Annotated in this window: 51 protein-coding genes, 3 pseudogenes and 1 riboswitch (3 of these 55 running past the window's edge); of the genes and pseudogenes, 18 read left to right on the plus strand and 36 right to left on the minus strand. The window is 73.3% G+C overall.

What is annotated here, in order from left to right:
* A protein-coding gene (locus tag PVK37_RS22000) for a GH3 auxin-responsive promoter family protein (RefSeq protein WP_275029534.1) crosses the window boundary here: on the minus strand, positions 1-30 show its start. The gene continues 1,632 nt to the left of window position 1, outside the view; only the first 30 of its 1,662 coding nucleotides appear in the window; the start codon lies at positions 28-30; its stop codon lies beyond the left edge, outside the window.
* Positions 1-709, minus strand: partial view of a hypothetical protein gene (locus PVK37_RS22005; RefSeq protein ID WP_275029535.1) — the 5' portion only. The gene continues 17 nt to the left of window position 1, outside the view; the window shows 709 of its 726 coding nt (coding positions 1-709); its start codon is at positions 707-709; the stop codon falls past the left edge of the window. The genes PVK37_RS22000 and PVK37_RS22005 overlap by 47 nt, the downstream gene beginning before the upstream one ends.
* A 406-nt stretch (positions 710-1,115) precedes the next feature.
* The gene (locus tag PVK37_RS22010; protein WP_275029536.1) at positions 1,116-1,457 is read right to left on the minus strand and encodes a YnfA family protein; all 342 of its coding nucleotides are present in this window, start codon (positions 1,455-1,457) and stop codon (positions 1,116-1,118) included.
* A gap of 389 nt (positions 1,458-1,846) precedes the next feature.
* Positions 1,847-2,452, minus strand: a complete 606-nt coding sequence (locus PVK37_RS22015) for a response regulator transcription factor (protein ID WP_275029537.1) — start codon at positions 2,450-2,452, stop codon at positions 1,847-1,849.
* Positions 2,449-3,555, minus strand: coding sequence for a sensor histidine kinase (locus PVK37_RS22020; protein WP_275029539.1), 1,107 nt, complete (start codon positions 3,553-3,555; stop codon positions 2,449-2,451). The genes PVK37_RS22015 and PVK37_RS22020 overlap by 4 nt, the downstream gene beginning before the upstream one ends.
* A gap of 20 nt (positions 3,556-3,575) precedes the next feature.
* Positions 3,576-4,304 (minus strand): ABC transporter permease, encoded by a 729-nt coding sequence (locus PVK37_RS22025; protein WP_275029540.1) that lies wholly within the window; start codon positions 4,302-4,304, stop codon positions 3,576-3,578.
* Positions 4,304-5,044 carry an ABC transporter ATP-binding protein gene (locus PVK37_RS22030; RefSeq protein ID WP_275029541.1) on the minus strand — a complete coding sequence of 247 codons (741 nt, stop codon included), beginning with the start codon at positions 5,042-5,044 and terminating at the stop codon, positions 4,304-4,306. The genes PVK37_RS22025 and PVK37_RS22030 overlap by 1 nt, the downstream gene beginning before the upstream one ends.
* A gap of 496 nt (positions 5,045-5,540) precedes the next feature.
* Positions 5,541-6,557, minus strand: a complete 1,017-nt coding sequence (locus PVK37_RS22035; RefSeq protein WP_275029542.1) for a hypothetical protein — start codon at positions 6,555-6,557, stop codon at positions 5,541-5,543.
* Between the two features lie 467 nt (positions 6,558-7,024).
* Between PVK37_RS22035 and rox the strand changes: the two genes are divergently transcribed.
* The gene (gene rox / locus PVK37_RS22040; protein WP_275035206.1) at positions 7,025-8,452 is read left to right on the plus strand and encodes a rifampin monooxygenase; all 1,428 of its coding nucleotides are present in this window, start codon (positions 7,025-7,027) and stop codon (positions 8,450-8,452) included.
* Positions 8,453-8,713: 261 nt separating this feature from the next.
* Here the strand turns inward: rox and PVK37_RS22045 are convergent.
* Positions 8,714-8,992 (minus strand): annotated as a pseudogene (locus PVK37_RS22045) (HNH endonuclease); the annotation flags it as partial.
* Between the two features lie 153 nt (positions 8,993-9,145).
* Here PVK37_RS22045 and PVK37_RS22050 point away from each other — a divergent pair.
* Both PVK37_RS22050 and PVK37_RS22055 read left to right on the plus strand, forming a co-directional pair.
* Positions 9,146-9,574, plus strand: a complete 429-nt coding sequence (locus tag PVK37_RS22050) for an Hsp20/alpha crystallin family protein (protein WP_275029543.1) — start codon at positions 9,146-9,148, stop codon at positions 9,572-9,574.
* A 79-nt stretch (positions 9,575-9,653) separates the two neighbouring features.
* Positions 9,654-10,655, plus strand: coding sequence for a tyrosine-type recombinase/integrase (locus tag PVK37_RS22055; RefSeq protein ID WP_275029544.1), 1,002 nt, complete (start codon positions 9,654-9,656; stop codon positions 10,653-10,655).
* A gap of 35 nt (positions 10,656-10,690) precedes the next feature.
* Here PVK37_RS22055 and PVK37_RS22060 read toward each other — a convergent pair.
* Positions 10,691-11,311: pseudogene (locus PVK37_RS22060) on the minus strand (oxidoreductase); the annotation flags it as partial.
* A gap of 148 nt (positions 11,312-11,459) precedes the next feature.
* Between PVK37_RS22060 and PVK37_RS22065 the strand changes: the two are divergent.
* Complete coding sequence (locus tag PVK37_RS22065) at positions 11,460-11,879, plus strand: winged helix-turn-helix transcriptional regulator (protein ID WP_275029545.1); 420 nt, start codon at positions 11,460-11,462, stop codon at positions 11,877-11,879.
* A 3-nt stretch (positions 11,880-11,882) separates the two neighbouring features.
* Here the strand turns inward: PVK37_RS22065 and PVK37_RS22070 are convergent, their stop codons facing one another.
* Positions 11,883-13,586, minus strand: a complete 1,704-nt coding sequence (locus PVK37_RS22070; RefSeq protein WP_275029546.1) for an acyl-CoA dehydrogenase family protein — start codon at positions 13,584-13,586, stop codon at positions 11,883-11,885.
* Positions 13,587-13,697: 111 nt separating this feature from the next.
* Between PVK37_RS22070 and PVK37_RS22075 the strand changes: the two genes are divergently transcribed.
* On the plus strand, positions 13,698-14,156 hold the full coding sequence (locus PVK37_RS22075) for an Rv0361 family membrane protein (protein ID WP_423791100.1): 459 nt from the start codon (positions 13,698-13,700) through the stop codon (positions 14,154-14,156).
* 102 nt (positions 14,157-14,258) lie between these two features.
* Here the strand turns inward: PVK37_RS22075 and PVK37_RS22080 are convergent, their stop codons facing one another.
* The 9 genes from PVK37_RS22080 to PVK37_RS22120 all read right to left on the minus strand — a co-directional run bounded on the left by PVK37_RS22080 (position 14,259) and on the right by PVK37_RS22120 (position 27,024).
* A complete protein-coding gene (locus PVK37_RS22080; protein WP_275029548.1) occupies positions 14,259-14,951 on the minus strand; it encodes an ABC transporter ATP-binding protein in 693 nt (230 codons plus the stop codon).
* Positions 14,948-15,904: an ABC transporter ATP-binding protein gene (locus PVK37_RS22085; protein ID WP_275035207.1), complete on the minus strand. Its 957-nt coding sequence runs from the start codon at positions 15,902-15,904 to the stop codon at positions 14,948-14,950. Before PVK37_RS22085 ends, PVK37_RS22080 begins: the two co-directional genes overlap by 4 nt.
* Before the next feature lie 5 nt (positions 15,905-15,909).
* Positions 15,910-18,603, minus strand: coding sequence for an FtsX-like permease family protein (locus PVK37_RS22090; protein ID WP_275029549.1), 2,694 nt, complete (start codon positions 18,601-18,603; stop codon positions 15,910-15,912).
* Positions 18,604-18,608: 5 nt separating this feature from the next.
* Positions 18,609-21,806 (minus strand): FtsX-like permease family protein, encoded by a 3,198-nt coding sequence (locus tag PVK37_RS22095; protein WP_275029551.1) that lies wholly within the window; start codon positions 21,804-21,806, stop codon positions 18,609-18,611.
* 135 nt (positions 21,807-21,941) lie between these two features.
* Positions 21,942-22,622, minus strand: a complete 681-nt coding sequence (locus PVK37_RS22100) for a thymidine kinase (RefSeq protein WP_423791101.1) — start codon at positions 22,620-22,622, stop codon at positions 21,942-21,944.
* Between the two features lie 75 nt (positions 22,623-22,697).
* On the minus strand, positions 22,698-24,083 hold the full coding sequence (locus tag PVK37_RS22105; protein WP_275029553.1) for an MFS transporter: 1,386 nt from the start codon (positions 24,081-24,083) through the stop codon (positions 22,698-22,700).
* Positions 24,084-24,111: 28 nt separating this feature from the next.
* On the minus strand, positions 24,112-24,873 hold the full coding sequence (locus tag PVK37_RS22110) for a glycerophosphodiester phosphodiesterase family protein (protein WP_275029554.1): 762 nt from the start codon (positions 24,871-24,873) through the stop codon (positions 24,112-24,114).
* Between the two features lie 36 nt (positions 24,874-24,909).
* Positions 24,910-25,974 carry a calcium:cation antiporter gene (locus PVK37_RS22115; protein WP_423791102.1) on the minus strand — a complete coding sequence of 355 codons (1,065 nt, stop codon included), beginning with the start codon at positions 25,972-25,974 and terminating at the stop codon, positions 24,910-24,912.
* Positions 25,975-26,244: 270 nt separating this feature from the next.
* A complete protein-coding gene (locus PVK37_RS22120; protein WP_275029557.1) occupies positions 26,245-27,024 on the minus strand; it encodes a lysophospholipid acyltransferase family protein in 780 nt (259 codons plus the stop codon).
* Positions 27,025-27,206: 182 nt separating this feature from the next.
* On the opposite strand from PVK37_RS22120, the gene PVK37_RS22125 reads away from it, so the two are divergent.
* Entirely contained in the window at positions 27,207-28,622 is a 1,416-nt protein-coding gene (locus tag PVK37_RS22125; protein ID WP_275029558.1) for a cytochrome ubiquinol oxidase subunit I, read from the plus strand.
* A gap of 40 nt (positions 28,623-28,662) precedes the next feature.
* Positions 28,663-29,661 (plus strand): cytochrome d ubiquinol oxidase subunit II, encoded by a 999-nt coding sequence (gene cydB, locus PVK37_RS22130; protein ID WP_275029559.1) that lies wholly within the window; start codon positions 28,663-28,665, stop codon positions 29,659-29,661.
* A 127-nt stretch (positions 29,662-29,788) separates the two neighbouring features.
* On the opposite strand, the gene PVK37_RS22135 is transcribed toward cydB, so the two are convergent.
* Together PVK37_RS22135 and PVK37_RS22140 are read right to left on the minus strand one after the other, a co-directional pair.
* Positions 29,789-30,496 (minus strand): hypothetical protein, encoded by a 708-nt coding sequence (locus PVK37_RS22135; protein WP_275029564.1) that lies wholly within the window; start codon positions 30,494-30,496, stop codon positions 29,789-29,791.
* A 79-nt stretch (positions 30,497-30,575) separates the two neighbouring features.
* Complete coding sequence (locus tag PVK37_RS22140) at positions 30,576-31,034, minus strand: peroxiredoxin (RefSeq protein ID WP_275029565.1); 459 nt, start codon at positions 31,032-31,034, stop codon at positions 30,576-30,578.
* A gap of 97 nt (positions 31,035-31,131) precedes the next feature.
* Here PVK37_RS22140 and PVK37_RS22145 point away from each other — a divergent pair, with 97 nt between their 5' ends.
* Positions 31,132-31,863, plus strand: a complete 732-nt coding sequence (locus tag PVK37_RS22145; RefSeq protein ID WP_275029566.1) for an SDR family oxidoreductase — start codon at positions 31,132-31,134, stop codon at positions 31,861-31,863.
* 125 nt (positions 31,864-31,988) lie between these two features.
* On the opposite strand, the gene PVK37_RS22150 is transcribed toward PVK37_RS22145, so the two are convergent.
* Positions 31,989-32,522: a nucleoside deaminase gene (locus tag PVK37_RS22150; RefSeq protein WP_275029567.1), complete on the minus strand. Its 534-nt coding sequence runs from the start codon at positions 32,520-32,522 to the stop codon at positions 31,989-31,991.
* Positions 32,523-32,608: 86 nt separating this feature from the next.
* On the opposite strand from PVK37_RS22150, the gene PVK37_RS22155 reads away from it, so the two are divergent.
* Entirely contained in the window at positions 32,609-33,604 is a 996-nt protein-coding gene (locus PVK37_RS22155; RefSeq protein ID WP_275029568.1) for a tyrosine-type recombinase/integrase, read from the plus strand.
* A 3-nt stretch (positions 33,605-33,607) separates the two neighbouring features.
* On the opposite strand, the gene PVK37_RS22160 is transcribed toward PVK37_RS22155, so the two are convergent.
* Both PVK37_RS22160 and PVK37_RS22165 read right to left on the minus strand, forming a co-directional pair.
* Positions 33,608-34,768, minus strand: a complete 1,161-nt coding sequence (locus PVK37_RS22160; protein WP_275029569.1) for a M20/M25/M40 family metallo-hydrolase — start codon at positions 34,766-34,768, stop codon at positions 33,608-33,610.
* A 172-nt stretch (positions 34,769-34,940) separates the two neighbouring features.
* Positions 34,941-36,062, minus strand: a complete 1,122-nt coding sequence (locus PVK37_RS22165) for a carboxylate-amine ligase (protein ID WP_275029571.1) — start codon at positions 36,060-36,062, stop codon at positions 34,941-34,943.
* Positions 36,063-36,264: 202 nt separating this feature from the next.
* Between PVK37_RS22165 and PVK37_RS22170 the strand changes: the two genes are divergently transcribed.
* Positions 36,265-36,864 (plus strand): nitroreductase family protein, encoded by a 600-nt coding sequence (locus tag PVK37_RS22170; protein WP_275035209.1) that lies wholly within the window; start codon positions 36,265-36,267, stop codon positions 36,862-36,864.
* A gap of 1 nt (position 36,865) precedes the next feature.
* Here PVK37_RS22170 and PVK37_RS22175 read toward each other — a convergent pair whose 3' ends face one another.
* A complete protein-coding gene (locus PVK37_RS22175) occupies positions 36,866-38,413 on the minus strand; it encodes an NAD(P)-binding domain-containing protein (protein ID WP_275029572.1) in 1,548 nt (515 codons plus the stop codon).
* A 137-nt stretch (positions 38,414-38,550) separates the two neighbouring features.
* On the opposite strand from PVK37_RS22175, the gene PVK37_RS22180 reads away from it, so the two are divergent.
* A complete protein-coding gene (locus PVK37_RS22180) occupies positions 38,551-38,904 on the plus strand; it encodes an ArsR/SmtB family transcription factor (RefSeq protein WP_275029573.1) in 354 nt (117 codons plus the stop codon).
* 2 nt (positions 38,905-38,906) lie between these two features.
* Complete coding sequence (locus PVK37_RS22185) at positions 38,907-40,607, plus strand: SulP family inorganic anion transporter (RefSeq protein ID WP_275035210.1); 1,701 nt, start codon at positions 38,907-38,909, stop codon at positions 40,605-40,607.
* Here PVK37_RS22185 and PVK37_RS22190 read toward each other — a convergent pair.
* Complete coding sequence (locus tag PVK37_RS22190) at positions 40,530-41,309, minus strand: endonuclease/exonuclease/phosphatase family protein (RefSeq protein ID WP_275029574.1); 780 nt, start codon at positions 41,307-41,309, stop codon at positions 40,530-40,532. The genes PVK37_RS22185 and PVK37_RS22190 overlap by 78 nt on opposite strands.
* Positions 41,310-41,553: 244 nt before the next feature.
* Here PVK37_RS22190 and PVK37_RS22195 point away from each other — a divergent pair, with 244 nt between their 5' ends.
* Together PVK37_RS22195 and PVK37_RS22200 are read left to right on the plus strand one after the other, a co-directional pair.
* Positions 41,554-42,336 carry a sulfite exporter TauE/SafE family protein gene (locus PVK37_RS22195; protein ID WP_275029575.1) on the plus strand — a complete coding sequence of 261 codons (783 nt, stop codon included), beginning with the start codon at positions 41,554-41,556 and terminating at the stop codon, positions 42,334-42,336.
* Entirely contained in the window at positions 42,329-43,114 is a 786-nt protein-coding gene (locus tag PVK37_RS22200; RefSeq protein WP_275029577.1) for a GNAT family N-acetyltransferase, read from the plus strand. Before PVK37_RS22195 ends, PVK37_RS22200 begins: the two co-directional genes overlap by 8 nt.
* Positions 43,115-43,131: 17 nt before the next feature.
* Here the strand turns inward: PVK37_RS22200 and def are convergent, their stop codons facing one another.
* Together def and PVK37_RS22210 are read right to left on the minus strand one after the other, a co-directional pair.
* On the minus strand, positions 43,132-43,635 hold the full coding sequence (def, locus tag PVK37_RS22205; protein ID WP_275029578.1) for a peptide deformylase: 504 nt from the start codon (positions 43,633-43,635) through the stop codon (positions 43,132-43,134).
* Between the two features lie 10 nt (positions 43,636-43,645).
* On the minus strand, positions 43,646-44,449 hold the full coding sequence (locus PVK37_RS22210; protein WP_275029580.1) for a TetR/AcrR family transcriptional regulator: 804 nt from the start codon (positions 44,447-44,449) through the stop codon (positions 43,646-43,648).
* 127 nt (positions 44,450-44,576) lie between these two features.
* On the opposite strand from PVK37_RS22210, the gene PVK37_RS22215 reads away from it, so the two are divergent.
* The 3 genes from PVK37_RS22215 to pip are packed head-to-tail and all read left to right on the plus strand — an operon-like array spanning position 44,577 to position 49,184.
* Positions 44,577-47,330, plus strand: coding sequence for a DEAD/DEAH box helicase (locus tag PVK37_RS22215; protein WP_275029581.1), 2,754 nt, complete (start codon positions 44,577-44,579; stop codon positions 47,328-47,330).
* On the plus strand, positions 47,327-48,259 hold the full coding sequence (locus tag PVK37_RS22220; protein WP_275029582.1) for an SWIM zinc finger family protein: 933 nt from the start codon (positions 47,327-47,329) through the stop codon (positions 48,257-48,259). Before PVK37_RS22215 ends, PVK37_RS22220 begins: the two co-directional genes overlap by 4 nt.
* Positions 48,231-49,184 (plus strand): prolyl aminopeptidase, encoded by a 954-nt coding sequence (gene pip / locus PVK37_RS22225; protein WP_275029584.1) that lies wholly within the window; start codon positions 48,231-48,233, stop codon positions 49,182-49,184. Before PVK37_RS22220 ends, pip begins: the two co-directional genes overlap by 29 nt.
* 160 nt (positions 49,185-49,344) lie before the next feature.
* Here the strand turns inward: pip and PVK37_RS22230 are convergent.
* Positions 49,345-50,520, minus strand: a pseudogene (locus PVK37_RS22230) (chorismate-binding protein); the annotation flags it as partial.
* Positions 50,521-50,646: 126 nt separating this feature from the next.
* Between PVK37_RS22230 and PVK37_RS22235 the strand changes: the two are divergent.
* Positions 50,647-50,847, plus strand: a complete 201-nt coding sequence (locus PVK37_RS22235) for a DUF5999 family protein (RefSeq protein ID WP_275029585.1) — start codon at positions 50,647-50,649, stop codon at positions 50,845-50,847.
* A gap of 105 nt (positions 50,848-50,952) precedes the next feature.
* Here the strand turns inward: PVK37_RS22235 and gcvP are convergent, their stop codons facing one another.
* From gcvP to PVK37_RS22265, 6 genes are all read right to left on the minus strand, one after another.
* The gene (gcvP, locus tag PVK37_RS22240) at positions 50,953-53,763 is read right to left on the minus strand and encodes an aminomethyl-transferring glycine dehydrogenase (protein ID WP_275029586.1); all 2,811 of its coding nucleotides are present in this window, start codon (positions 53,761-53,763) and stop codon (positions 50,953-50,955) included.
* 75 nt (positions 53,764-53,838) lie between these two features.
* Positions 53,839-53,935, minus strand: a riboswitch (glycine riboswitch).
* A gap of 63 nt (positions 53,936-53,998) precedes the next feature.
* Positions 53,999-54,847, minus strand: a complete 849-nt coding sequence (locus PVK37_RS22245) for an NAD-dependent protein deacetylase (RefSeq protein WP_275029587.1) — start codon at positions 54,845-54,847, stop codon at positions 53,999-54,001.
* 204 nt (positions 54,848-55,051) lie between these two features.
* Positions 55,052-55,789: a DivIVA domain-containing protein gene (locus tag PVK37_RS22250; RefSeq protein ID WP_275029588.1), complete on the minus strand. Its 738-nt coding sequence runs from the start codon at positions 55,787-55,789 to the stop codon at positions 55,052-55,054.
* Positions 55,786-56,964, minus strand: coding sequence for a globin domain-containing protein (locus PVK37_RS22255; protein WP_275029590.1), 1,179 nt, complete (start codon positions 56,962-56,964; stop codon positions 55,786-55,788). The genes PVK37_RS22250 and PVK37_RS22255 overlap by 4 nt, the downstream gene beginning before the upstream one ends.
* A 2-nt stretch (positions 56,965-56,966) precedes the next feature.
* Entirely contained in the window at positions 56,967-57,362 is a 396-nt protein-coding gene (locus tag PVK37_RS22260) for a group I truncated hemoglobin (RefSeq protein ID WP_275029591.1), read from the minus strand.
* A 199-nt stretch (positions 57,363-57,561) separates the two neighbouring features.
* Positions 57,562-57,671, minus strand: partial view of a MerR family transcriptional regulator gene (locus PVK37_RS22265; protein WP_275029593.1) — the 3' end only. 484 nt of this gene lie beyond the right edge of the window; the window shows 110 of its 594 coding nt (coding positions 485-594); its start codon lies off the right edge, out of view; its stop codon occupies positions 57,562-57,564.

Consider the following 57,671-nt stretch of genomic DNA (forward strand, 5'->3'; position numbering starts at 1 on the left):
CAGCCGCGACGAGGTCGGGGTCTGGGTCATTGTTCCGTCTCACAATCTGTTCCACCCGGCGGGCGATCACGTCGATGTCGGCGTCCGACTCGACGACGAAGGTCGGCAGCCCTCGGACCTCGGCGAACATCTCCCGGCGCAGGTCGGCCTGGAACCGTTCGAAGGCCTCCCGGCCGGGGCGGGCCCCGTAGTGTTCGAACCGGTTGAGGCGGTCGCCGCTGGCGGAGCGCCGCCACGCGGTCCGCACGTCGGTGTCGAGGTAGATGACCCCGCGGGGCGCCGGGAAGGACCGCCACCAGTCGAAGAGCACGTCGTTGACGAGCCCGGCGAGCCGGCACTTGGCGAGGATCTTGTAGTAGTACGAGTCGACCAGCACCGGCTCGCTCCCCGGCTGGCGCAACGCCTGGTCACGGAGGAAGACCACGGCGGTCTGCAGGACGCTGAGCACCAGGTCCGGCGAGTACCGGTCGGCCGCGCCGCGCAGCGCCTCGGGCACGATGTCGTCCCGCAGCCGGCTGATCAGCGGGAGTCCGGGGTCGAGAAGGCCGTCGTCGTAGGAGACCGCGGCCCACCCGGTGGTGTCGCTGACGGCGGTCAGGACCGAGGACTTGCCCGCGTAGTCGGGGCCGAGCAGCACCCAGAACGGGGCGTACCCGCCGACGGCGGCGGGCGGGCGTGGCGCCGGCGCGGTCGGGTCGGACGACGACATCCCCGGGCCCTCCCCACCTGAATGGCGCCGGTTTTCCGGACGCGATCCGACCCGCGATTCCGCTACCGTTTTCGGCCTAAAGCCGCGCCGGGCGAATCACGTGCTTTTTGCGCACTTCGGTGCGCCATTGCTCTGCCCGGGAGCGGAATCGTGTCCCGTCGGCTGGCGCGTGCCGACATTACGTCGGAAGGATCTTCGATGTCAACGTCCGGTGGTCGACAGACCACAGCGCGCGACCGGCCCGAGTGGCCTTGATGTCGTTCGATAGGCGACGGTTCCGCCCGATCCCATTTGCGGGGTAGGAAATGTGGCCGGTTGATCTGCGGAAACGCGGTGACGTGGGCGCAGGGGCGCGGTCGGAGTCAGCCGATGTCGGCGCGGTGAACCGCCGGGGCCGAGTGGTCGGTCAGCTGTCGGTGGCGCGTGGGGCGTACATGATGATGGCGACGCCGACCAGGCAGATCGCGGCGCCGACGACGTCCCACCGGTCCGGGCGGAACCGGTCCACGACCATGCCCCAGGCGAGGGAGCCGGCGACGAAGACGCCGCCGTAGGCGGCCAGGATCCGCCCGAAGTTCGGGTCGGGTTGCAGGCTGGCGACGAACCCGTACGCGCCGAGCGCGACGACGCCGGCGGCGATCCACCACAGGCCGCGGTGTTCCCGCCAGCCCTGCCAGATCAGCCAGGCGCCGCCGATCTCGGCGAGCGCGGCCAGGATGAACAGCAGCAGGGAGCGGACGACGGTCACGTCCGGGACCGTACCCGGACGTGACCGTCGCCAGTACGCACGGGTGGCCCGTCGTCGCCCAGCAAGGCGGCCCTGGGCGGGCCGCGCATGCCGTGCGCCGTCGACGCCGCCGACCCGTGATACCGGTACCGCACCCACCTCGACGACCGGCGCGCCTCCACCTGCCAGCGGGAGATCCTGGTGGCGCACGCCGGTCCGGTCGACGGGTCAGCTTCTCCGCCACCGACACGTTCGGCCACGTCGTGCCGTCGGGGCCGCCGGCGGAGACCCTGGACGTGGTGCGCCGCGCGGAACGGGCCAGAGCCCCGGAGCAGGGGAGCCGGCAAGAAACGTGTCACCAGCCGGGAACGAGAGCTGGCCGTCGAGTCCTGACGCGTGCCGACGCCTGTTCAGATCCAGCCGTTCGCCCGGGCTCGGTGCGCGGCCTCGATCCGGTTCCGTGTGCCGGTCTTGCCGATCGCCGCTGACAGGTAGTTGCGGACTGTGCTTTCCGACAGGTGTAGCCGCGCGGCGATGTCCGCGACTGTCGCGCCGTCCACGGCTGCGACCAGAGCCTCCCGCTCCCGGTCGGTGAGCGGATTCGGTCCCGCTGACAACGCTGCCGCTGCGAGCGCCGGGTCGATCACCCGCTCGCCCGCGAGCGCTCGCCGTACGGCTGCCGCCAACTGCTCGACCGGCCCGTCCTTGACGAGGAATCCGGCCGCGCCGGCTTCCATCGCCCGGCGCAGGTAGCCGGGCCGGCCGAAGGTGGTCAGGATGAGGACTCGGCAGCCGGGTAGATCCTCCCGCAGTTGCGCCGCGACGTCGAGTCCGTTGCCGTCGGGCATCTCGATGTCGAGCAGGGCCACGTCTGGACGTGTGTCCACGGCGGCCCGCAGTGCTTCGGCCGCGGTGCCGGCCTGGGCGATCACGTCGATGTCCGGCTCGAGGTTCAGCAGCAGGGCGAGGGCGCCGCGCATCATGCCTTGGTCCTCGGCGAGCAGCAGCCGGATCATGCGGTCACCATCGCGGGCAGGTGTGCGGTCAGTTCGATCCCGCCGTTGGGCATCGGGCCGACGTGCAGCGTGCCTCCGGCCTGGTGGACTCGTTCGACGAGACCGCGCAGCCCGTTGCCGGGTGGAGCGTGTCGACCTACGCCGTTGTCGCGGACGGTGAGTGTCGCCCCGCCGGTGCCGGAGCTCACCACGATGTCGCAGCGGGTGGCTGCGCTGTGCCGCATCACGTTCGTCACCGCCTCGCGCAGCACCCAACGGAACACCTCGTCGGCCTGCACGCCGAGTGGGGGCCCGGTCTCGTCGAGTGTGACCTGGACGCCGATGTCGGTCAGGACGGTTCGGGCGTTGTCCAGCTCGCGGGCGAAGCTGTGCTCGCGGTAGCCGGTGACGGCTTCGCGGACCTCGGTCAGCGCGGTACGGCCGATCCGTTCGATGTCGGCCGCCTCCCTCGCGGCGCGTTCGTGGTCGGCGGGGACGAGGCGGCGGACCACCTCGGCCTTGACCACGATCAGGGACAGGGTGTGGCCGAGTAGGTCGTGCAGGTCCTGAGCGAACCGTAGGCGTTCCCGCTCGACAACGGTGCGGGCGAGTTCCTGCTGTGTGCGGCGTAGTTCCTCGACGAGCCGGACGAACCGCACGAAGGCGATGGTGGACGCGCCGGCCAGCCCGGTGATCAGGGCGATCGGGGTGGTGTCGGCGGCTGGCAGGGAGTGCACGGAGCCGATCACGAGGATGGCGGCGATGCTGCCGCCGACCCAGGCGAATCCGGCTGCCGGGCGGACGAGACCCAGCGCGCCGGCCGAGCATACGAACAGGAGGAGGGTGAGCCAGCTGCCGCGCCCGGCGGCGTAGGCGGCGGCCAGCCCGGTACCGAGCAGCGCGAGGACGGCCAGCCCCGCATGGTGCACGACGGGACGGACCGGCAGGTGCACCACAGGCACCGCCACCAGGGTCATGTAGAGCAGTACGAAGACGATCAACCCGGTGGCGGCCACCGGCCGGTGCGTCACCGCGGCGGCTACGGGCAGCAGGAACCACAGCCACGCCGTGTGCGCGACCAGGAGCGCGACCCCGCGCCGCCGGGTATGCCGGTCGCCGGACATGATCGCCACCGTATCCGCTGTCAGCGGCGCGCTGTCGAACGCCGGTACGCCCACGCCGCGACGAGGGCGAACCCTGCGGTCCAGGCGGCCAGGACGGCCAGGCCCGATCCGGTGGGCGGGTGCCCGGCTGCGGAGCGCCAGCCGAGCTCGGCGTACCGGTAGGTCGGCAGCGCGTGCGCGAGGCTCCGCAGACCTTGCGGGAAGTAGGCGGCGGGTGCGAGCAGTCCGCCGAGCACGGACAGCGCGAGGAAGACCAGGAAGTTGACCGGCACGGCCATCTGCGGGGACAGTCCGTAGCCGATGGCGAGGCCGAGCAGCGCGAACGGCGCCGTGCCGGCCCACATGAGCAGCAGCAGCGCGACCCACCGGCCAGTCGACAGTTCGACGTGATGCTGGATGGCCGCGGCCGCGCCGACCGCGATCACCGGTGGGATCGCGGTGAGGCTGCTGACGAGGGCTTTCACGGCGACGACCCGCCCGGCCGGCAGCGGGGTGGTCCGGAGCTGGTGCAGCCAGCCCGCCGCGCGTTCCTGGGAGACCGCTGATCCGACCATCAGGACGCCCGCGACAGCGCCGTACCCGGCCAGGCCGATCATGACGGCGACCGGTGCGGCCAGTCCTTCGAGGCGGTCACCTGCGGACCAAGCCGAGAAGATCAGGTACGTGGCTACCGGCCCGATGATCGAGAAGAACATCAGCCGGGGGTCCCGCACGAGGCGGCGCAGTTCGAATCGTAGGTAGGCGCGCATCAGTGCTCCGTTTCGGTGGCGACGGACGATTCGGTGAGAGCGAGGAACGCCCGGTCCAGGGAGACGTCGTCGCGTACGCCGGCTGTCGCGCGGATCTGCGCGGGTGTCCCGTCGGCCACGATCCGCCCCGCGGCGAGGACCACGATCCTGTCGGCGTACTCGTCGGCCTCGGGTAGCTGGTGGGTGCTGAACACGACGGTTCTGCCGTCGGCTGCATACGAGCGGATGGCGGTCCAGAACGCCTGCCGTGCCGCGACGTCCATGGCGGCGGTTGGCTCGTCGAGGATCAGCAGATCGGGGTCGCCGGCGAGGGCGAACGCGAAGCGGGCCCGCTGTGCTTCGCCGCCGGACAGTTTGTCGAGGCGTCGGCGGGCGAGTCCGGTCAGGCCCGCCGCGGTCAGGATCCGGTCGGTGTCCAGTGGGTGGGGGTACAGGGCTCGGGCCAGTTCGATCACGTCACGGACGGTGGCCCCGGGCACGAACGCGCCGTCCTGGAGCATCGCGCCGATTCGGCCGGCTCGGATCGCCTCGGCGGGGGTGCCGCCGAACAGCGTCGCCGTTCCCGTGTCCGGTGGGGCGAGACCCAGCATCATCGACATCGCTGTGGTCTTGCCCGCGCCGTTCGGGCCGAGCATGGCGACCACGCTGCCCCGCTCGACCGTCAGGTGGAGGTCGTCGACGGCTCGGACGGAACCGAACCTCCTGCTGATCCCGGTGAGGCGTACCGCCATGTCGTCCATGACGATCACGCTATGAAACCGCTGGTCACGCGAGCAGAGCCGCGAATACGCGGTCCGCCGTGACAAATGTCCTTTGGGAACAGGTCGGTGAGCGACGTGGACCGGGACCACGGGCGGGGGCGGCTCGGATGCCGACGGATCTTCGCCGAGAAGCGGTCCGGCCGCGACACCGACCGCGACCGTCCACGTGCCTGACACACCTCGCCCGGATTACCTAATTACCGGTAACGACAATCCGATAATCCGGTCGGACAAAAGGGGCATAGGGTCTGCACATCATAATGTCAGTTAAGGTGCGTAAGGATTTACGCTGGTGCACAGCGTGCCTTGCTGCCCTGGTCGCGCGGGCGCGCACCGAGCCGGCCGCGCTTGCCGGCCGCCGACGTAGGTAGCGAGGCTTCGCCGGCTCTGGAGGAGGACGGCTACTTCTCGGACGCCAGTGGTGCGGGGCGTGGCCACAGGTACCCACGGGCCCGTGGGCGACAGTTGATCAGCTCTAGGAGATCGCTCGGTACTGGAAGCCGTGGAGCGTCGCCGTGGCGTGCCCGGCGGGCTCCCCGTCCGGCGGGGTGACGGCGATGGCGAACACGTCTCCCGAGCCGTACGCGTCATCGACCACCGTGAGCGTGATCACGTCGTCCCTGTCGTGGGTGAACACCGTCAGGGTGAGCTTGCGTTCTGTCACGCGGATGGTGATCTGGGCCTGCGTGAACGTGCCGGTGGGTTCGCCGGCTATCGCGGTCACTTCAGGCTCGATCCGATAGATACGTACGCCGCCCGACGCGCACGCCGACACGCCGTATCTGTCACGCATCAGCATGCTGATACACGACGTGGGACCCAGAGCGTCGGCGTGGAGGGTGATCTCGTAGGCGGGTGGGAAGGCCCGCCCGGGCCAGTGGAGCGAGACGCGGGCGTCCCGGTAGGCCGCCCGCTGACCGGTACAGGTGACCTTGCCCTTCAGGAGGGTCCAGCGTGCACCCCCGTTGTCGCATCCCGCCCCGGGCGCATCGGCCTGGTAGAGCCTCGGCACGGTGGGCTTGGCTGCCGGGCCGCCGACGAGCCCCGGTGCCGCCTCGGATCCGCGCCAGAGCAGTACCGCGCACAGGCACAGCACGAGCAGAAGAACAAGGGGAGGCACGGTGCCCCGCGCCGGTGGGTGAGAGTGCTTCTCGATCGTGACGTCGTGCATCACGACGGTGGTGACAACACCGTGGTGATGGGCGGTCGCGCCACCCGAGGGTGTGATCTGTGGGGGCCGTTCGTCACCGGCCGGCTGTCGTCCGGTGTCGGCCGGCACACCGCCCGTGGTGGGGGCCGCGACAGTGTCTTCGACCCGGTTCGGCCCGGGCGCCGGCACACCTGGCGGCGAGGGTGGGGGCAGGAGGTACGGCGCGCCCATGGCGATCAGCGCCACCACCGCGCTGATACCGCTGGCCAGCTTGTCGGCCTTGTCCAGTCCCACCACGAGCAGGTATCCGGCCAATGCGACGACGATCACGCCGAACACCACGCGTGCAGCCCACACCCAGTGCCGGGTCCGACGAGGCACAGCAACCCCCAGGTCAACGATCAGTTCACTGGGTACTGGCTTCGACCGATGGACGCACACCACCCACGGTAGTGCCACAGTAACCGAAGTCGCCGGCAGTGGGTGCTCTCGGGCCGGGTCGGTAGTCCGTGCACGTCGCACCGCAAGGCCCGCCCGCCTGCCTGGCGTCCCGGACCGCCGGTGTGACGGACGGTCCCGGCGCCGTTGTGGCCAGGAACGACAAAGGGCAAGGAGTCCGGCTCCCTGCCCTTTCCAAGGTATAGCGCACCGGGGGTCTTGCGGCAAGACCCGGGTGGTGCCGCAGAATCCTCCGCCGGGGCCGGAAGCCGGGCGTCACCAGGGGTTCCGTGACGGACGTGGTGCCGGGCAGGTGGGGGCTCGCTCCACCGGACGGTGCGCGGCGACCGGCCGAGATGATGGGGGATTTCGTGATCGACGTGATCGTCGCCGGTGGTGGACCGACCGGCCTGATGCTGGCCGCCGAGTTGCGGCTGCACGGTGTGCGGGTGCTCGTGCTGGAGAAGGACCCGGAGCCGCCCCGGTACGTCCGGGCGCTCGGCCTCCACGTGCGCAGCATCGAGGTGCTGGCCCAGCGGGGTCTGCTGGACCGGTTCCTGGCGCACGGCCGGCAGCATCCGGTCGCTGGTTTCTTCGCCGGTATCACCGCGCCCGCGCCGGACGGGTTGGACACCACGCACCCGTACGTGTTGGGCATTCCGCAGACCGTCACCGACCGCCTGCTCGCCGAGCGTGCGGTGGAGGTCGGTACCGAGATCCGGCGGGGCAGCGAGCTGGTGGAGCTGAGCCAGGACGACCACGGGGTGACCGTCGGGTTGGCCGACGGCACGGTGCTGCGCTCGCGGTGGCTGGTGGGCTGCGACGGCGGCCGCAGCACGGTACGCAAGCTGCTCGGTGTCGGCTTTCCCGGTGAGCCGAGCAGGGTGGAGACGCTGCTGGGCGAGATGGAGGTGGCCGTGCCGCCGGAGGAGGTGGCGGCCGTGGTGGCCGAGGTCCGGCAGACCCAGAAGCGGTTCGGGTTGGGGCCGCTCGGGGACGGGGTGTACCGGGTGGTCGTGCCCGCCGAGGGGGTGTCCGGGGACCGTACGGTCGCGCCGACGTTGGCGGAGTTCCGGCGGCAGTTGCGGGTGGTCGCCGGCACCGACTTCGGTGTGCACTCGCCGCGCTGGCTGTCCCGGTTCGGTGACGCCACCCGGCTGGTCGAGCGGTACCGGACGGGCCGGGTGCTGCTGGCCGGCGACGCGGCGCACGTCCATCCGCCGACCGGTGGGCAGGGCCTCAACCTGGGGATTCAGGACGCGTTCAACCTCGGGTGGAAGCTGGCCGCCGAGGTCGACGGGTGGGCGCCGGCGGGGCTGCTGGACAGCTACCACACCGAACGGCATCCGGTGGCCGCCGACGTGCTGGACAACACCCGCGCGCAGATGGAGCTGCTGTCCACCGAGCCGGGACCCCGGGCGGTGCGGAGGCTGGTGTCGGAGCTGGTGCGGTTCCCCGACGTCAACCGGTACCTGACCGAGAAGATCACGGCGATCGGGGTCCGCTACGACCTCGGGGAGGGGCACGACCTGCTCGGCCGGCGACTGCGGGACGTGCGGCTGGGCCGGGGGCGGTTGTACGGGCTGATGCACGGTGGCCGGGGGTTGCTGCTCGACCAGACCGGCCGGCTGTCGGTGGCGGGCTGGGCGGACCGGGTCGACCACGTGGTGGACGTCAGCGACGAGTTGGACGTGCCGGCCGTGCTGCTGCGCCCGGACGGCCACGTGGTGTGGGTGGGTGACGACCAGCAGGAGCTGTCCGGTCCGCTGTCCGCGTGGTTCGGTGCCGCCGTCGGGTGACCGGCGTGGTGGTCGACGCACGTCGGTGACGACCGGCGGGCGTCGAACCCGCGCCCGGGGCGGTGGTCGCGCCGACCGGGTCAGGGGCCGGTGGCCGGCGCGGGCCTGGGCGGCCTCGGCGGCCTGCCGTTCCCGCCAGCGGCGTTGGGCGTCACGGTTGCAGGCCCGGCAGGTCCGGCGGTACGTGCCGGTGGTCGGGTCGGTCTCCCGCTCGTGGCCGTTGCGGCAGCGGGGCGCCCGGGCGCGGGTACGGCTGTTCTCGGCGGGGGTGATCTGACGCAGGTGGGTGGGTTCGATGCAGTCCCGGACGCCGCAGAGGTGGTCGACGTGCAGGTCCGGGTCGTGGTCGCCGACGAAGACGGCGTAGGCGGCGATGTGTGCCCAGGCGCGCCCGGCGACCTTCTGGTAGTCGCCGGGTCGGTTGCCGTAGCCGCGCACGACGAGGCAGCCGGTGCCGGTCCGGGTGGAGCGGGCGAGCAGGTGCTCGCGCAAGCTGTCGGGGGTGAAGTGGCGGGACAGCCCGTTGACGCCGGAGAGCATGCGTCGCAGGGTACGGGCTGGTCCGGACGTCGTCAGCCTCGGCCGCACGTCCTCCGCTTGACGATCGGGCGGGTACGCGTTATCAAAGAAGAGGAGTTGAGTCCACCAGACTCAACCTGAAGCTTCGGTACAGGAGAACCGAGGAGGCACACCATGCTCATGCGTACCGACCCGTTCCGGGAGATCGACCGGCTCGCGGACCAGTTCTTCGGCACCGCCGCCCGTCCGGCGGTCATGCACCTGGACGCCTACCGCGACGGCGACCACTTCTACGCCGTGCTCGACCTGCCCGGTGTCGACCCCGACAGCATCGACTGCACCGTGGAACGCAACGTGCTGACCGTCCGGGCCGAACGCCGCCGTCCCACCGGCGACACCGTCGAACTGGTCGCCGCCGAGCGGCCCATGGGGACCTTCACCCGACGACTGTTCCTCGGCGACACCCTCGACACCGACCGTCTGGAGGCCGGCTACGACAACGGGGTGCTGACCCTGCGGATCCCGGTGGCGGAACGGGCCAAGCCCCGCCGGGTCGCCGTGCTGGCCGCCAACGGCACCGGCCGCAAGGAGATCAACGCCTGACCGGTACGACGAGGCGCGCCCACGTACGCCCGGGCGCGCCTCGTCGCGTTCCCCGCCGGAAGCTGAGAGCCTTTCCGGTATGCCACCCTCGGACGTTCCGGTGCGGTACCGCCCGTCGTCGACCCCCGCGCTGCCCGGCGGGCCGGTCGATTTCACCGAGGCGTGGCTGGCCAACCGGCGACTGTCCGCCCACACCCGGGACGCCTACCGGCGGGACGTCACCGGCTGGCTGACCTGGTGCGCCGACCACGGCATCGACCCGCTGCGGGCGACGTTCCTGCACGTCAACGCCTACGCGCGGGCCCTGGAGACCACCCTCGGCGCCCGGACGGGTCGGCCGTTGACCCCGGCCACCATCGCCCGCCGCATGTCGGCGGTGTCCAGTTGGTACGACTTTCTGCTGCGCCTGCGGGCCGTCGAGGTGAACCCGGTCGCCGGCGCGGACCGGCCGCACGTGGACCGGGACCATTCCGCCACCGTCGGACTCACCCCGCAGGAGGTGGACGCGCTGCTGGCCGCGGCCCGCGCCGACACCGGCCCGACCGCCGTCCGGAACCAGGCCGTGCTGGCGTTGCTGGCCGATCTGGGGCTGCGGGTCGGGGAACTGGTGTCGTTGAACGTCGACGACCTGGGTGTCGAGCGGGGCCACCGCAGTGTCCGGTTCGTCGGCAAGGGTGGCCGGTCCCGGCGGCGGGCGTTGACGCCGGGCACCGCGTACGCGGTGGACGCGTACCTGGCGCAGCGGGCCGCCGGGCAGGGCGTGCCGGTGGCCGACCTGACCGGTCCGCTGCTGGTCACCGCCACCGGCGGCCGGCTCGACCGGCACTCGGTGTTCCGGCTGGTGCGGCGGCTGGCGCGGGCCGCCGGCATCCCGGCGTGGGCGAAACTGTCCCCGCACTCGCTGCGGCACTCGTTCGCCACCACCGCCCGCGCCGAGGGCGTCCCCCTGGAGGACGTGCAGGACGCGATGGGGCACGCCGATCCGCGGACCACCCGCCGCTACGACCGGGACCGGCACAACCTGGACCGGGATCCGGCGTACGTGATCTGGGCGGCCCGGTCCCGACGTACCCCCGGCTGACCCGGCCCGGCGGACACGCCGTGGGGCGGCCCGGTTCAGTGGCCGATGCTGTCCAGTTCGGTCATGTCCTGGGCGGACAGGGACAGTCCGGCGCCTGCGGTGTTCTCGCGCAGGTGGGCGACGGACGAGGTGCCCGGGATGAGCAGAATGTTCGGCGAGCGCCGCAGCAGCCAGGCCAACGCGACCGACATCGGCGTCGCCGCCAGCCGCTCCGCGACCCGCGAGAGGGTCTGCGACTGCAGGGGCGTGAACCCGCCCAGGGGGAAGAACGGCACGTAGGCGATGCCGTCGGCGGCGAGCTGGTCGACGAGGTCGTCGTCGTGGCGGTGGGCGAGGTTGTACATGTTCTGCACGCACACGATCGGCGCGGTCCGGCGCGCTTCGGCAACCTGCTCCGCGGTGACGTTGCTGACCCCGATGTGGCGGACCAGGCCCTCCCGCTGAAGGTCGACGAGCGTCTCGAGCGCCTCGGTGACCGGGTCGGGCCGGGGGCCCTGGGCGTCGCCCATCCGCAGGTTGACCAGGTCGAGGGTCGGGACGCCGAGGGAGTCGAGGTTCTCGTGGACCTGCCTACGCAGGTCGTCGGGACGCCGCGCCACCGGCCAGCCGCCCCGCGTGTCGCGGGTGGCGCCCACCTTGGTGGCGATGACCAGCGACGAGAGGACGTGATCATCGTGGTGCCTTTCGCTTCCCGCCGGGCTGGTGCCTCCCGGCTGCTGGCACCAGTGTTGAAGACATACTTCCCTTCCGGAAGTAGGTACCCTGAGGTGCGTAACCGTCCCGAACGGGGGAAAGGTGGGGCCAGTGGCGACGACGGCGGCCGCCGGGAAAAGGGCACAGGCCAAGGCCGAGTACGACGCGTTCCTGGCGGCGTGTCCCAGCCGTCAGCTCCTCGACCGGATCTCGAACAAGTGGGTCGTGCTGATCCTGTGCGCGCTGGGAGGTGACGGGTCGCACGGCCCGACGGCGATGCGCTACTCGGAACTGTCCCGGCTCCTGGCCGGCGTCAGCCAGAAGATGCTGACCCAGACGCTGCGGGCCCTCGAACGCGACGGGCTGCTCACCCGTACCGTCACACCCACCGTGCCCGTCACCGTCACCTACCGACTGACCGACCTGGGTTTCTCCCTGCACCACCTGACCCGTGGGCTGCGGGGCTGGGCACAGGACCACATGGGCGACGTCCTCGCCCACCGGGCGAACAACGACGCGACCACGGTCTGAGAATCAGCAGAGCAGGTCGACGTGCTGGTGGGCGTCCACCGCGATCTCCTCGTGCCGCAGCCACCGGCGCGCCCACAGCCGGGCGGCCACCTCGGCCGGTTCGTCGCCCCACGCGGCGTGTTCGACCAGCAGCGCGCAGGTCAGCGCCGATGCGGCGCGCAGCGCCACCGCCCGCGCGCCGGCGACCGCCGCCACTCCGGCCGGGTCGGCGGCGACCTGCGCGAACGTGTCCCGCAGTTCCTCGGTGACCGCGGTGAGGGTGTGCGCGAGCGCGGGGGACAGGCTGCGGGCGGTGTCCGCGGCGGCGGCGAGCCGACGCAGCAGCGGCCGGCCCGCGTCCTCGCGGCTGACCGCGCGCAGCACGTCCAGGGCGAGCACGTTGGTGGTGCCCTCCCAGATCGGCAGGACCTGCGCGTCGCGCAGCAGCCGGGGCACGCCGGTGTCCTCGACGTAGCCGGCCCCACCGAACGCCTCCACGTACTCGCTGGCGCAGGACACGGCGAGCCGGCCGGTGGCGAGTTTCGCCAGCGGCGCGACCACCCGCAGTTCGGCGGCGGCGTCCGGGTCGGCGCCGATCTCCACCCGGCCCATCAGCGCGAACGCGTGCCCGGCCAGTACGAACGCGCCGGCGGTGTCCACGCCCAGGGTGCCCAGGGTGGCCCGGTGCAGCGGCGAGTCGACCAGCCGGCCACCGGCGACCTGCCGGGCGTCGGCGTACGCACGGGCGTACGCCAGGCCGCGCCGCATCCCCGACACGGCGGCGGCGGCGTTGTGCAGCCGGGTCACCACCACCAGGGTCATCGCCCGGGCCAGGCCGGGTTGGGTCGGGTCACCCAGCGGCAGCGCGTACGCGTCCCGCAGCCCCACCTCGGCGGTGGGCAGCGCCCGGGTGCCGAGTTTGTCCTTGAGCCGGTGGATCCGTACCCCGGGGGCGGGGCCGGTCGGGTCACCACCGACCGCGAGGGGCGAGTCGGCGGCGTACCGGGGCACCAGGAACGGGGCGAGGACCCGGCTGCCCCGGCCGGCCCCTTCGGGGCGGGCCAGGGCCACCGCCAGCGCCGAGTCCACCGCCGAGCAGAACCACTTCTCGCCGGTCAGCCGCCATGATCCGTCCCGGGCGGGCCGGGCCAGGGTACCGGAGCGGGCCAGGTCGGAGCCGCCCTGCGACTCGGTCATCCACTGCCCGCTGGTGACCGCCACGTCCGGGTCGGTGGCGGTCAGCCGGGGCAGCCACGCGTCCCGCACCGCCGGGTCGACCTCGGGACGCGACAGCAGCGCGGCGGCCCCGTCGGCCATCGCCACCGGGCAGGAGAACGTGGCCGACTCCGCCCCGTACAGGTGCAGCAGGGCGTGCTGCACCACCCGGGCCGCCGCGCCCCAGGTGCCGCGCGCGTCCGGCAGGTACGGCAGGGCCACCACGGCGTGCCGGGCGGCGGCGGCGCGTTGGGTCCGCCAGCCGGCGGAGGTCTCCACCCGGTCGACGCGGGCGCCCCACGGGTCGTAGCGGACCAGGCGGGGCGGGTGCGCTTCGGCGTCGGCGTGCGCGGCGCGCAGCGGGCCGACCACGTCGGCGGCCAGGTCGGCCAGGCGGCCCTTCGCGGCGGCGTGCCCGGCCGGGCCGAGGTGCCGCTCCAGCCACGACCGCAGCAGCGGGTCGCCGGTGTACGGGTCGGACGGTGCCGGGACCTGTTGCACGAAGCGGACCATCGGGCACTCCTGGTGTTTCACGACGGGGTTGCGTCGACCGTAGACGATGCCTGCCGGCGGCGACAGCCGTGACCGGCTGCGCGGGCGGTGTCGGGTTATCTAGCGTGGGTCATCATGTCCTCGGCGTCGTGGTCCCGTCCGCACCGGCCGCACCGGCCGGTGCGGGCCGGCGCGACCGTCGTCGCCGCGCTGCTCGGGTTGTGTTGTGTGGGGGTGGCCGGGCTGGGCGTGTGGAACGTGCAGGCGGTCCGGCAGGCCGACGCGCCGGTCCGCGCCACCGCCGACGCGTTCCTCACCGAGGTCACCGCCGGTGACGCCGACGCCGCCTACCGGCGGTTGTGTGCGCCGGCCCGGTCCCGGTGGTCACCGATCGGGTTCGCCGCGTGGGTGCGTACCCCGCCGGTGCTGACCGGCCACCAGATCACCGACGTGTCGGTGGCGACCCGCGACGGCCGGCCGACCGGCACGGTCACCGTGCGGCTGACCCGCGACGGCGGGGCCGCCGAACAGCGTGACCTGCCGGTGGTGAAGGAGGACGGCGGGTGGCGGGTCTGCGGTGACCCGTTCTGACGCCGCACACCGGCTCGTCGACCGTCCGACCCGCCGAACACCGCGGCGACCGCCCCGGCGGTCGGCTGCGGCGGCTGTTGCCGCAGCGCGCCGGTCGACGCCTCACACCGGCACCGGCTCGTCGACCAGGTGACCGTCCCGCAGGGTGAGCACCCGGTCGGCGACCCGCATCATCGTCGGGTCGTGCGTGGCGACCAGCGCGGTCATGCCCCGGGCCCGGACCAGGGCCCGCAGCAGGTCCATCACCGCCTGGCCGGTCTCGGAGTCCAACTGGCCGGTGGGTTCGTCGGCGATCAGCAGCGCCGGGTCGTGGGCCAGGGCCCGCGCCACGGCCACCCGCTGCTGCTGCCCGCCGGACATCTCGTACGGGCGTTGCCGGGCGTGTCCGCCCAGGCCGACCAGTTCCAGCAGCACCGCGACCCGCTGGTCACGTTCGGCGGCCGGCACCTTCGTCAGCCGCAGCGGCAGGCCGACGTTCTCCGCCGCCGAGAGGATCGGGATCAGCCCGAACGACTGGAACACGAACCCGACGGTGTCGCGGCGCAACGCCAGCAGGTCCCGTTCGGCGCCGGCGGTCACGTCCCGGCCGGCCACCCGGATCCGGCCGGCGGTGGGCCGGTCCAGCCCGCCGACCAGGTTCAGCAGGGTGGTCTTGCCGGCACCGGAGCGTCCCCGGACCGCCACCAGCTCACCGTGTCCGGCGGTGAACGACACGTCCCGCAGGGCGTGCACGACCTGCCCGGCGCCGGGGTAGTCGCGGCTGACGCCGTCGACGACGACCAACGGTTCGCTCATCGGTTCTCCTCGGTGCCGGGGCGGACCCGCACGTGGTCGGTTTCCAGGGTGAGCCGGACCCGGTCACGCAGGGCGAGCGCGTCGACGAACGCGGCGGGCAGCTGCATGCGGCCGGTGCGGTCGAGGACCGCGTACTCCTCGGTGACCACCTCCTCGACGCCGTCGACGCCGACACGCGCCGAGCGGCGTACCTCGCTGGCGGTACGGCCGTCGCGGATGGCCACGGTCCGGCGGACCTGACCGGCCACCGCCGGGTCGTGGGTGACCACCACCACGGTGACGCCCAGTTCGGCGTTGATGGTGCGCAGCGCCCCGAACACCTCCCCGGCGGTGGTCTCGTCGAGTTCCCCGGTCGGTTCGTCGGCGAACAGCACCTCCGGGTCGTTGGCGACCGCGACCGCGACCGCGCAGCGTTGCTGTTCGCCGCCGCTCATCCGGGCCGGCCGACGGTCGGCGCAGTGCCCCACCCCGACCAGGTCCAGCAGTTCGGCGGCCCGCCGTCGGGCGGCCCGGCCCCGCCGGCCGGCCAGCCGCATCGGCAGCTCGACGTTCTCGGCGGCGCTCAGGTACGGCAGCAGGTTCCGGGCGGTCTGCTGCCACACGAACCCGACGGTGTGCCGCCGGTACGCCAGCCGGCGTTTCGCCGACATGGTCAGCAGGTCGTAGCCGGCGACCCGGGCGATGCCGGCGGTGGGCACGTCCAGCCCGGACAGGATGTTCAACACGGTGGACTTCCCGGAGCCGGACGCGCCGACGATCGCCAGCAGCTCACCCCGGTCGACGACCAGGTCGAGCCCTTGCAGGGCGACGACCTCCACCCCGTCGGTGGAGAAGATCCGCACCAGGCCGTCGCAGACGATGTGTCCGCGGAGCCGGTCGGTGCCGCCGGCGCGGGCGGCGGCCGCGTCGGCGGCGCGGCGCTGCAACGCGGCCAGGTCCGGGACGGTGGGCACGGCGGTCACGGGTTCTCCTCTCCCAGCCGGAGCACCTCACCGAGGCGCATCCGTCGGTTCACCAGCATCTCCACGGCCAGTCCGGCGGTCAGGCCGGCGGCGACCAGCGCGAGTACCGCACCCACCACGAGGGGGTCCAGGTGCCAGCCGGCGGTCACCCCGGGCGTGAACGCGGACAGCCCCAGCGCCGGGCCGAGCAGCCACGGCAGCACCACCCCGACGGTGGCGCCGGCCACCGCGGCCACCCCGACCAGCGGCACCAGCTCGTACACCAGCAGCCGCCGGCCCTGGGCGGCGGAGAACCCCAGGGTCCGCAGCCGGGACAGCACCCGGGCCCGGGCGCGGGCGTCGGCGAGGACCGCGAACCCGACCGCGAGCAGCGCCAACGCGCCGCCACCGACCGCGCCGACGGTGAACGTGAGGGTCAGTACGTCGTTGGCGCCGCTGCGGTCCAGGGCCCGCCGGTGGGCGTGCCGGGTGAGCACCTCGGCCGGCAGTTCCGGCACGGTCACGTCGGTGCCGAGCACCGCCGCCTGCCACTGCCGCTGCCCGTCGTCGGCGACGGCCAGCAGCGCCGCCCGGTCGGGGTCGTCACCGGCGAGCAGGTACCGGTTGGGGATGATCGGGGTGTCGACGGGTTCGGGCAGCGCCTGCCAGGGCAGCACCACGAACCGGTCGGTGCCCAGGTCCACGCCGGGGAACGTGTCGGTCACCGCGGCCACGGTGAACCCGTACAGCCGGTTCTGCACGTCGGCGGCGGCGGTGCCGTCGACGGCGGCGGCGACCTGCGGGGACACCACCGCCGGTACCGGCCCGTCGCCGCGGGTGGCGGCGGTGAGCACGGCGGGCACGTCGACGTCGACGCCGCTGTCGGCGACCACCCGCGCGAACGCGGGCCCGTCGACGACCAGGATCCGGGCGGTGGTGAGGACCTGCGCCTGCGGGTCGGTGCCGGTGAGCACCGACCGGCTGGACTCCACCCGTACCGGGGCGACCGCGTCGACGCCGGGCACGGCGGCGAGCCGGCCACCGGTGGCGGGCGTGAACGCGTACCCGGTGAGCCACGCGTCGGCGGGGACGCTCAGGTCGGTGGCGGTGTCCCGGGCCCGACCGACGGTGTCGGTGACGACGGCGCTGAACACGCCGGTGGCGACCGCGACGACCAGCACCGCGAGGGGGCCGGTGGTGACCGGCGCGCCGCGTCCGGCGCGGGCCACCCCGAGGAAGAACAGCGCGCCCCGGGCCCGGGTGGCGGCGGCGTCGAGCAGCCGCAGCGGCCCGGGCAGGGCCCGCAGCGCCAGCAACGCCACCGCGACGGCGGCCAGCGCCGGCACCGCGGCCAGGTACGCGTCGACGGTGGCGCCGTCACCGACGCCGCGTCGGCGCAGCAGCACCACCCCCAGTACGGCGACCGCCAGGACGGTCACCTCGGCGGTGAGTCGTCGGGCCGACGGGCGGCGGCGTACCAGGTCGTGCCGGCCGGTGACGACGGTGGCCCGGTGTTGTCCGGTGACCGCGAGCACCGGCACCACGGCGGTGGTGACCGCCGCGATCACCGGCAGCGCCCACCAGGTGCCGCCGGGGCGGCCCGGAGCGGCGAGTCCGGCCAGTGCGCCGGCGAGGACGGCGGCGGGTTGCAGCAGCGCCGCCTCGGTCAGGGTGCGTCGGGCGACGGCCGGCAGGGACGCTCCCCTCGATCGCAGCAGCGTCAGTTCGGCGTGCCGGCTCTGCACGGCGATCCGGGCGGCCAGCAGGACCAGGCCGAGCAGGCTGGCCAGCAGTCCGGCCTGCACCATGGCCAGCAAATTACCCACCGAGGTGAGCTGGGCGGCGAACCGCACCAGGGTGGTGTCCAGGGAGGTCTGCACGGTGGCGTCGGGCAGCCACGGGTGGCGGCGGGCCGCGCCGAGCGCCGCCGTGACCGCTTCGGTCGACGACGCGTCGATGCGGTCGGTGTCGAACCGGTACCGCCAGGTGTGCTGGGCGGTCAGGCCGGTGCCGGCGGCGACGGCGGTGACACCGGCGGGGTCGGTGACGGCGACCGCGACGAACGGGTCGCCGTCGTTGACGGGCAGCAGGGGTTCCAGCGCCTGCGGCATGGCCTGCCACACCGGTGCGGTGGCGTCGGCGGGCGTGAACACCCCGGACACCACCAGGTCGGCGGGGGCGGCGTCGCCGCGTATCCCGAGCCGGACGCCGGGACGCAGGTCCAGTGCGGCGGCCACCGCTTCGGACACGGCGACCTGGGTGGGTCGGCCGGGGCTGCTGGCCGGCCACCGGCCGGCGGTCAGTCGGGCCGCCTGCGGTACCCCGGTCTGGGCGCGCAGGCCGAGCTGGACCCGTCCGCCGCCGCCGAGCGGGCCGACGTCGCCGACGGCGACGGCCCGGTCGGCGTCGATGGCGACGGCCTGCCACCGCTGGTCGACCAGGTCGGGCAGCGGCGCGGGCAGGTCGGCGGCGAACCGGTCCAGGGTGTCGGGTGCGGTGGGCGCGGTGCGGGCGGCGATGGTCAGGTCCCGCGCCTGGTACGGCAGCGGGGTGACCGCGGCGCGCAGGCTCCGGTCGGCGTGGTCGTTGGCGAGTCGGGGCGCGGCGGTGACCAGAGCGGCCGCGACCAGCCCGAGGGCGGCCAGCAGGGTGGCCGGGCCGGCGGTGGCGCGCAGCCGACGCCAGGGCCCGGCGCTGCCGTGTGGTCTCATCGGGGTCACCGGTCCTCTCCGCCGCGCAGCCGGCCGGCTTCGGGTCGGCCGCGTAGCCGCGCCGCCGTGACAGCGGTGGCGGCCAGCGCCAACGCCAGCACCCCGGCGGCGGTGGCCAGCAGCGGCGGCCAGTCGATCAGCAGCACGGGGGTGGGGGTGGGGCGGCCCGCCGCCGGGGTCAGGATGACCAGGGGTGCCATGGTGGCGGCGACCGCGACGCCGACGGCCACGCCGACCAGTACGCCGGTGCCGGCGAGGAACGCCTGTTCGGTGACCAGGGAACGGGTGACGGTGCGGTGGGACGCGCCGAGGGTGTGCAGCACGGCCAGTTCGCCGGCGCGGCGGCGGGCGGTGGCGTTGACGTCGACGGTGATGCCGACGCCGGCGAGCAGCACCGCGCCGAGGGCGGCGGCGAACAGGGCGGTCCGCGCGCCGACGCCGAACGGGTCGTCGGCCAGGTCGCGGGCCACGGCCCGCCGGTCGTGCACGTCGAGCCCACCGAGGCCGGTCGCGGCGGTGGCCGCGGTGTCGGGTTGCCGGGGGTCCACCGTCAGCCACCATTCCTGGTTGGCGCGCAGCAGTCCCCGGTCGGCGAAGAGCCGGTCCCGCAGGGCCGGCAGGTCGGCGAAGACGGCGGCGGCCTGCGTGTCGCCGGGCAGCGCGTCGATGCTGTCGACGACCCGCACGTCGACCTCGGCGGCGCCCAGGTACAGCCGGGTCTGCGCGCCGACGTCCAGCCGTAGGGCGGCCAGCGCCGCCGGGGTGAGCAGCAGCGGCACCGCGCCGGTGGTGGCGCGGGTGACGGCCAGTTGGATGCCCTGGCCGCCGCGTCCGGTGCGGGCGGTGCTGTCGGAGCGGTCGGTGCGGACGTACCGGGCGGTGAGGGTGCCGGCGCGGGCGGTGGCGGTGGCGTCGGGTGGGCTGCCGCCCCGGTCGACCGTGTGCCAGGTCCCGCCGCCCAGGTCGACGGGGGTGCTGTCGTCGGCGCGGAGGTTCCGCAGTCGCCAGTCGACGACGGTGCCGGTGCGGCCGACGGTGTCGACGGTGAACCCGGCCAGCCGGGCCGGCGGGTCGTCGGCGGGCAGGTCGACGGTGAACCCGACGTCCTGTCCGCTGCCGCCGGTGCCGAGGGGGAGCCGGTGGTGGCCGCCGTCGGGTGTGGTGAGCACCGCCCAGGCGCGTACCGGGGCGGGCGTGTCGGTGGCGGTGACGGTGGCGGTCCAGGTGCCGGCAAGTCGCCGCGCGCCGGCCGGCAGGGTGGTGTGTCCGCTGACCGGTCGGGCCCGGGTGAGCGTGTCGAACACCTGCGCGGGTGGCGGGCCGGTCAGGTCGGGTCGGATCCGCATGACGTGTCCGGCGGTGCCGGCGTCGGCGGCGACCAGGGAGGCGGGCACGCTGTCGGGGCCGAGGCTGAGGGTGTCGCGCCAGGTGGGCAGCACGGCGGTCACGCCGGGCAGCCCGGCGAGCTGCCCGGCCCGCTGGGCGGGGGCGTCGCGGCGCTGTTCGGTCAGCCGCAGGTCCGCGCCGACCTGGTGGTCGGCCTGGTCGGTGAGGGACCGGCCGGTGGTGCCGGCCAGGGACCAGCCCAGGGCGCTGACGGCGACGGCCAGGGCGACCAGCAGCACCGGGCCGGCGTGGGGTCGGCGGCCGGCCTGCCACACGCCGAGCAGTGGCGCGGTCCACCGGTCGACGCCGCGTTCGGCCAGTCGGGTCACCGGTGGCAGCAGCCGCAGGGCCAGCACCGCGCCGGCGAGGACCCCGAGGGTGGGTGCGGCGGCCAGCAGCGGGTCGATGCCGAGGTCGCCGCCGGTGCCGCCGGTCAGTGGTGACGCATACGACCGCAGCTGGTACCAGCCGAGCAGGGCCACCACGACCAGGACGACGTCCACGCCGGCGCGTTGTGCCGCGCCGCGGCGGCCCGGCCGGGACCGGCTGGCCTGGTCGGCGACGTAGCTGGCGCCGCGGCGCAGGTTGGGGGCGAGCATCGCCACGGCGCAGCCGGCCGCGACGACGACGGTGACCGCCCAGGTGAGCGCGTCGAGTCGTGGGTCGAGGCGCAGCGACACGGCCGACAGGGCGGGGATCCGGTCGGCCTGCCGTAGTGCCGCGGTGGCCAGGGGTGGGGCCAGCAGCACGGCCGGCGCGACGACCAGCGCGGCTTCCCGGGTGGCGAGGGCGGCGAGTTGGGTGCGGGCGGCGCCGCGGGCGCGCAGCAGCGCGGTCTCGCCGCGTCGGTGTTCGGTGAGCAGGACGGCGACCAGCAGCAGCGTGTATCCGGCGAGGACGGCGACGAGCAGCATCGGGGTGACCAGCGCGGACCGGCCGACCAGGGTGGCCCGCTGGATCCGGTCGACCAGGGCGGGCAGCCCGGTGGTGGCGGTGCCGGAGTCACCGAGTCCGGCGGCCTGGGGTAGGGCGGTGGTGGCGGTGCGGGCGGCGGCGGCGAGCCGGTCGAGGCGGCCGGTGCCGCCGGTGACGTCCGGTTCGACCAGCCAGCCGGCGGAGGCGTTGGTGAGGAAGTGCCGCCCGAACGCGGCCCGGTCCACGGTCAGCGGCCCGTACGTGGCGGTGGCGGGTCGCCGGCCGCCGGTGGCGTCGGGGGCGAGCCGCCAGTAGGTGTCGCCGGGGTCGCGGGGCTGCCACAGGCCCACGACGGTGACGTCGGTGACCCGGCCGGTGAAGCCGTCGGTGACGGGGATCCGGTCGCCGACGGTGACGCCGAGGGTGCCGGCGACCGCGTCGGGCAGGGTCCCGGCGACCGTCGTGGTGCCGGTGCCGGTGCCGGGCCAGGTGCCGGCGGTGAGTCGGGCGTGGGCGGCGAGGTCGTCGAGGAACATCACCGAGGCGTAGACGACGCCGTCGTCGTCGGGCACGGCGGTGCCGGTGTCGCCACGTAGGTGCCGGCCGGCGGCGTACCCGGCGGTGGTGACGGTGGCGGGCCAACCGTCGAGGGTGTCGGCGACGCCGTCGCGGAGCGCCCGGTCCCGCTGGTCGAGCGTGTCGACGGTGCGGCCGGCGGGGCCCCGCACCAGCAGCGACCGGTCCTCGGCGGTGGCCGCGGCGAGGACCGTGCGGGTGCCGGAGTCGACGACGTCGCGGTGGTATCCGGCCAGGGCGGTGAGCGCGCTGGTCGCGACCAGGGTCGCCGCGGCGGCGGCGAGGAGCAGACCGGTGGTGCCGCGGGCCCGTCGTAGCGCCAGCATGTGTGTCGTGCCCCCCGCGGTCGTGGTCGCGGGGGGCCGGCTGCCGCCCCCGCGTGCCCGTGAAGACAACCGAGGGGGTGGGAAAGGTTGACGTCGGGACCGGATCCGTCGATCACGAACCGGTCACGGCGCGGGTCAGGCGAGCGGGCCGAGGTCTCCGCTGCGGTAGTGCCGCCGGCACAGCACCTGGTAGCGGACCTGCGCGTCGGGGACGGTGTCACCGATGACGACCTGGGCGCCTTCGCGGACCACCCGGCCGCCGACGACGCGGGCGTTGAGCAGCCCCTCGCGTCCGCACCAGCACAGCACCTCGACCTGGATGCGGGCCACCGCGTCGGCGAGTTCGAACAGCCGCTGCGCGGCGGGGAAGAAACTCGACCGGAAGTCGGTGGCCAGGCCGAACGCGAACACGTCGACGTCGTCGTGGTCGACCAGTTCGGCCATCTGCTCGACGTGTTCGACCTGGTAGAAGGACGCCTCGTCGCAGATCAGGTAGTCGACGCGTTCCCCGTCGGCCCACCGGCCGCGCACCAGGGCCCGCAGGTCCAGGTCGTCGGTGACCTCGATGGCCTCGTGGGCCAGGCCGATGCGGGTGGTGACCTGCGGGCCCAGCGACCGGTCGATGCGGGTGGTGACCAGGCCGCGGCGGCCCTGCCGGGCGTGGTTGTAGTTCATCTGCAACGCCATGGTGGACTTGCCGCAGTCCATCGGCCCCCAGAAGAACTTCAGCGCCGCGGCGTGCAGGGGGCGCCCGTCGGCTCCGCGGGCGGCGGCGCAGGTGGGGGCGTCCGGCTCGCCCGGCAGCGGTCGGGCCAGGCAGGTCGGGGCGGCGTCGTCGACATCGGTCACGGACCGGCAGCCTAGCCCATCGACTGACCCCGATCCGTGTGGTTACAGGACGCGCGGCGGCACGTTCCCCGCCGCGACGATGGCCCGCCGCACCGGCACCGCCAACAACAGCACGAACCCCACCACGAAGAAGATCAACAACGACACCAGGCCCACCCGGTACGAGTTGGTCAACTGGAACACCACCCCGAAGGCGAGGGGCCCCAACCAGCTGGTGCCCTTGTCACTGATCTCGTAGAAGCCGTAGTACTCGCCCTCCTTACCGGCCGGGATCAGCTGACTGAACAGCGACCGGCTCAACGCCTGACTGCCCCCCAACACCAACCCGATCCCCGCGCCCAGCACCATGAACGGCACCGGCGCCTCCGGCGGCAGCCAGAACGCCGCCAGGATCACCCCGGTCCACAGCACCAGCGACAGCAGCACCGTCTTCCACGCCCCGAACCACTTCGCCAACGCCCCCAGCAGCAACGCCCCACCGAACGCCAGGAACTGCACCAGCAGGATCGTCACGATCAGCGTCGACTGCCCCAACCGCAGCTCCTCGGTGCCGTACTGGCTGGCCAACGCGATCACCGTCTGGATGCCGTCGTTGTACACCAGGAACGCCAGCAGGAAGAACAACGTCAACGGGTACGCCTTGATCTCCCGCAGCGTCCGACCCAACTGCCGGAACCCGTCGACCAGCACGTTCCCGCCGCCACCGGTCGCCGCCACCGACGGCCGCTCCCGCAGCCACGCCAACGGCACCAGCGTGAACACCGCCCACCACACCCCGGCCGACACGATCGACCAGCGCGCCAGGTCCAGGGTGCGCTGCGCGGTGCCGTCCCCGAACGAGTTCACCACCACCAGGTTCACCGCCAGCAGCGTCCCGCCACCCAGGTAGCCCAGCGCCCAACCCCGACTGGAGATACCGTCCCGGTCGTCCGGGCCCCCCAACTGCGGCAGGAACGAGTTGTACACCACCACCGACGCCCCGAACGCGATGTTCGCCACCACGAACAGCACCCCACCCAGCAGGTACCGGTCCCCGGTGACGAACACCATCGCCACCGTCGCCCCCGCACCCAGGAACGCGAACACCGCCAGCAGCCGCTTCTTGTGCAGCGACCGGTCCGCGATCGCCCCGGTCACCGGCAACACGAACACCGTCAGGAACACCGACAACGACACCAGGTACGGAAAGTACGACCCGGCGGCCACCTTCACCCCCAGCGGGTACACGTACCCGCCACAGCGGTCCGCGCCCAACGCACAGCCGGCGGCGACCTCGGCGACACTGGTCAGGAACGGCCCCAGGAACACCGTGATCACGGTGGTGGAGAACGCCGACATCGCCCAGTCGTAGAAGTACCAGCCGGTGCGTTCCCGACGGGTGCTCGCCGGGGGTGTCGACGCCACGGCGGGGGAGAGGGTCTCGGCCATCGGGTCCTTCACACGGTGTGGTGGGGATTCAGGCGGCCCAGTGGCCGCGACTGCGGTACACCTCGACCAACCGGTCGACGTGATCGGTCATGATGCCATCCACACCCAGGTCCAGTAACTCGTGCATCTCGTCAGGTTCGTCGATCGTCCAGACATGCACGTGCAGTCCGAGCCGGTGCGCGTACCGCACCAGCCGCCGGTCCACCACCGGCAGCCGCCCGTACCGCACCGGCACCTGCGCGGCGACCACCGACGGCGGCAACCGCAACGGCCGCCCGGTCAGCGACGCCATCCGCAGCCGCGCCACCCCCCGCATCCCCAACGACGTGGCGACCTTCGGGCCGGCCAGGGCCCGCAGCCGGGCCAGCCGGTCATCACTGAACGACGCCAGCAGCACCCGGTCGGTCGCCCCGACCCGCTCCACCGTCGCCACCGTCGCCGCCACCGCCGGATCGGCCTTCACATCGACGTTGAACCGGATCTCCGGCCACCCGGCGAGCACCTCGTCCAGCCTCGGCACCGCCGCCGCCCCACCCACCCGCACCGTCGCCAGGTCCGCCCACCGCAACGCGGCGATCCGCCCCCGTTCCCCGGTGACCCGGTCCAGGGTGGCGTCGTGGAACACCACCGCCACCCCGTCGGCGGTGGCGTGCACGTCGGTCTCGACGTACCGGTAGCCGAGGCCGACGGCCCGGGCGAACGCCGCGGCGGTGTTCTCGTCACCCCGCGCCGCGCCCCCACGGTGAGCGAACGCCAGCGGGGCCGGCGCGTCGAGGTAGGCGTGGGACACGCCGGCAGTATGCACCCCGGCCCCGCACCACGACGGTCAGGGGTTGGTCGCCAGGAACAGGTAACTGGCGCACAACGACAGGTGCACCCACGCCTGCAACAGCGTCGCCCGGCCGGGCATCACGGTCAGGATCCCCACCGCGGCGGTCAGCCCCAGCAGCACGATCTGGGTCGCCCCCAGCCCCAGCACCAGCGGCCCCTCCAGCCACAACGACGCCACCGCGATCGCCGGGATGGTCAACCCGATGCTCGCCATCGCCGACCCCAACGCCAGGTTCAGGCTGATCTGCACCCGGTCCCGCCGGGCGTTGCGGGCCGCCGCGAGGGTCTCCGGCAGCAGCACCAGCAACGCGATGACCACCCCGACGACCGCCGGCGGCAACCCGGCCCCGGCCACCGCCTGCTCGATCGTCACCGACTCGACCTTCGCCAGCCCCACCACCGCCACCAGCGCCACCACCAGCAACCCGAAACTGACCAGCGCGGTCCGCATCGGCGGGGCGGGCGCGTGCTCCTCCTCACCGGTGGCGTACCGCTCCGGCTCGCCCGGACCCGCCGCGACCGCCTCCCGGCCGGGCTTCGGCAACGGCAGGAAGTAGTCCCGGTGCCGGACGTTCTGCACGAACACGAACATCCCGTACAGGGCCAGCGACGCCACCGCCGCGAACACCAACTGCGGCCCGGAGAACGCCGCACCGGGCGTGCTGGTGGTGAACGTCGGCAGCACCAGACTCAGCACCGCCAGGGTCAGCACCGTCGCCAGCGCCGCCCCGGTGCCCTCCGGGTTGAACACCGCCACCCGCCGCCGCAACGCGGTCAGCAGCAACGACAACCCGACGATCCCGTTACAGGTGATCATCACGGCGGCGAACACGGTGTCCCGTGCCAGGGTGTCGGTGTTCTTCCCGCCGGACACCATCAGCGTGATGATCAACCCCACCTCGATCACGGTGACCGCGACCGCCAGGATCAACGACCCGAACGGCTCACCCACCCGGTGCGCGACCACCTCCGCGTGGTGCACCGCCGCCAGCACCGCCCCGGCCAGCAACACCACCACCACGACCTCGACCGCCACCGGCAGGTCGCGCCCCCACACCATGACCAGAGCGACGAGGGCCGCCACCGGCACCAGCACCGCGGGCGCCAGCACCGGAAGACGGGACACGGCCGCCGGTACCCGCATGCGACCTCCAGGTCCACCCGCCCCGGCACACCGGACCCGACGGGATCGTCGACGACGCCTCCCTGTCGACGGGGAAGCGGGCGAACCACCGGCCCCCGCACCACCGGGACCACCACCCAAGACCATGATCATAGCGGAGCGGGGCAGCTCAACCGGCCCGAACAGGATTGTCCCCGCCGCCCGCGCTCACCCGCCGGCGGCACGCCGCCGGTGACTGCGGCTGGTGTCGACCGGCCGCCCCGGATCCACGTGCCGCGGCCGGTCCGGCTCGTCCACCCGCAACGGCACCAGCGTGTCGGTCACCGCGTCGATGATCAGATCAGTGGCCCGCCGCGCCGCCCCCGGCACCGCCGGATCCACACCCCCCAGCTCGACCGGCGCACCGAACCGCACCCGGATCACCGGCCGCCGCCACACCGCCCGCCACACCGCCGCCACCATCCCCTTCGGCGCCCGGTACGGCAGCACCTCGTGCGACCCCCACTGCGCCACCGGCACCACCGGCGCACCGCAGGCGAACGCCAACCGCGCCGTACCGGTCTTGCCGCGCTCCGGCCACATCCCCGGGTCCAGACCGATCCGCCCCTCCGGGTACACCAGGATCACCGACCCGGCGGCCACCGCCTCGGCGGCGTCGTGCAACGCCTGCCCGACCGCCGCGGTGCCCCGGTCGACCCGGATGTGCCCGGCGTGCCGCATCGCCGCGCCCACCACCGGCGCCCGGAACAGGCCACCGGTGGCCATGATCCGCGGCGACACCCCCCGGGCCCGGCAGGCCGCGGCCAACACCAGCGGGTCGAACGGGCTGATGTGGTTGGCGGCCAGGATCAGCGGCCCACGCCGCCACCGGTCCGGCACGTCACCGTCGACCTCGAGACGGGCCACCGCGCCGACGATCAGCCGCGCGGCCAACTGCGCGGCGCGCCACAGCCACGGGGGACGCCAGGGGGAGTGCGGGGTGTCCATCAGCGGTCGATGGTCGCACGCGCCGGCAACCGGTGGGGGACAGGGCCACCCGGGCGGGTCGACCGGCCCGGGTGAGCAGGGTCATCCGGCCCGGCCCCGATCGGGACCCCCGACCCTGCCACCACGTCTACGACACGCGGTAGTATCTACTACGTCTCGTAGTACGACCTGGGGGGTTCCTGGTGGACGCACTCGACGTCGCCCGCTGGCAGTTCGGTGTCACCACCGTCTACCACTTTCTCTTCGTCCCACTCACCATCGGCCTCAGCGTCCTCGTCGCCATCCTGCAAACCCTCTGGCACCGCACCGGCAACGACCGCTACCTCACCCTCACCAAATTCTACGGAAAACTCTTCCTCATCAACTTCGCCATGGGCATCGTCACCGGCATCGTCCAGGAATTCCAGTTCGGCATGAACTGGAGCGACTACTCCCGCTTCGTCGGCGACATCTTCGGCGCACCCCTCGCCATCGAAGCCCTCGTCGCCTTCTTCCTCGAATCCACCTTCCTCGGACTCTGGATCTTCGGCTGGGACCGCCTCCCCAAACGCATCCACCTCGCCACCATCTGGGCCGCCGCCCTCGGCTCCACCTTCAGCGCCTACTTCATCCTCGCCGCCAACTCCTGGATGCAGAACCCCGTCGGCTACCGCATCAACCCCGACACCGGACGCGCCGAACTCACCGACTTCGTCGCCGTCCTCACCAACAAAGTCGCCCTCATCACCTTCCCGCACACCATCGCCGGCTGCTTCCTCGTCGCCGGCAGCCTCATCGTCGCCGTCGCCCTCTTCCACCTCATCCGCAACCCCCACCACCACGACACACCCACCTACCGCTTCGCCGCCCGCTTCGGCGCCTGGACAACCCTCGCCGCCACCGCCGGCGTCCTCATCACCGGCGACATCCAGGGCAAAATCATGACCGACGTCCAACCCATGAAAATGGCCGCCGCCGAAGGCCTCTACACCACCGAAACCCCCGCCGCCTTCAGCGTCCTCACCATCGGCACCCTCGACGGCAGCCGCGAACTCTACGCCCTCAAAATCCCCTACCTGCTCAGCTTCCTCGGCACCGGCGACCCCCACGGCACCGTCCAGGGCATCAACGACCTCCAAGCCCAATACACCGCCCAGTACGGCCCCGGCAGCTACACCCCGATCATCCCGGTCACCTACTGGAGCTTCCGCATGATGATCGGCTTCGGCCTCGCCGCCGCCGCCATCGCCCTCTGGGTCCTCTGGGCCCACCGCAAAGGCCGCACCCCCACCGGAAAATGGCTCCTGCGCGCCGGCCTCGTCATGCCCCTGCTACCCCTGGCCGCCAACAGCTTCGGCTGGATCTTCACCGAAATGGGCCGCCAACCCTGGATCGTCTTCGGCGAAATGCTCACCCGCGACGGCGTCTCCCGCAGCGTCAGCCTCACCGAAGTCCTCACCAGCTTCACCGCATTCACCCTCGTCTACGCCACCCTCGCCGTCATCGAGGTCCGACTCCTCATCCGCTACGCCAAAGCCGGCCTCCCCGACACCACCCACGACCCCACACCCCACGACCACACCGACGACCCCGACCGCCCTCTCGCCTTCGCCTACTGACCCACCACCCCTCGCCGACCAACCCCTCCGGAGCCCCACCGTGGACCTCACCACCGTCTGGTTTCTCCTCATCGCCGTCCTCTTCACCGGCTACTTCATCCTCGAAGGCTTCGACTTCGGCGTCGGCGCACTCCTACCCGTCCTCGGCCGCGACGACCGCGAACGACGCGTCATGATCAACACCATCGGACCCGTCTGGGACGGCAACGAAGTCTGGCTCATCACCGCCGGCGGCGCCATGTTCGCCGCCTTCCCCGAGTGGTACGCCACCCTCTTCAGCGGCTTCTACCTACCCCTCCTGCTCATCCTGCTCGCCCTCATCATCCGCGGCGTCGCCTTCGAATACCGCCACAAACGCCCCGAACCCACCTGGAAACGCCGCTGGGACACCGCCATCACCATCGGCAGCATCACCCCCGCCATCCTCTGGGGCATCGCCTTCGCCAACATCCTGCGCGGCGTACCCCTCGACGCCGACCACGAATACACCGGCGGCCTCCTCGACCTCCTCCACCCCTACGCCCTCCTCGGCGGCCTCACCACCGCCGCCCTCTTCCTCACCCACGGTGCCCTCTTCACCGCCCTCAAAACCACCGGCGACATCCGCCACCGCGCCACCACCCTCGCCACCCGCCTCGGCACCGCCGCCGCCCTACTCACCATCCCCTTCCTCACCTGGACCCTCACCATCCGCACCAGCCCCCTCGCCACCGCACTCGCCGCCACCGCCACCCTCACCCTCCTCGCCGCCCTCGCCGCCACCCACGCCCGCCGCGAAGGCTGGGCCTTCACCGGCACCGCCACCACCATCGCCCTCACCGTCGCCACCCTCTTCGCCGCCCTCTTCCCCAACGTCCTACCCTCCACCACCGACCCCGCCGGCACCCTCACCACCACCAACGCCGCCTCCACCCCCTACACCCTCGAAATCATGACCTGGGTCGCCGCCATCTTCACCCCCGTCGTCCTCGCCTACCAGGGCTGGACCTACTGGGTCTTCCGCCGCCGCATCGGCACCCACCACATCCCCACCCACTGACCACACCCACCCCCCGGACCCCGACGGCCCGCCGACCCCAGCGGCGGGCCGTCGGCACACCCCCCACAAACAGCGCGTGGCGCGGAGCCACCGGCCCCACGCCACCCACCGTCACCACCAACCAACCTCAACCCGCCTCACGCAACTCCGCCAACCGCGACTCGATCTCCGCCAACTCCGCCCGCAACCGCTCCGCCTGCTGCTCCGCCTCAGCCCGCTCCGCCGACAAAATCTGCTCCACCGCCTCCTGCACCCCCGGCACATCCACCAACCCCACCATCCGCAACGCCTCCGCCGGCTTCACCACATACGGCTTCGCCAACGACTTGCTGCCCTGCTGCGCCGCCACCGTCCACTCACCCTCCGCATACTGCAACGTCACCGTCAACCCCGCCGGCGCCTTCGCCTTCGCCGCCTTCACCGGCCGCTTCACCGGCTTCGACTCCACCGAATCCACCCTCGACTCCTCCCGCCGCGACTCCCGCGACTGCTCCCCACCCGACGACACCGCCGGACGCTCCAACACGAACTCCGGCTCCGCCACCACCGGCACCGACTCCACCACCGGCTCCGGCTTCGCCTCCACCCGACGCCCCGCCCCACGCGGCGCCACCGCCACATCGGCAGGGGAGAACGGCAACTCGTCCCGACCGAACCGCACCACCACGAACTCGTCCGACACCGCCGGATCCGTCAACTCCACCACCTGACCCACCTGCCCGGCGATCTGCCCCGCCGACGCCGTGAACACCACCCTCGGCTTCCGACCCGCCCCCAACGCCTCCCGAATGCTCTGCACCTCATCAGTGGACAAACCCTGGCCCCCGGCACCCATCGCCAACCCTCATTTCCGAACATCTGTCTGATTTCCTGCCTTGATACCAGCCCCCTGGGACACCCCACCCGGCGGGGCATCACCCACCCAACGCCCGCAACGCCCGATCCGCATGCGCGTGCATCCCCAACTCGCTGTGCACCACCTCCACCACCCGGGCATCCCGACCCACCACGAACGTCATCCGCCGCGTCGACAACGGCCCCAACGGCAACCGCCGCCGCACCCCGAACCGACCCGCCACCACACCATCCACATCCGACAACAACGGAAAATCGAACCCGTGCAACCGCGCGAACTCCGCCTGCCGCGCCACCGGATCCCGACTGATCCCCACCCGCGCCGCACCCACCGCCGCGAACTCCGCCGCCAGATCCCGGAAATGACAACTCTCCACCGTGCAGCCCCGCGTCATCGCCGCCGGATAGAAGAACACCACCACCGGCCCCACCACCAACGCCTCCGACAACCGCCACGGCACACCCGCCTGATCCGGCAGCACGAAATCCTCCACCAGGTCACCGACACCGACCACCACACACCTCCACACGACGACGTGCGGCGAGCGTACGCGCACCCCGACCGGCACCCCGCGCGGTAACCTCCCCGACACGCACCGGGGGAGAGGGGCACACATGGCACCGGTCACCATCGTCACCGGCGGCGGACGAGGCATCGGCGCCGCCACCGCCCGCCGCCTCGCCCACGCCGGCCACGACATCGCCCTGTGCTACCGACGCGACCACCACGCCGCCGGCACCGTCCTCGCCGACATCCACGCCACCGGCCGCCGGGGCATCACCGTCGCCGCCGACACCAGCGACCCCGACCAGGTCACCCACCTGTTCGACACCACCGCCGGCACCCTCGGCCCGATCACCGGCCTGGTCAACAACGCCGGCCTCACCAGCCCGATCGGCCCCTTCACCGACGTCACCCTCACCGACCTGCGCCGCATCGTCGACGTCAACATCCTCGGCTACCTGCTCTGCGCCCAACAGGCCGCCCGCCGCATGACCACCGGCGCCGCCATCGTCAACGTCTCCTCGGCCGCCGCGACCCTCGGCAGCCCGGGGGAGTACGTCCACTACGCCGCCAGCAAAGCCGCCACCGACACCCTCACCGTCGGCCTGGCCAAGGAACTCGCCCCGCGCGGCATCCGGGTCAACGCCGTGGCCCCCGGCATCATCCGCACCGAGATCCACACCCTGTCCGGCATGCCGGACCGAGCCGAGCAGGCCGCCGCGCGCATTCCACTCGGCCGGGCGGGCGAAGCCGACGAGGTGGCCGCCGCCATCGCCTGGCTGCTCGGACCGGACGCCTCGTACACCACCGGCACCGTGCTCCGCGTCGCCGGTGGACTGTGAACGGGGGCGCGGCGGAGGAGGCCCGGAACGCTCGACTTGACATAATGTACATTATCGAACCTGCCGGACCGGGGCGGCCGACAGCCCGAGCGGGGTCGATGACCGCCCCACCACACCTGTCCCGATCACCCGTCGACCAGGTCGTCCGGCAGCGCCGCCATGCTCTCGGCGTACCGGCGCAGCGACCCGTCCGGCGCGCTCTCGGCGTACCGCCGGAACTGCTCGGCGCACTCCTGTCGGCGGAAACCGCCGGCCACCGCCGGCAGCCGGGAGAACGACATGGCCGACCGGGTCGGCCGCCACACCGCCGGAACACCGGCCGCGCCGTCGTCGGGCGCCTCCAGGCCGTAGTAGACCTGGGACACACCGAGCGACATCGCCGCCCCGAGGCACATCAGGCACGGCTCCAGGGTGACCGCGAGGACCAACGCGGCGCCCCGGTCCCGCCAGCCGAGCTGCCGGTCGGCCTGCTCCATGGCCAGCAGATCGGCGTGGACCAGGCGCCGGCCCTGGGTCCGCTCCTGGGTGTACGCCCGGCCGACGACCTCTGTGCCCCGCACGACGACGGCGCCGACCGGCAGCTCACCGGCGCGCATGCCCTCCTCGGAGACCTCCAGCGCCAGGGCGACGAGTTCGTCTGCGGTCAGGGCGTCCGGCATGCCGGGATTCTCGCAGCCGTACGGTGTACCACGCTCCCCCGGTACGCGCGTAGCCCCTGATCCGAAATTCATGCATAATTACCCTTATGCATGACAAAGTGGACAGTCTGGTTCCGGTGCTCGTCGAGGAGTTCCTGACCGCGCGGGCCACCCGGAAGCCGTCCCCGCACACCCTCGAGGCGTACCGGCGGGACCTGCTCGCCGTCGCCCGCCTGGCGGCGCAGCGGGCCACCCCTCCCCTCCCCCTCGCCGAACTGGCGATCACCGATCTCTCCCCCCGCAGGCTGCGGGCCGCGTTCGCGGACTTCGCCGCTCCCCGCGCGGTGGCCTCGGTGCACCGGGCCTGGTCCACCTGGAACAACTTCTTCACGTTCCTGGTCGCCGAGGGTGTGGTGGCGGGCAACCCGATGCCGGCGGTGGACCGGCCCCGTGCCCCGCTCCCCCAGCCCAAGCCGCTGCGGGGTGAGGACACCCCGGAACGGCTGCTGGCGGCCGTGGCGCAGCAGGCGGGCCGGCAGCACGATCCCTGGCCGGAGCGGGACCTGGCCGTGGTGGCGTTGGCGTTGTGTACGGGGCTGCGGCTGTCGGAGCTGCTGGCGTTGCGGGTGGCGTCGGTGGCGGGGCGGCCCGGGGAACGGCGGGTGGACGTGGCGGGCAAGGGTGGCCGGCCGCGGGTGGTGCCGGTGGAGCCGGAACTGGACGAGGTGGTGGCGGCCTATCTGGACAGCCGGGCGCGGCGGTTCGGGGCGCGGTCGGTGCGGCCGGACTCGGCGTTGCTGGTGGATCGGCGGGGTGAGCCGTTGCGGCGGGGTGGTCTGCAGTATCTGGTGGATTCGTGTTACCGGCGGGCGGGGGTCACGGACCGGGTGCCGCGGGGGGCACGGTTGCACGCGTTGCGGCACACGTTCGCGACGCGGTTGGCGGAGGACGGGGCGAGCGCGGCGGAGATCATGCGGTTGCTGGGGCATGCGTCGTTGGCGTCGTCGCAGACGTACATCGAGGTGACGGCGGGTCAGCAGCGGGCGGCGGTGCGGTCGAACCGGACGCATCGGGTGTTGGTGGGGTTGGTGGGTGCGGGGTGAGGGTCAGGCGGGGAGGCGGTGGTGGGCGTGGCGGGTGCGGGTGGGTTGGGGGGTGGTGAGGTGGTCGAGCATGGTGGCGAGCAGGGCGATGCGTTCGGGCATGCGGGAGAGGTCGACCCATTCGCCGCGGGCGTGTGGGAGTCCGCCGACGCCGCCGAGTCCGTCGAGGGTGGGGATGCCGAGGCCGCCGGTGAAGTTGGCGTCGGAGGCTCCGTTGGCGTGGGCGCCGTGGATGGGGGGCAGGCCGAGTCGTGCGGCGCTGGTCTGGGCGATGTCGAAGAGGGGGCGGGAGACGGTTTCGGGGAGTGGGTAGCGGTTGATGCCGCCGGCGATGGTGAGGGTGGCGCCGGGTAGGTGGGGTTGGGTGGCGCGGATGTGGGTGTCGACGCGGTGGAGTTCGTCGGGGGTCCAGGCGCGTACGTCGAGGTTGAGGGTGGCGGTTTCGGGGACGACGTTGGACATGGTGCCGGCGGTGAGGATGGTGGGGGTGACGGTGGTGTCTCCGGTGGCGAGTTCGCGGGCGGCGAGGATCTGGTGGGCGAGTTCGATGGCGGCGTTGATGCCGCGGTGTGGTTCGACGCCGGCGTGGGCTGCTCGTCCGTGGATGGTGATCTGGTAGGCGGAGCCGCCTTTTCGGGCGATTTTGAGGTCGCCGGTTTCGGTGCTGGGTTCGGTGACGAGGACGGCGGTGGAGCGGCGGGCTTGTTGTTCGATGAGGGTGCGTGAGGTGGGTGATCCGCTTTCTTCGTCGCAGGTGAGCAGGACGCCGATGGTGGAGGTGTCGGTGAGGAGTTCGAGGGCGGCGAAGATGTGGACGATTCCGGCTTTCATGTCGCAGACGCCGGGGCCGGTGGCGATGTTTCCGGTGATGGTGAAGGGCCAGTCGTGGATGGTGCCGGCTGGCCAGACGGTGTCGTAGTGGCCGAGGAGGAGGACTTGTTGGTGGGGTGCGGGCCAGAGGAGGTGTGGTAGTCCGTCGATGGTGATGCGTTGGGCCGGGCGGCGCAGGATGGTGGTGCCCCAGGTTTCGAGCAGGTCGGCGCAGGTGGTGAGGGCGGTGGTGTCTGCGGGTGGGGTTTCGTGTTCGACGAGTTGTCGTAGTTGGGCGATGTGGCGGTCGGTTCGGGTCCGTGCGTGGTGTCGGATCAGGTCGACGTCGGCCATGGGTCGAATGGTGTCAAGGTGGGGTGCGGGGGGTGGTGGGTGTTCGTGCGGTTTGTGGTGGGGTGCGGGGTTGTGGCACGGGGGAAGAAGTGGGTCCGCTTCGGACAGTTGCGGGCCGGGCGGCGGTCGGCCCGAGCCGGTTGGGCCGGACCTGCGGGCGGCCCGGTGTCCGTCAGTGGTGGGGGTGGGTGGCGGTGAGGTGGGTGGCGAGGTAGGTGGTGACGTCGGTGAGGTGGCCGCGTCGGCGGGCGGCGGTGCGTTGGCGGGTGGCGCCGGTGCCGGTGGTGGTGAGGTGGCGCAGGGTGGTGGTGACGAGGTGGTGGTCGTCGTGGGCGTGGAGGGTGGGGGTGAGCTGGTGGAGGAGGTCGTGGAGGAGGTGGTGGGCGGGGCGGAGTTGGTGGGTGTGGGGGTCGAGGAGGTGGCCGTCGAGGCCGTCGCGGGCGGCGCGCCAGTAGGCGGCGCGGAGGATTTCGGTGGGTGTGGTGGGGCCGTGGTCGCCGTGGTGGACGGCGTGGCTGGCGGTGGTGACGAGGGCGCGGACGAGGGCGGCGAGGGTGGCGGATTCGGTGGCGGTGACGGGTACGTCGGCGGCGCGGATTTCGATGGTGGGGTGGGTGGGTGAGGGTCGGATGTCCCAGAAGAGGGTGGCGGGGTCGACGAGTGCGCCGGTGGTGGTGAGGGTGTCGATGGTGTGGTGGTAGTGGTCGAGTGAGGTGAATCGGGGTGGTGGTCCGGCGATGGGCCAGCGGTTCCAGGTCATGGTTCGCCAGCTGGCGTAGCCGGTGTCGCGGCCTTCCCAGTGGGGTGAGTTGGCGGTGAGGGCGATGAGCAGGGGTAGGTGGGGGCGGAGGTGGTTGCTGACGAGGACGGCGTGTTCGCGGTCGGGTAGTTCGACGTGGATGTGGACGGCGCAGATGGCGAGTTCGTCGTGGAGGCCGCGGTAGGTGGCGGTGCCGTGGTCCTGGCGGGGGCCGGGGGTGACGGGTGGGGGGACGGCGCCGGGGTGGATGGGGGTGCCGGTGGGGATGACGTGGAGTCCTTCGGCGGTGGCGGCGTCGGCGAGGGTGTGGCGGGCGTCGAGGAGTTCGTGGAGGAGTTGGGTGGTGGAGGTGGTGGGGTTGGTGCGGGTTTCGATGTGGAGGGGGGTGATTTCGCCGGAGATGCGGGGGCCGAGGTGGCCGGTGGCGCGGTTGATGATGGCGGGGGCTTGGGGGGTGACGGTGCCGGTGGTGGGGTCGATGACGAGGAATTCTTCTTCGACGCCGAGGCGGGGTGGGTTGGTGGTGGTGTGCATGGGTGTTCTCCCGCCGCGGTTCGGGTGGTGGGTGTCTGGTGTGGAGTGTGGGGTCAGGTTATCGGGTGGGGTGGGTGGGAGAGCTTTCTGGCGGTTGGGGGTGTTGTGGGGGTTGGGGGACGCTGGGTGGGTTGCCGATTCGTGGAAGGGGTGTCCGGTGGGCCGGTTGGTGGGTGTGTCGGGTCGGTTGTCGGCGGCGGAGATGGTGGGGGTGGCGCGGGGGTTTGCGGATCGGATGGTGTTGCGGCGGTCGGTGCGGCATTTTTCGTCGGATCCGGTGCCGTTGGAGGTGGTGGAGGAGGCGGTGCGGGCGGCGGCGTCGGCGCCGTCGGGGGCGAATGTGCAGCCGTGGCGGTTCGTGGTGGTGACGGATCCGGAGCGGAAGCGGCGGTTGCGGTTGGCGGCGGAGGCGGAGGAGCGGGAGTTTTACGGGCGTCGGGCGTCGGCGGAGTGGTTGGAGGCGGTGGCGCCGATGGGTACGGATTGGCGTAAGCCGTTTCTTGAGGTGGCGCCGGTGGTGATTGTGGTGTTCGAGGTGCATCAGGGGCCGCGGTCGCCGAAGCCGTATTACGTGAAGGAGTCGGTGGGGATGGCGGTGGGGGTGTTGGTGACGGCGTTGCATCTGGCGGGGTTGGCGACGTTGACGCATACGCCGAGTCCGATGCGGTTTTTGAATGAGGTGTGTGAGCGGCCGCCGGAGGAGCGGCCGTTCGTGGTGTTGCCGGTGGGGTTTCCGGCGGAGGATGCGTGGGTTCCGGATCTGGTGCGGAAGCCGTTGGGTGAGGTGTTGGTGCGGCGGTGAGTCAGGTGAGGTGTCGGGTGAGGTAGTCGTGGAGGGGGGTGATGTGGCGGTCGGGGCGGCGCCATTCGGCGAGGAGGTCTTCGAGGAGGTGGAGTTCGTCGACGAGGTCGGGGCCGTGGTATCGGCGGATGACGGGGTGGATGAAGGCGCTTTCGTTGGCGCGGTCGGGTTGGGGGTGGCGTTCGATGTTGAAGACGTCGGGGTGGGGGTCGCGGCCCCAGTGGAGGCCGACGGTGTAGTAGTGGGGGTGGTTCTTGAAGCGGTCGCGGATGTGGTCTTCGGGTAGGTCGGTGTAGTGGTGGGCGGGGCCGTGGGGGTTGATGACGATGGCGTCGCTGAGGTATTCGAACTGGGTCCAGAGGGCGGAGCTCCAGTTGACGCGGTCGAGGATGAGGGTGGTGAGGGTGTGGGGGTCGGGTTGGTGGGGGGTGTGGTGGAGGGGTGCGCCTTCGTAGCGTTCGCGGAGCAGGTGGGTGAGGGTGCGGAGGTTGTAGCGGAATCCGTCGATGAAGGCGGAGGATGCGCGTTTGAAGTCGCGGTCCTGGGCGAGGGTGCCGGCGAAGTAGAGGCCGTCGATGTTGGTGGATTGCCAGTCGGGGGTGGTGGTGGGGAGTCGTCCGCTGGGGACGAGGTCGGGTTGGCAGGTGGGGGCGAAGGGGGTGGTGTCCATGGCGAATCCGGTGCAGCGGAGGACGGATTCGTATTCCATGACGGCGGTTTCGTGGTCGGCGTGGGTGTAGGTGAGGTGGACCTGGTAGCGGTTGTCGACGGGTTGGATGCGGTCGATGACGCAGTCGAGGACGGAGTGCAGGGTTTTGAACTGGTAGCTGTCGAGGACGGCGCCGTGGTGGCCGCGGACGTCGCCGGGGTGTTTGGTGTTCCAGGCGAGGCGCAGGGGGCGGGGGCTGGCGAGGTGGATCATGGCGGCGTGGCCGAGGAGGGCGGAGGCGGTTTCGAAGGCGGAGTTGCCTTTGCCGAGGATGAGGACGCGGTGGTCGGTGTAGTGGTTGGGGTCGGTGGACATGGTTTCGTAGCCGGTGGCGTGTTCGATGCCGGGGATGTCGGGGATGTTGGGGCGGCCCCAGCCGGTGGCGATGACGAGGCACTGGGCGCGGAGGGTGTGCTGGTCGGTGTGGACGAGGAAGCCGTCGGGGGTGCGTTCGATGTGGTGGGCGGGGGTGTCGAATCGGACGTTGAGGTTGTGGTGGTGGTGGAAGTCGGTGAGGTAGCGGACCATGTCGTCGGCGTGGGGGAAGTAGTCGTTGCTGTATTTGGGGAAGGGTAGGTCGAAGGGTTCGTGGAGGAGGGAGTTCCAGTCCCAGCGGAGGCGGATCTCGGGGTCGGTGCTGGTGGTGTGGGTTTTGTTGAGGGAGATGAGTTTGCGGTGGCGGGGGAAGTGGCGGAGGAACTGGGAGGGGTGGGGGCCGCGTTCGATGGTGAGGTATTCGCTGCCGGCTTGTTGGAGGTAGTAGCTGAGTTGTAGGCCGGCGGGTCCGGCGCCGATGATGAGGTAGCGGTGCTGTTCGGTGGGGTGGGTGTCGGTGTGCATGGGGCCTCCGGTCTGGTGTCGTGGTGTGTTGGGTGTGACGATCTCCAATGGACTGTCGGGTGTCAATGGGTTGTCGCTGCCCCCTAGTTGAAGGTTTTCGCAACTGCTAAAGTCTTCATGTTGAGGGGGTGGTGCGGGTGTCGGTGCCGCTGTACCAGGCGAAGGCGGAGCTGTTCCGCACATTGGGACATCCGGTACGGATCCGGGTGTTGGAGTTGTTGCAGGACGGCCCGAAGCCGGTGCGGGACCTGCTGGCCGCGATCGACGTGGAGGCGTCGAACCTGTCCCAGCAGCTCGCGGTGCTGCGCCGGGCCGGCATGGTGACCTCGCACCGGGAGGGGCCGCTGGTCACGTACGCGCTGAGCACCCCGGACGTGGCGGACCTGCTGGCGGCGGGCCGACGCATCCTGGGCGCGGTGCTCACCGACCGCGACGCGCTGCTGGTCGAGTTGCGCGGTGACCAGCAGCGCGATGCCGGGCGGGACCGGTGAGCGTGGCCGTGGCGGGTGGGCTGCGGCGGCTGTTGCCGCAGCGCGCCGACTGGCTGGCGGCCCGGCGTGCGCCGGGCCGGGACCTGCTGGCCGGGGCGACGGTGGCGGTGGTGGCGCTGCCGTTGGCGTTGGCGTTCGGGGTGACCTCCGGGTTGGGTGCGGCGGCCGGTCTGGTGACGGCGGTGGTCGCCGGGGCGGTCGCGGCGGTGTTCGGCGGGTCGGACGTGCAGGTGTCCGGGCCGACCGGGGCGATGACCGTGGTGCTGGTGCCGGTGGTGCAGCGGTACGGGGCGCAGGGCGTGCTGATGGTGGGGCTGCTGGCCGGGCTGCTGCTGGTCGTGCTGGCGGTGGCGCGGGCGGGTCGCCTGGTGCGGTACCTGCCGGCGCCGGTGGTCGAGGGGTTCACCGCCGGCATCGCCGTGGTGATCGCCCTGCAGCAGGTGCCGGCCGCGCTCGGGGTGGTCGGCGCGCACGGTGAGCGGGTGTGGGCGGTCGCCGTCGACGCGGTCCTGCGGTACGTCGCGCAGCCGCGTCCCGCGCCGGTCGTGGTGGCCGTCGGGGTGGCGGTGGTGATGCTGGCCGGTGCCCGGTGGCGGCCGGGTTGGCCGTTCTCGCTGGTGGCGGTGGCCGTGGCGACGGTCATCGTGGAGGTGGCGGCGGTGGACGTGGCGCGCATCGGCGCGCTGCCGGCGGGTCTGCCGGCCCCGTCGCTGGGGTTCGTGGACCTCGGCGCGGTGGGGGTGCTGCTGCCGTCGGCGCTGGCGGTGGCGGCGTTGGCCGCGCTGGAGAGCCTGTTGTCGGCGACCGTGGCCGACGGGATGACCGGCCGGCGGCACGACCCCGACCGGGAGTTGTTCGGGCAGGGCCTGGCGAACCTGGCGGCCCCGCTGTTCGGTGGTGTGCCGGCGACGGCGGCGATCGCCCGGACGGCGGTCAACGTGCGGGCCGGCGCGACGTCGAAGACGGCGGCGCTGACCCACGCGCTGGTGTTGGCGGTGGTGGTGTTGGCGGCGGCGCCGCTGGTGGGGCGGATCCCGCTGGCCGCCCTGGCGGGTGTGCTGCTGGCGACCACGGCGCGGATGGTGCAGGCCGGGACGCTGTGGGCGTTGGCCCGGGCCACCCGCGGTGACGCGCTGGTGCTGGTGTCGACGTTCACCGTCACCGTGGTGTTCGACCTGGTCACGGCGGTGGCGGTCGGGGTGGCGGTGGCGGTGTTCGTGGCGTTGCGGGCGGTGGCGCGGGCGGCCCGGGTGGAGCGGCTGCCGGTCGCCGACGGTGGGGGCGACGACCGGATCGTGGTGTACCGGCTGGACGGGCCGTTGGTGTTCGCCGCCGCCCACGACGTGCTGCCGGTGCTGGGTGAGGTGACGGCGCGGCAGGTGGTGGTGCTGCGGATGTCGCGGGTGTCGACGGTCGACGCGACCGGCGCGCAGGTGCTCGGTGAGGTCCTGGCGGGGCTGCGTGGGCGGGGGGTGACGGTGCTGGTGTCCGGTATCGTCCCCGGGCACGACCGGGTCCTCGACGCGGTGGGCGCGGTGGACCGGCTGCGTCGGGAGGGGCTGGTGTTCGCCGACGCGGCGGGCGCCCTGGCGCGGGCCCGGGTGCTGGTGTCCGGGCAGCGGCGGTCAGCCGAGGTCGACGACCAGGGGCCGGTGGTCGGAGATCGTCGACAGTGGGGTGGTGACGGCGGTGACCGGTGGTAGCCGGTGTGCGTCGTGGCGGTCGGCGAGGATGTGGTCGAGTTGTACCCGGGGTTGGGCTGCCGGGTAGGTGGGGCGGCGGCCCAGTGGTCGCCAGCCGGACAGCAGCCGGGCCGGGCCGGTGGGCAGGTTGAGGTCGCCGAGCAGTACCCGTGGTGCGGGCAGGGTGCGCAGGGCGCGGACCACCTGCCGGAGCTGGTGGGCGTTCCAGCCGGGCACGAACGACAGGTGGGTGGCCGCGGCGGTCAGTGGGCCGTGCGGGGTGTCGAGGACCGCGGCGAGGACGACCCGGGGTTCGTCGCGTAGCAGGATCAGTCCGCCGCCGGGGCCGGGCACGTACACCGGGGAGCGGACCGGCGCGGGGCGTAGTCGGGTGACCTGCCAGGTGCGGACCGGGTAGCGGCTGATCAGGCCGACGCCGTAGCAGGGTTCGCCGTGGCCGTCGTCGTCGTGGGTGAGGGGACGGAACCGTTCGCCGGGGGTACCGACGACGGCGGCGGCGAAGCGGTGTTCGGGGGCGCCGCAGGCGCGGGCGGCGATCGCGGTCAGGTCCAGTCCCCCGCTGCGGGACTGGTCCCGGTCGACCTCCTGCAACGCCAGGATGTCGGCGTCCAGGGCGGTGACGGCCGCGGCGAGCCGGTCGGGGTCGACCAGGCCGTCGGTGAGGGAACGGCCGTGCAGAAGGTTGAAGGTGGCCAGGCGCACTCCTGCACGATACGTGGACGTGGCAGGGTTGCCGGGTGGTCAGAGTGTTGTTGTGTTCGATGGTGGTGTTCGTGGCGGTAGCCGCGCTGGGGTTGTGGGTGCGGCGGCGGCGCGGGCGGTGACGGGCAATCGCCGCCGGACGGACGCGGCCCTACCCCCGGTGGCGGCGTGGCGTCGTCACCGGCGGTGAGGCTGACCACACCAGCGGCCCCGGGGCGGGCGGTGGTGGGAAGAATGGCCGCTCGTGGATGCGGTGTCGTTGACGACCCTGCTCACCGCGGCCGCGTTGGCGGGTTGGGTCGACGCGGTGGTGGGCGGTGGCGGGTTGCTGCTGTTGCCGGCGTTGCTGGTGGCCGCGCCGGGGATGCCGGTGGCGACGGCGTTGGGCACGAACAAGCTGGCGGCCATCGCGGGTACCTCGACGGCGGCGGTGACGTACGCGCGGCGTACGAAGGTGGACTGGGTGGTGGCCGGGCCGGCGGCCGGCTTGGCGGTGGTGACCGCCGGGGTGGGGGCGGCGCTGGCCGGGGCGGTGCCGGCGGGCGCGTACCGGCCGGTGGTGCTGGGGGTGCTGGTGGCGGTGGCGGTGTTCGTGGTGGCGCGGCCCCGGTTGGGGGTGGTGGCGGTGCCGCACCGGCGGACCCGGGTGCGGGTGGGGGTGGCGGTGGGGGTGGCCGGGGTGGGGATCGCCCTGTACGACGGCCTGGTCGGTCCGGGTACCGGCACGTTCCTGGTGATGGCGTTCACGGTGCTGGTGGGGGCGGATTTCGTGGCGGGGTCGGCGATGGCGAAGGTGGTGAACGCGGGCACGAATCTGGGTGCGCTGGTGGTGTTCGGGGCGACCGGGCACGTGTGGTGGATGTTGGGGGCCGCGATGGCGGTGTGCAACATCGTCGGGTCGGTGGTGGGGGCGCGGATGGCGTTGCGGCGGGGGGCCGGGTTCGTGCGGGTGGTGTTGCTGGTGGTGGTGTGTGCGTTGGTCGCGAAGCTCGGCTACGACCAGTGGCGGTCGGTGGCGGGTGGATGAGGTGAGGGTGCGGGCCGAACACGACCGGGGGGTGCTGGCCGGGCTGCTGGGTCGGGATCCGCTGCTGCACGCCTACGAGCTCGGTGACCTGGATGACGCCTTCTGGCCGTACACGAGGTGGTGGCGGCGGGGTGAGCAGGTGGCTCTGCTGTACCAGGGGGTGGGGTTGGCGACGTTGTTGGCGTTCGCGCCGCCGGAGCGGACCGGTGGGTTGGTGGCGCTGCTGGCGGAGTTGGTGCCGGTGCTGCCGGACCGGTTGCACGCGCACCTCTCCCCCGGTGTGGCGGACGCCGTGGCCGGGGGGTTCGAGGTGACGGAGGTGACCGGGCACCTGAAGTTGGCGTTGACCGACCGGGGGCGGCTGGCCGGTGTGGTCCCGGCCGGGTCGGTGCTGACCGGGGCGGATCTGCCGGAGCTGGCGGCCCTGTACGCGGTGGCGTATCCGGAGGTCCGGTTCGACGAGCGGTTGTTGGCGACGGGCCGGTACGTGGGGATCCGGGACGGCGGTGAGTTGGTGGCGGTGGCCGGGGTGCACGTGTGGTCGCCGGTGTACGGGGTGGCGGCGGTGGGGAACGTGGCCACGCATCCGCGGGTGCGGGGGCGCGGGTTGGCGGGTGCGGCGGTGGCGGCGGTGTGTGGTGGGCTGCTGCGGGACGGCGTGGACCGGGTGGTGTTGAACGTGCGGGCGGACAACGGGGCGGCGGTGCGGCTGTACGAGCGGCTGGGTTTCACCCGGGTCGCCGGGTACGACGAGATGACGGTGACGGTCCGGCGGTGACCGGTCGGGTGACGGGGTCAGCGGCGGGGTGAGTCGTAGCGGCCGGCGCGGATCTCGCGGAGCGCGCGGCGGCGGGTGTCGCCGCGCAGGGTGTCGACGTACAGGGTGCCGGCGAGGTGGTCGGTCTCGTGTTGCAGGGCGCGGGCCAGGAAGCCGCTGCCGGTGATGGTGCGGGGTTCGCCGTGCTGGTCGAAGCCGTGGGCGGTGGCGTGCAGGGCGCGGGGGGTCGGGAAGTACAGGCCGGGGATGGACAGGCAGCCCTCGTCGTCGTCCTGGAGTTCGGTGGACAGTTCGAGGGTGGGGTTGACCAGGTGGCCGCGGTGGCCGTCGGCGTCGTAGACGAACACCTGGGCGCTGACGCCGATCTGGGGGGCGGCGACGCCGGCCCGGCCGGGCGCGCCGAGGAGGGTGTCCATCAGGTCGGTGACCAGGGCGCGTAGCTCGGTGTCGAAGGTGGTGACGGGTTCGCAGGCGGTGCGCAGGACGGGGTCGCCGATGATGCGGATGGGGCGCATGGTCATGGTGCGAAGGTTAGCGTCCGGGTGGTGCGGTGGTGGGGTCGCCGCCGGTGGTGTGGCGGGTGGCGACGAGGGCGGCGACGCCGTCGAGGATGCGGTCCAGGCCGAAGGTGAACGCCCGGTCGGGGTCGGTGGTGGCGCCGTACTCCTGGCCGGCGGCGGTGCCGACGCGGGCGGCGGTCGGGTAGCGGTGGGCGTCGAGGACCGTCTCGAGGTAGGGGGCGTGGGCGTGCCACCACTGGTCGTCGGTCATGCCGGTGCGGGCGGCGGCCTGGGCGGTTTCCACCGCGCCGCGTACCGCGCCGTGCACGTAGCTGTTGAGGAGGGTGACGACGGCGTCCATCTCGAGGTCGGTCAGGCCGATGCCTTCGACGGCGGTGAGTTCGTGTTCGTAGCGGGCGATGACGTGCGGGCCGAGTGGGGGGCGGGTGGTGGCGACCTGGAGCAGCCAGGGGTGGCGCAGGTAGCGGGCCCAGGTGCTGTGGGCGATGTGGGTCAGGGTGGCCCGCCAGTCGCCGTGGGTGGGGGCGGGTTCGGGGTCGGGTTCGCCGTAGACGGTGTCGAGCATGACGTCGAGGAGTTCGCCCTTGCCGGGGATGTGGGTGTAGAGGCTCATGGTGCCGACGCCGAGGTGTTCGGCGACGCGGCGCATGGACAGGGCGGCGAGGCCGTCGGTGTCGGCGAGGTCGATGGCGGCGCGGACGATCCGGTCGACGGTGAGGTCGGTGCGGCCCTTGCGGTGGGGGCGGTCGCGGGTGCGCCACAGCAGGGCGAGGCTGCGGGCGGGGTCGCCGGTGCCGCTGTACTCGGTGGTCATCGCCGCACACTGTAACCCGTGCGCTCTACCGTATGGTGTACGGTCCGGGGGTGGTCGGGGCGGCGGGTCCCGCCACGCGGCGGCGGGCTGGCGGAGGGGCGCGGGGTTGGGGATCGACGGGAATCCGGTGACGTTCGCGGCGGCTGATCCGCCCCGCGCCGGCGTGCTGCTGGTGTGGACGCCGGACGGGCCGGGGTGGGAGTCGTTGGCGGTGCCGCCGGTCGGGGCGGTGACCATGGTGCCGGTCCGGTCGGTGCCGATGACCGAGGCGGTGGCGTTGCTGCTGGCGGTGCCGGCCGACGCGCATCCGACGGCGCTGTTCTGGTCGGCCGCCGTGCGGGAGGCCCTGCACCTGGCCGCCCGGGGCCTGCTGTGGCCGTCGGTGACCGACGGCGGGCACGACACGTGGCGGCTGGGGCCGTACGGGCCGGCCGACGAGCAGCGGCTGCGGGACCTGGCCGCCGCGATGCCGGCGGCGGCGCGGGCGCTACCGGACCGGCACGGGCGGCTACCGGCGGCGGTGACGCTGCTGCGCGGGTTCTGGGACGCGGTCGCCGACACCCTCCCCCGCCCCGACCCGTCCGCTGACCCGGACCCGGCTGCCGGTCCGAGGTCGGGGGCCGACCCGGGTCCGGGTGGTGGTCGGGAGACCATCGACGACGGCGGGCGGCCGTGGGCGCAGGGGCCGCCGGTACGCCTCGGCGCGCACCTGCGCCCGTGGGCCACCCGGGCGTACGCCGACGCGACGGTCCGGTTGTCGCTGCGGCTGGAACCGGCCGGCGGCGCACCCGACGGGCCGTGGCGGGCCGTGGCGCAGGTCCACCACCGCGCCGACCCCGGTCTGCTGGCCGACGCGGTGGCGCTGTGGCGGGGCCCGGTGCCCGGGTTCCCGGCGGAGTCGACCGCCGCGGTGGCGCTGGCCCTGCGGCACGCCGCCGGGGTGTGGCCGCCGCTGGCCGCGCTGCTCGACGACGCCGTCCCGCCGCCGCTGCCGCTGTCCGACGACGACCTGGCCGACCTGGCCGGTCCCGCCGGGCGGCGGCTGACCGACGCGGGCGTGCCGGTGCACTGGCCGGCCACCGTCGACCGGGGACTGGCCGCCGGGGTGCGGCTACGCTCCCCGGCCGGCCCGGGGCTGTTCGCCGACCCGGCCGGCTGGGGCCTGGACTGGCAGGTCACCCTGCACGGCAGTGCGCTGTCCGACGCCGAACTGGAGGAACTGACCCGGGCCCGCCGCCCGGTGGTGCGGCTACGGGAAGGGTGGGTGCTGGTCCCCCCGGACCTGGCCCGCCGGGCCCGCCGGCCGGCGTTGACGCCGGTGACCGGCATGGCCGCGGTACGGGCCGCGCTGACCGGGACGCTGCGGGTGCGCGGGGAAACCGTGCCGGTGTCCGTCACCGGAGGGCTGGCCGAGCTGCGCGACACCCTGCGCCGGCCACCCACCGCGCCGGTGCCGGTGCCGGCCGGGCTGGCCGCCACCCTGCGCGACTACCAGCGGGCCGGCCTGACCTGGCTGGCCCGGCTGACCGGGCTGGGCCTGGGTGGCTGCCTCGCCGACGACATGGGCCTCGGTAAGACCGTCACGCTGATCGGGTTGCACCTGCACCGGCAGACCGACCCGGGGACCGCCGGGCCGACCCTGGTGGTCTGCCCGGCGTCGCTGCTGGGCAACTGGGAACGGGAGGTGGGCCGGTTCGCGCCCGGCACCCCGGTACGCCGCTTCCACGGTCCCCGCCGCACCCTGGACGTGCCGGCCGGCGGGATCGTGCTCACCACGTACGGGACGCTGCGCCGCGACGCCGACCGGCTGGCCGGGCGGCCCTGGTCGCTGCTGGTCGCCGACGAGGCGCAGCAGGTCAAGAACCCGACCGCCGGGGCGGCGCGGGCGTTGCGTACCGTGCCGGCCGCCGCGCGGGTGGCGCTCACCGGCACCCCGGTGGAGAACGATCTCACCGACCTGTGGGCGATCCTGGACTGGACCACCCCCGGGCTGCTGGGTGGGCGGGCCGCGTTCCGGGACCGCTGGGTGCGGCCGGTGCAGACCGACCGGGACCCGGCCGCCGGGCGGGACCTGGCCCGGCTGGTCGGGCCGTTCGTGCTGCGCCGCCGCAAGAGCGACCCGGGCATCGCCCCCGAGCTGCCCGCCAAGACCGTCACCGACCATCCGGTGTCGCTCACCGCCGAGCAGGCCACCCTGTACCAGGCGACGGTGCGGGAACTGCTCGCGGTGATCGCCGAGCGGGACGGGCCGGCCCGGCGGGGGCTGGTGATGCGGCTGCTCACCGGGCTGAAGCAGATCTGCAACCATCCCGCCCAGTACCTGCGGGAGACGACGCCGCGGCTGGCCGGGCGGTCCGGGAAACTGGCGCTGCTCGACGACCTGCTCGACGGGATCCTGCCGGCCGGCGGGACGGTGCTGGTGTTCACCCAGTACGTGGCGATGGGGCGGCTGCTGCGCCGGCATCTGGCCGGCCGGGGGGTGGACGCGCCGCTGCTGCACGGCGGGCTGCCGGTCGCCGCCCGGGACGATCTCGTCGCCCGGTTCTGCGCCGGCGCGACACCGGTGTTCCTGCTGTCGTTGACCGCCGCCGGCACCGGACTGAACCTGACCCGCGCCGACCATGTCGTGCACTACGACCGGTGGTGGAACCCGGCCGTGGAGGACCAGGCCACCGACCGGGCGTACCGGATCGGGCAGACCCGCCCGGTGCAGGTGCACCGGCTGGTGTGCGTGGGCACCGTGGAGGAACGGGTCGCCGCGCTGCTGGCCGGCAAACGGGACCTCGCCGAGACGGTCCTCGACACCGGTCCGCGGGCGTTGAGTGACCTCGACGACGACCGGCTGGCCGACCTGGTGCGGTGGGACGGGGAGCCGGAGTGACCGCCCGTGGTTTCGCCGCGCTCGCGGCCGGACCGGCCCGTCGGGTCCGCTCGTGGTGGGCGACCGGATGGCTGCGTACCTGGGACGATCTGGCGTGGGATCCGCAGCCGATGCGTCGGGGCCGCCGGTACGCCCGCGCCGGCCACGTCGGGCCGGTCACCGTCAGCGTCGGTCGGGTCAGCGCCGTCGTGCACGACGGCGACCCGGACCGGGCGTACCGGGCGGTGGTCCGGGTGGCCGTGCTGTCCGACGCCGACTGGGCGCGGGTCGTCGGCGCGGTCGCCGACCGGGCCGGGCACCTGGCGGCGCTGCTGGCGCGGCAGCTGCCCGACGCGCTCGGCGACGACGCCGGGGTGCCGCTGTCGCCAGGGCCCGGCGACCTGACCCCGGACTGTGAGTGCCCGGACTGGGAGCATCCGTGCCGGCACGTGGCCGCGCTCGCCACCCAGGTGGGTTGGCTGTTGGACACCGACCCGTTCCTGCTGCTGCTGATGCGGGGCCGTGACGAGGTGGCGTTGCTGGCCGCCGTGCACGCGCACACCGCCGACGCCGGCCGGTCCGGCGCGGCCGTCCGCGCCGTCGACGCCGGTTCCGTCACCGTCGGGCGGTCCGCCGGGACCGGGCCGGCCGGGGCCGCGACGCCGTCGGCCGGGGACGACCCACGGCAGGTGTTCGCGACGCCGCCGGCGGCGCTGCCCGTCCCCGCCGGAGCGGTGGACGGGCAGGTCACGCTTCCGCTGGTCGCCCCGGCCGACGGTGTCGACCCGCAGCGGCTACGGGACCTGGTGGCGGTGGGTGCCGCGCGGGCCGCCGCGCTGCTCGCCGAATTCGGTGGCCGGGACGATCCCCGGGCGGCGACCATGACGGGTTCCGTCCGCGCGATCGAAGGAGAACCCATCCATGTACCCGATGATGCAGGCCCACGCTGACGGGATGCTCGACGTCGGTGACGGCCACCAGGTGTACTGGCAGGTCGGCGGGAACCCGGACGGGAAACCGGCGGTGGTGCTGCACGGCGGACCGGGTTCGGGGTGCACGCCGGGCTGGGCCACGCTGTTCGACCCGGCCCGGTACCGGATCGTCTTCCTCGACCAGCGGGGCTGCGGGCGCAGCACCCCGCACGCCGGTGACCCGGCGGTGGACCTGTCCACCAACACCACCGACCATCTGGTCGCCGACGTGGAACGGCTGCGGGAGCACCTGGGGGTGGACCGGTGGCTGGTGCTCGGCGCGTCGTGGGGCAGCGCCCTGGCCCTGACGTACGCGCAGCGCCACCCGCGGCGGGTGTCGGAGGTGGTGGTGTACAGCGTGACGTTGGCGCGGCGGCGGGACATCGAGTGGATCACCCGGGACATGGGGCGGGTGTTCCCGGAGGCGTGGGCGCGGTTCCGCGACGGGGTGCCGCCGGCCGACCGGGACGGCTGCCTGGCCGACGCGTACGCCCGGCTGCTGGTCGACGCGGACCCGGCGGTACGGGAGCGGGCGGCCCGCGACTGGTGCGACTGGGAGGACACCCACGTGGCGACGGTGCCCGGTCACCGGCCGGACCCGAAGTTCGCCGAACCGGAGTTCCGGATGGTGTTCGCGCGGCTGGTCACCCACTACTGGCGGCACGGCTGTTTCCTGGCCGACGGGGAACTGCTGCGCGGCGCGCACCGGCTGGCCGGGATCCCGGGGGTGCTGGTGCACGGCCGGCTCGACGTCAGCAGTCCCGTGGACGGTCCGTGGCGGTTGGCGCAGGCGTGGCCGGACGCCCGGCTGACCGTGCTGGACGCCGACGGGCACGGGTCGCGGGGGCCGGGGATGACCGGGACGGTGATCGCCGCGCTGGACGCCTTCGCCGCCGCCGGCTGACCACCGGGCGGGCTCCGTCCGGTGGGGGCCGGTTGCGGGCGGCCCGCCGGTCCGGGTAGCGGACCGGGCGGGGTCAGTCGCCGGTCCGGGCGGCACGTGCCGGGGCTGCCGCCTCAGCGGCCCCGGCGGCCGGGGTGACCCTGGTGGTGGCTCTGCCGGTCAGGGCGGCACGCAGCGGGGCCGCCTTGGCGGCGGCTTCGGCGACCTCGGCGGTCGGGTCGCTGTCCCAGGTGATGCCGCCGCCGGCCCACAGGTGCAGCCGCTGGCCGTCGGCGGCGGCGGTGCGGATGGTCAGGCCCAGATCGACCCGGTCCGGGCCGACCCAGCCGAGCGCGCCCATGCCGGCGCCCCGGCCGACCGGTTCCAGGGCGGCGATCTCGGCGAGGGCGGCGAGTTTCGGCGCGCCGGTGACCGACCCGCCGGGGCACACCGCGCGCAGCAGGTCGGCCAGGCCGAGGCCGTCGGCGAGAGCGGCCGACACCGTCGACTCGGCCTGCCACAGGTCGCACCAGCGGCGCACGGCGAACAGGTCGTCAACGCGGACGCTGCCGGTGCGGGCGACCCGGGCCAGGTCGTTGCGTTCCAGATCGACGATCATGACGTGTTCGGCGCGTTCCTTGGCGGAGGCGAGCAGCTCCCGGCGGCCGGCGGCGGTGGCCGGTCGGGTGCCCTTGATCGGGCGGGTGACGGCCCGGCCGGCGTGCACCTCGACGAGGGTTTCCGGGGAGGCGCAGCCGATCGCCCAGCCGTCGCCGTGCAGGACGCCGCCGTAGCGGGCGCCGGGCAGCGCGCCGAGGCGGGCCAGGGCGGGCAGCGGGTCGCCGGTGTAGTCGGCGGCGGCGTGGCCGACCAGGTTGACCTGGTACACGTCGCCGCGGGCGATGGCGGCGCGGACGGCGTCGACGGCGGCGGCGTGCCGGGCCGGGGTCCAGCTGGGCTGCCACGGGCCGAGCCACCACGGGCCGCCCGCCGGTGCCGGCGCAGGCCGGCCGGTGTGGCCGTACACGACCACGGCGACCTCGGGCAGCGCGGGCGCGGGGCTGGGTGGGCCGGGCGGACCGCCGGCCATCAGCGCGCCGGCCGTGGCCGACACGTACAGCGACGCGCCGCAGACGCCGCCGGGCCGGTGCCGGCCGGGTCGGGTCAGGTCGGTCACCCCGGGCAGGCCGTGCGCGGCGAGGAAGTCCTGGACGAGGCGGGCCGGGTCGCCGCCGTCGGCGGGTCGCCACTGCAGGCGGGCCCGCTCGACGAGGACGCGGCGGCACCCGGGCGGGGCGGCCGGCGCGTCGATCAGCCGCCGTGGGAGCGTTTCCACGCCGACCGGCCCATGCTGCATCGTCCGTTCAGAGGATTTAGGGGCAACTCTGTCCGTTGCTTGTCGATGCGGTGCGCTTCCGCTTGGTACTGTGCGTCACTGGTCATGTGAACCATGACACAGTGCCCCCACAGTCCGGAGAACCCGATGTGCCAGCACCAACCCACCTGCCCCTCCGCTGAGGCGACCGACCGGGAAGCCGCCCGGATCCTCGCCTGCTTCCCCGAGCAGGGCTGGAGCCTGCTCTGCAACGGGGTGATCGTGTTCGAGGACACCGGCGAACTACTCCCCGACGGCCGCACCATCGCCCCGCACCGCGGGCCCGCCCGCCACGCTCTCGTCGCCTGACGGTCACCGACCGTCAACCAGCCGGCGGCACGCGGGACCAGGCTAGCTCCCGACGTGACCGCCGTGCCGGCCGGGGCGGCACCCGTCCCGGCCGGACCGCCGACGTCACTGCGCGAACGCCTCCGGCGCCGGACACGAACACACCAGGTTCCGGTCGCCGTACGCGCCGTCGACCCGCCGCACCGGCGGCCAGTACTTCCCGGCCCGGTCCACCCCGGCCGGATAGCCGCCCACCGACCGCGGGTACGGGTGCGGCCAGTCGTCCGCCGACACCATCGCCGCGGTGTGCGGGGCGTTCGACAGCGGACTGTCCCCCACCGGCCACTGGCCCGCGCCGACCTTGTCGATCTCCGCCCGGATCGCGATCATCGCGTCGCAGAACCGGTCCAGCTCGGCCAGGTCCTCGCTTTCGGTGGGCTCCACCATCAGCGTCCCCGCCACCGGGAACGACATCGTCGGCGCGTGGAACCCGTAGTCGATCAGCCGCTTCGCCACGTCGTCCACGCTCACCCCGGTCGCCTTCGTCACCGGCCGCAGGTCCAGGATGCACTCATGCGCCACCAGGCCCTTGTTGCCGGCGTACAGCACCGGGTAGTGCGCGCGCAGCCGCGCCGCCACGTAGTTCGCCGCGAGGACCGCCACCCCGGTCGCCCGGGCCAGCCCGTCGGCGCCCATCATCCGCAGGTACGCCCACGGGATCGGCAGGATCCCCGCCGACCCGAACGGGGCCGCCGCGATCGCCGGCCGACCGTCGGCGCCCGTGCCCGGCAGGTACGCCGCCAGATGCGCCCGCACCGCCACCGGACCCACCCCCGGGCCGCCACCACCGTGCGGGATGCAGAACGTCTTGTGCAGGTTCAGGTGCGACACGTCCGCCCCGAACCGGCCCGGCCGGGCGTACCCGACCAGGGCGTTGAGGTTCGCGCCGTCGACGTACACCTGACCGCCGGCGTCGTGGACCTTCGCGCACAGCTGCGCGATCCCGGTCTCGTACACGCCGTGCGTCGACGGGTACGTCACCATGATCGCCGCCAGGGCGTCCCGATGCTGGTCGATCTTCGCGTCCAGGTCGACCAGGTCGACGTTGCCGTCGGCGTCACAGCCGACCACCACCACCCGCATCCCGGCCATCACCGCCGACGCGGCGTTGGTGCCGTGCGCCGACGACGGGATCAGACACACGTCCCGGTGCCCCTCGCCCCGGTCCCGGTGGTACGCGCGGATCGCCAGCAGCCCGGCCAACTCCCCCTGCGACCCGGCGTTGGGCTGCACACTGACCGCGTCGTAGCCGGTCACCTCGGCCAGCCACCCCTCCAGCTGGCCGATCAGCTCCCGGTACCCGGCGGTCTGCTCGGCCGGCGCGAACGGGTGCAGGTGCGCGAACTCCGGCCAGCTCACCGGCTCCATCTCGGTGGTCGCGTTCAGTTTCATCGTGCACGACCCCAACGGGATCATGCCCCGGTCCAGGGCGTAGTCGACGTCCGCGAGCCGACGAAGGTACCGCAGCATCGCCGTCTCCGACCGGTGCGCGTGGAACACCGGATGGGTCAGGAAGTCCGAGGTACGCGCCAGCGCCCGCGGCAGCGCCGCCGGCACCGGCCCGGACACCGGCGCGACGCCGAACGCCGCCCACACCGACTCCAGGTGCCCGTCGGTGGTGGTCTCGTCGCAGGAGATTCCCACCCGGTCGGCGTCGACCAGCCGCAGGTTCACCCCCCGCGCCCGCGCCGCCGCCACCACCTCGGCGGCCCGCCCCGGAACCCGGGCGGTCACCGTGTCGAAGAACCCGCCGTCGGGCACGTCCACCCCGCCGGCGCGCAACCCGGCCGCCAGCCGCGCCGCCATGCCGTGCGTGCGGCCGGCGATGGCGCGCAGCCCGTCCGGGCCGTGGTAGACGGCGTACATGCCGGCCATCACCGCCAGCAGCACCTGCGCGGTGCAGATGTTGCTGGTCGCCTTCTCCCGCCGGATGTGCTGCTCACGGGTCTGCAACGCCAGCCGGTACGCGGGGTCACCGGCGGCGTCCTTCGACACCCCGACCAGCCGGCCCGGCAGCATCCGCTCCAGCCCCGACCGGACCGCCAGGTAGCCGGCGTGCGGGCCACCGAACCCCATCGGCACCCCGAACCGCTGGCTGGTGCCGGCGGCGATGTCCGCGCCGATCTCGCCCGGGGGCCGCAGCACCGTCAACGCCAGCAGGTCCGCCGCCACCGTCACCAGCGCGCCCGCCGCGTGCGCCGCCGCCACCAGGGCGGTGTGGTCCCGGACCGCCCCCGACGCCCCCGGGTACTGCAGGTGCAGCCCGAAGAACTCCGCCGGCAGCTCGTCGGTGTCGACGTCGACCACCCGTACCTCGATACCGAGCGGCTCGGCCCGGCCGGCGATCACCGCCAGGGTCTGCGGCAGGGTGTCCGCGTCGACCACGTACACGTTGCTGCGGGTCTTCGCGGCCCGCCGGGCCAGGGTCATCGCCTCCGCCGCCGCGGTGCCCTCGTCGAGCATCGACGCGTTCGCCGTCGCCAGCCCGGTCAGGTCGGTCACCACGGTCTGGAAGTTCAGCAGCGCCTCCAACCGGCCCTGGCTGATCTCCGGCTGGTACGGGGTGTAGGCGGTGTACCAGGCCGGGTTCTCCAGCACGTTGCGGCGGATCACCGCCGGGGTGTGCGTACCGTGATAGCCGAGCCCGATCATCGACACCGCGACGGTGTTGCGGGCGGCCAGGGCCCGCAGCTCGGCGATCGCCTCCTGCTCGCTGGCCGCCGCCGGCAGGTCCAGCCGGCCGTGCCAGCGGATCACCTCCGGGATGGCCGCGTCCATCAACTCCTCGACGGAGCCGTAACCCACCGTGTCCAACATCCGGCGTTCGCTGTCCGGATCGGGACCGATGTGACGGTCGGCGAACTGCTCTACGGTCATGGGCTGCGCTCCCGGGGGCCAGGTCGACGGATCGGCCTCCCCCTCTGTCGCGCCCGGGTACGGCGCTCCACAGTGCCTGCCCACGAGGTCCTTTTGCCTGAGAGGTTCCGGGGAGGGGTTGCCCCTTCGGCGCCGCCCGAGCCTTCCGGGCGGTCTCTCCCACGTGGGTGGTACCGGCGTGGTCAACGCTACCAGCGTCGGTGCCGACGGGCGTGTCGTCCCCGGCCTGAGGTGGTCAGGACAGCACGCCCGCGGGCGTACCGGCCACCCGGTCCGCCAGCGCCGGCAGCAGCCGGCCCAGCGGCGCGTCCACCGTCACCGCCGCGTACCCGTCGCCACGGGTCGCCCCCTGGTTGACGATCACCACCGGAATGTCCCGTTTCGCCGCGCGGAGCACGAACCGGCGACCCGACATCACCGTCAACGACGACCCCAGCACCAGCACCGACCGGGCCCGCTCCACCAGGGCGAAACAGTGCGCCACCCGGGGCGCGGGCACCGTCTCCCCGAAAAACACCACATCCGGTTTGAGCATCCCGGTACGGCAGAACCCGCAGTCGACGACCCGGAACCGGGCCACCGCCGCGTCGGCGAGATCCACGTCACCGTCCGGGTTCACCGCGGTCACCGCGGCGGCGAAGTCGGGGTTGGCCTGCCGCAACCTTCGGTCCAGTTCCTCCCGTGACGTCCGGTTGCCGCAGTCCAGGCAGACCACCTCGTCGAGCCGGCCGTGCAACTCCACCACGTCCGGGCTGCCCGCCGCGGTGTGCAGCCCGTCGACGTTCTGGGTGATCACCGCGTCGACCAGGCCGGCGTGCTGCAGGCGGGCCACCGCCCGGTGCCCGTCGTTCGGCGCGGCCCGCGCGATCATCCGCCACCCCAGGTGGCTCCGCGCCCAGTACCGCCGCCGCGCGTCGGCGTCCCGGGTGAACGTCTGGTACGTCATCGGAGTGTGCCGGCGGGCCACCCCGCTCGGCCCCCGGTAGTCCGGGATCCCCGACTCGGTGGACAGCCCCGCCCCGGACAGCACCACCACCCCACCGGCGGCCACCAGCCCGGCCAGCACGTCGATCTTCTCCGTCACCCGTCCATGCTGCCTCACCCCGACCGGCAGCGGCCACGTCGACGAGACCCGGTGGCGACGATGAGGCACCGGGCACCCGGAGCGACCGGTGGTGCGGCGGCGGGGCCGACCCGCCGGCACCGGCGCGACACCGTACCGGCCGGCGGGTGCGTCGCCGGTGGCGCCGGGCCCGGCTGGTCGGCCGGCCCGGCACCACCGGCCGCGTCACCGTGGCGACGGGTAGTGGCGGGGCGCCACCGCCGGCTGCCCACCCGCCGTCATGTGCCCCGGCCCGCCGGCGGGCACCTGACCCGGCCCCGGCGCGCCCGCCGGGAGCTGCCCGGCGGCCAGCCGTTCCATCGTCCGCGCCAGGTTCTCACTGCCGTCGGCCAACTGCCGGGCCGCCGACTGCATGTGCGAGATCATCATCTCGCCGTAGATCCGCAGCGCCTCCCGGGTCGCGACCGAATCGTCGAACTGCGGACCGGCCGACCGGCGGTAGTCCTGCACCGCCCGCTCCGCCTCCTGCCGGGCCTCCTCCGCCGCCGCCTGCAGGTAACTCTCGTACTGCATCCGCGCGTACTCGGCCACCCGGCGGGCGTAGTCGTGCGCCTGCGCGATGATCTGCTCCGCCTCCCGCTGCGCGGCCGAGAGCAGGTTCACCTCCTTCGCCGCCGGCGCCGCCGGCCCGGCACTCGGGATCACCCCGTGCCGGTGCAGCTCCACCCGGTCGTTGAGGCGCTCGTTCTCCGCCCGCAGGGTGGCGATCTGCGCGGCCAGCAGATCCAACTCGTCGGCCACCTGCATCCGGAACCGGTCCACGTCCTGGTGGTCGTAGCCGCGCCGGGTGAACGACGCCGACCCGAACTCCCACCGACGCACCCGGTCCGCGGTCATCCGCACCTGCGGACCGGACACCGCCACCTGCACACCGTCGTACCCACTGATCGGGGTCGCGCTCACCGGACACCTCCGGAATCGTCTCCAGGCGGGGTCGAATCCACCGCCGTCCGCCACGCCGGCCCGTACCAGTGCTTACCGAGCCCCTCATGGTGCACCTGACCGGCGTGGTAACCCGCCCCGGCCAGCGTCTGCACCGTACGCCCCACCATCTCGTCGGAGCCGCACACGTACACGTGCCGGGACCGCCAGTCCCCGTCGGCGAGCGCCCGGTCCACCACCTGCGCCACCTCACCGGGCCGACGCGGATCCATGCCCACCACCTGCGTCACCGTCAACCACGGGTACGCGGCGGTGAACTTGTCGACCGTGTCACCGTCGTAGAACTCGAACCGGGACCGCGCCCCCACGTACAGATCGACCCGGCGGCGTGAACCCTCCGCCGCGACCTGCTCCACCAGCGCCTTCACCGGCGCCCAGCCGGTACCGGCGGCCAGCAGCAGCAGATCCGCCCCACCGGCCGGCCACAACGTCAACCGGTCCCCCACCGGCGCGGCCAGATGGATCTGGTCACCCACCGAACACCCGTACACCAGCCGGGAACTCACCGCCCCACCCGGCGCGGCCCGCACGTGCAGCTCCAGGGTGCCGTCCGGGCGGGGCGCGTTCGCGGGCGAGTAGTACCGCCACGCCCGCACCGCCGGATGGGACACCCCGATCGACTGGCCCGGCGTGAACGGCAACAGGTACTGCGGACGCACCGTCAGCACCGCCACGTCGAACGTGCGCCGCTCATGCCCGACGATCTCCGCCACCCACCACGGCGGGTTGACCTGCTCGGCGGCCTGCGCCGCCTCGATCATCACCTGCGACACCAGCCCGTACGCGCCCGCCCAGTCCCGGGACAGCTCCTCGGTCCACTGGTCACCCAGGAAGTGCCGCAGCGTCGCCAGCAGCGCGTCGCCCACCGCCGGATAGTGTTCGGCGCGTACCGCGAACTTGCGGTGGTCGGCGCCCAGGTCCCGCAGGAACCCGGTCAACCGGTCCACCTGGTCCACGTTGGACACGATGTGCCCCAGCGCCGTCACCAGCCGGTCCCGCTGCCCCGCCATGTTCGTCGGGAACATCTGCCGGGTCTCCGGATGCGACAGGAACAGCGCCGAATAGAAGTAGAGCGGAACCTGGTCACCGTACGCCGCGACCTGATGCCAGCTCTGCTTGAGCCGCGCGACGTCCACGCTCAGACACCCGGACGGTGCCCGGCGGCCACCACCTGGTCGCGCACCTGCGCCAACACCACACCCACGTGGTCCAGCACGTCCACCGGCACACCCAGCTGCGTCAACACCGCCACCAGATGCCCACCCACCCGCTGGTAGTGCGCCTCGGTGATCCCCAACGGCTGGTGCGCCTCGGCCAGACCCCGGCCGGCGTACTCGTTCGGACCACCCAGCACCACCGTCAACATCAACGCCAGGTGCCGCCGCTGGCCCACCATGTCCACGTCGGCGAAGTAGCCGGCCAGCTCCGGGTCGACCAGGACCCGGTCGTAGAACAGGTCCACAGCGGCCTTCACGGACGCCGCACCACCGATGCGCTCGTAGTACGACGGGGTGGTCTGTTCGGTAACCGTCACGGTGATTCCTTCCGGGAGGGGAAACAGCGCGGTCCACCGGCGGGCCCCCCTCGGGGGCGGCCGGGGCCACCACCAGGCAACCCCAGGCCACACCAGTTGACCGTGTGACGGACCATAGCGTGCCGCTGCGGACCAGCCGCGCCCGGCCTGACGGCTTCCCGGACACCGTCCGATCCGGACGGGGGACTCGGCCGTTCGGTCAGCCGGCCCGCCGTCGGGCCCGCCGCGCCGCCAACTCGTCACCCACCGCGTCCGCCCCGGCCACCGCCGGTTCCTCGCCACCGGCCACCGCGGGCTCCGCCGGCAGAT

This window comes from Micromonospora cathayae (assembly GCF_028993575.1).
In the GTDB taxonomy this organism is placed as follows: domain Bacteria; phylum Actinomycetota; class Actinomycetes; order Mycobacteriales; family Micromonosporaceae; genus Micromonospora; species Micromonospora cathayae.

Bases quoted from the DNA above. Each gene is read 5' to 3' on its own strand.
- PVK37_RS22015 (WP_275029537.1), bottom strand. From the start codon at position 2,452: ATGATCCGGCTGCTGCTCGCCGAGGACCAAGGCATGATGCGCGGCGCC.
- PVK37_RS22020 (WP_275029539.1), bottom strand. From the start codon at position 3,555: ATGTCCGGCGACCGGCATACCCGGCGGCGCGGGGTCGCGCTCCTGGTC.
- PVK37_RS22025 (WP_275029540.1), bottom strand. From the start codon at position 4,304: ATGCGCGCCTACCTACGATTCGAACTGCGCCGCCTCGTGCGGGACCCC.
- PVK37_RS22030 (WP_275029541.1), bottom strand. From the start codon at position 5,044: ATGGACGACATGGCGGTACGCCTCACCGGGATCAGCAGGAGGTTCGGT.
- PVK37_RS22050 (WP_275029543.1), top strand. From the start codon at position 9,146: ATGCTCATGCGTACCGACCCGTTCCGGGAGATCGACCGGCTCGCGGAC.
- PVK37_RS22055 (WP_275029544.1), top strand. From the start codon at position 9,654: ATGCCACCCTCGGACGTTCCGGTGCGGTACCGCCCGTCGTCGACCCCC.
- PVK37_RS22070 (WP_275029546.1), bottom strand. From the start codon at position 13,586: ATGGTCCGCTTCGTGCAACAGGTCCCGGCACCGTCCGACCCGTACACC.
- PVK37_RS22080 (WP_275029548.1), bottom strand. From the start codon at position 14,951: ATGAGCGAACCGTTGGTCGTCGTCGACGGCGTCAGCCGCGACTACCCC.
- PVK37_RS22090 (WP_275029549.1), bottom strand. From the start codon at position 18,603: ATGAGACCACACGGCAGCGCCGGGCCCTGGCGTCGGCTGCGCGCCACC.
- PVK37_RS22095 (WP_275029551.1), bottom strand. From the start codon at position 21,806: ATGCTGGCGCTACGACGGGCCCGCGGCACCACCGGTCTGCTCCTCGCC.
- PVK37_RS22105 (WP_275029553.1), bottom strand. From the start codon at position 24,083: ATGGCCGAGACCCTCTCCCCCGCCGTGGCGTCGACACCCCCGGCGAGC.
- PVK37_RS22115 (WP_423791102.1), bottom strand. From the start codon at position 25,974: ATGGTGTGGGGGCGCGACCTGCCGGTGGCGGTCGAGGTCGTGGTGGTG.
- PVK37_RS22120 (WP_275029557.1), bottom strand. From the start codon at position 27,024: ATGGACACCCCGCACTCCCCCTGGCGTCCCCCGTGGCTGTGGCGCGCC.
- PVK37_RS22135 (WP_275029564.1), bottom strand. From the start codon at position 30,496: ATGGGTGCCGGGGGCCAGGGTTTGTCCACTGATGAGGTGCAGAGCATT.
- PVK37_RS22145 (WP_275029566.1), top strand. From the start codon at position 31,132: ATGGCACCGGTCACCATCGTCACCGGCGGCGGACGAGGCATCGGCGCC.
- PVK37_RS22150 (WP_275029567.1), bottom strand. From the start codon at position 32,522: ATGCCGGACGCCCTGACCGCAGACGAACTCGTCGCCCTGGCGCTGGAG.
- PVK37_RS22155 (WP_275029568.1), top strand. From the start codon at position 32,609: ATGCATGACAAAGTGGACAGTCTGGTTCCGGTGCTCGTCGAGGAGTTC.
- PVK37_RS22160 (WP_275029569.1), bottom strand. From the start codon at position 34,768: ATGGCCGACGTCGACCTGATCCGACACCACGCACGGACCCGAACCGAC.
- PVK37_RS22165 (WP_275029571.1), bottom strand. From the start codon at position 36,062: ATGCACACCACCACCAACCCACCCCGCCTCGGCGTCGAAGAAGAATTC.
- PVK37_RS22170 (WP_275035209.1), top strand. From the start codon at position 36,265: ATGGTGGGGGTGGCGCGGGGGTTTGCGGATCGGATGGTGTTGCGGCGG.
- PVK37_RS22175 (WP_275029572.1), bottom strand. From the start codon at position 38,413: ATGCACACCGACACCCACCCCACCGAACAGCACCGCTACCTCATCATC.
- def (WP_275029578.1), bottom strand. From the start codon at position 43,635: ATGACCATGCGCCCCATCCGCATCATCGGCGACCCCGTCCTGCGCACC.
- PVK37_RS22210 (WP_275029580.1), bottom strand. From the start codon at position 44,449: ATGACCACCGAGTACAGCGGCACCGGCGACCCCGCCCGCAGCCTCGCC.
- pip (WP_275029584.1), top strand. From the start codon at position 48,231: ATGTACCCGATGATGCAGGCCCACGCTGACGGGATGCTCGACGTCGGT.
- PVK37_RS22235 (WP_275029585.1), top strand. From the start codon at position 50,647: ATGTGCCAGCACCAACCCACCTGCCCCTCCGCTGAGGCGACCGACCGG.
- gcvP (WP_275029586.1), bottom strand. From the start codon at position 53,763: ATGACCGTAGAGCAGTTCGCCGACCGTCACATCGGTCCCGATCCGGAC.